Origin of the sequence: Streptococcus sp. E24BD (assembly GCF_041807825.1) — a bacterium.
Lineage (GTDB): Bacteria > Bacillota > Bacilli > Lactobacillales > Streptococcaceae > Streptococcus > Streptococcus entericus.
This window is the reverse complement of the sequence record NZ_JBGTZB010000017.1, coordinates 1-49,109: the sequence shown is the minus strand read 5'-3', so window position 1 is coordinate 49,109 and position 49,109 is coordinate 1. Positions and strand designations below refer to the sequence as shown.

Sequence of the window (49,109 nt, the reverse complement as noted above, 5' to 3'; positions counted from 1 at the left end):
TCAACAATTTGTTGCTTAAAGTCATCACTAAATTGACGACGGATTTTTCTAGACATAGAGTTCTCCTGTTTTCTTTAGTGTAGAACACTTTATAAATTCTGTCTAGTTTAGTGTAACCGATTCATTTCATACTCTTAAGTGGTTAACTTTATTTTAGGACTTGCCAAGCTAAATATTTTAGACTTTTTTCAAAAAAATATTGACAATTCATTTCCTATGTGTTAAACTATAATGGTTGGTGAAACATCTAAAAATTATGTTAGNCTAAATATTTTAGACTTTTTTCAAAAAAATATTGACAATTCATTTCCTATGTGTTAAACTATAATGGTTGGTGAAACATCTAAAAATTATGTTAGGCGAACGTAGTTCAGTGGTAGAACACCACCTTGCCAAGGTGGGGGTCGCGGGTTCGAATCCCGTCGTTCGCTTTCTTTGTATGAGGCTGGGGTGGCGGAACTGGCAGACGCACAGGACTTAAAATCCTGCGGGGGCAACCTCGTACCGGTTCGATTCCGGTCCTCAGCATTTTGATAAGCACCCTTAGCTCAATTGGATAGAGTACCTGACTACGAATCAGGCGGTTAGAGGTTCGACTCCTCTAGGGTGCATTTTCGGGAAGTAGCTCAGCTTGGTAGAGTGCTTGGTTTGGGACCAAGATGTCGCAGGTTCGAATCCTGTCTTCCCGATGAAGAAGTTTGTAAATGCTAGGCGATTGTCTAGTTTTTTTATCGTCTTAAAACAAGACGAGATAAAAATTACTCTATTCAGAATATTTTTTGATAATTTGACAAGCCAAGGTGGCAAGATAGAATGAATATCTAATTATATTTACCTAAGACAAGACTTCTCGCTCAGTAGTGGTTTAACTGGTTACATGTCATCATCTGCTGAATAGATGCACTTACTCTGTCACATAATCTTCATTCAATGTCAATCGCCTGACATTTAGCAATGCTTAATAGAGCTCAAGAAGTAGAAAAAACTCATCAAACGGGATACTAATAGAATCTCTTGATGAGTTTTTAATTTCATTAGTGGTTTTGCTTATCGCTCAACTAGAAGCGCTGTTCCCATACCACCGCCGATACAAAGGGTAGCAAGCCCACGTTTGGCATCACGTTTCGCCATCTCATGCAGAAGGGTGACCAGCACCCGTGCACCAGATGCCCCGATAGGGTGACCAAGGGCGATGGCACCGCCGTTGACATTGACGATGTCTGGGTTGATGCCAAGTGCTTGGTTGACGGCGCAGGCTTGGGCGGCAAAGGCTTCATTGCCCTCTACTAAGTCTAAATCGGCCACTGCCCAGCCTGCCTTGTCCAAGACCTTCTGGCTGGCAACAATGGGACCACAGCCCATGATTTTCGGATCCAGCCCAGCATTAGCATAGGCAGCAATACTGGCCAGAATAGGCAAGCCCAGCTCCTCTGCCTTGTCACGGCTCATAACAACGACAACAGCCGCTCCATCGTTGATTCCAGAAGCATTGCCAGCTGTAACCGTACCGTCGGGTTTGTAGGCTGGACGGAGCTGACTCAGTCTCTCCATAGTAAGGTTGGCACGCGGATGCTCATCCTGATCAAAAATTATCGGTTCACCACGACGTTGAGGGATGTCAAGGGGAATAATCTCATCCTTGAAACGACCAGCTGCAATGGCAGCCAGCGCCTTCTCCTGAGAGCGGAGCGCAAAAGCGTCCTGAGTCTCACGGCTAATCTGATACTGGTCTGCCACGTTTTCTGCGGTGATGCCCATATGGGTTTGGTCAAAGGCATCGGTCAGACCGTCCTTGAGCAAGGTATCGACCATTTGGACATGACCCAGACGGATCCCCCACCGCTGATTGAGGAGGACGTGAGGCGCTTGGCTCATGCTTTCTGTACCGCCAGCGATAACGATGTCAGCATCCCCCAGACGAATCGCTTGAGCCGCCAGTTGCACGGCCTTTAGACCTGAACCGCAGACCTTATTGATGGTCATAGCAGAGCTGGTCACTGGCAAACCTGCCTTCAGAGCGACTTGTCTGGCGAGATTTTGTCCCAGACCAGCCCCCAGAACATTGCCCAAAATCACTTCGTCAACGGTCTCAGGTGTTAGACCAATCTTGTCCAAGGCACCTTTGACCACTGCGACGCCTAGGTCAACAGCTGATAAGTCCTTGAGGCTACCTCCAAAACTACCGATGGCCGTCCGAACGGCAGCAACGATGACTGCTTCTTTCATCTTTTCTCTCTTTTCTGATAAGTATTCTTCAAACGACCGTGGCAGAGGTAGTCAATGGTCTTGAGGTCAGCGACAGTTCGACAATTCAGCGCGCACATGATCAGGCGTAAATCGTCCTTCCAACCCTCGACGATTGCGATGACCTCTTCAAGCGGCTTGGTCTCAATCAGCTCCAAGACGGATCGAGATAAACCGACCGCCTTAGCTCCCAAGACCAGGCACTTGACCATATCCAGTGGATGTCTGACCCCACCAGATGCCAAAATCTCCACCTCATCGGTCAAATCTTGCAGGTTGAGCAGGGTCTGCACCGTGCTCTGCCCCCAGTCGTCCAGATAGGCACGATGCCCACCACGCTGGTTCTCAATATAGGCAAAACTCGTCCCCCCACGGCCTGAAATGTCGAAGGTCTTGACACCCATATCCCTAGCACGCAGCACCGTTTGTCGATCCATGCCAAAACCGACCTCCTTGAGGACGACAGGCACTGGTAACTTCTGAACAACAGCCGCTAGGTTGCTCGGCCATTGGGCAAAAGCCCGCTCCCCTTCAGGCATAAGCAGCTCTTGCATCAGGTTGACATGCACCTGAAGAAAGAGGGGCTCAACCGCCTCGACAGCTTGACGCGCCAAGGCGTAGGGCTTGTCAATGCCGATATTGGTGGCCAATAGCAGAGCTGGATGGCTGGTTTTGGTCGGAAAACTGTCGTCATTAGGGTTTTTAAGGGCAGCGCTGTAAGAGCCCGTCACTAGGAGAAGCCCACAGCGCTCTGCCAACTCTGCGAGTTTCAGGTTGATAGCCTTAGCCCACTCGCTCCCTCCGGTCATAGCGTTGATGTAAAAGGGAACCTCCCACTTGCGCCCAGCAAACTGGGTCGTCAGGTCAATATCTGCCAAGTCGACATCAGGCAGGGAGCAGTGAATCAGTTCCAGCTCATCGAAGCCATTATAGGGCGACTGATAAGCTAGCGCATGCCTGATGTGATCATCTTTACGATTACTCATGGGGTACCTCAATCCAAAAACGTTTTTTACGGCTGCCATCATCAGGGTCCTGATAGGTGTTCTCATACTGCCCACCACAGGCCAGGATGGTCTTTTCAGATCCCAGATTGGCCTCATCACAGGTGACCAAGACACGGTCAAGCCCTAACTGACCAGCCTCAAGCAGAGCCAGTCGCAACTGCTCCTTGGCGTAACCTTGCCGCCGTTCCTCTGGGTGAATGGAATAGCCGATATGTCCAGCAAAGTTAACCAGAAAAGGCTGGTCTAGAGAGTGCTTGATATTGCAAATGCCGACCATTTTCTGGTCTGATTGACGGAGGCATAGAAAGGTGGACGAAGGGACACGGCCTTGCTCAACACCTGCTGGGGTGGTGATGGCAGCGACATGACGCAACCAGTCCTCTAAATCCGACAGGGTTTCCAAGCGTGCCCCACCGTGGAGGTGTTCTCCTGATTGATCAAAATCTGCTCGATAAGCCAAAATCTGCTCACCATAAGCTGCCGATGGTACCACTAATGTCAACTCACTCATCAAACCTCTCCTTATAAATCAACTGAATGCCCTGATCTTCCCAGCGGTCAATCAGGGTCTGGCTGTCCGTCTCATCAAACACAAGGGCAATCCCACAATCACCACCTCCTGCTCCGCTGGACTTGGCAACGGCGGATAGACCAGTTGTCGCTTGACACAAACGCTCAAGAGCTGGGGTTACAATGGCTGGGTGCAAAGCGCTCAGGAGCTGACCCGCTTGTGCGAGTCGGGTCATCACCCCTGTCTTATCCCCAGTCGTTAATGCTTGGTAAAGACCGTCAACTGTCAACCGACTAGCTGCTAAGAAGTCAGGCGGGATAGCGGACTTAACCTGATTGACCAAGTCGCTAGAAATGGCAGGTTGGCCTGTCCAACCGACCAAAAAGTCCGCTGCTAGCGCTAAGCGCATCGGTTTAATGACATAGCCCCAGTCGGCTGATAGTACTTCTGACAAGGGCTGATGCGCCAGCCAGTCTGCAACCTGCTGGCGGTCAAAGGACTGATAATAAACCCAGTCCTCATAGGCGATACAGGCCAAGTCACCCAGCGACCCATTGTCTCCACGCTTGAGGAGGACAGCCGCTGCTAAACGAAAGAGCAGGTCTGCTGACAAGTCTAGGGCATAGAGCTCTGCCATGGCTCGCAGGGCTAAAAGCACCACCGCCCCAGAAGACCCGATACCGAGCTTGCGACCATCACGCGCCATCTGGCTGGTAATGGTCAGAGCAAATGGCCGCAAAGGCTGCCCCAGATAAGCTTCAAACAACGCAATCGTCTCCTGAATCAGAGCGTAGTTGCAATCAGGGGTCAAATCCACCCCATAATCAAAAAGGTCAGACCGTAAGGCAAACGCCTCCGCCCAGTCGATGGTTGCCGTCATGCCAATAGGAATCGGCACCAGCAAGGCTGGTTGACCCGCCGTCAACACGGCATACTCCCCCGCCAAATAGAGTTTCCCGCAGGTGTGAACTGTCCGTGTCATAGGCGCTTGGTCCTCGAGACAATCACCCGATAGTCCCCAGCGAAAATCGCCGCCAAATCCTCCAAATCCTCCTCGCGGCAGAGAACCTTGACATTTGGGCCAGCGTCCATGGTGAAATAGCAGAGCCAGCCTTGTTGACGCAATTCTAGCACCCGCTCCATGGCGATGTAACTGTCTTCAGTCAGGTAGGAGAAGGCAGGAGTAGCCGTCCGTGTGGTGGCATGCATGGCCAGAGCATTTCGCTCCGTCAATTCACCAACTTTTTCAAAATCATTAGCTTCTAGGTGCTGTAGCATGGCAGTATAGTCGTCTTCAGATTGTCTGACCCAGTCCGCCCAGTTGGTCGAGGTCTCCACACAGCGCTTCATGCCCTCACGGCTGGATATTGTTTTTTTTTGGTCGTTCAAAACCAGCATAATCATGCCCAATTTCAAGTCCGTCTGCACACGGAAAATCTCCCCAGTGTCCTTGTCCCAAGCCGCCAAAGGGCCAAAGAAGGACCTAGCTGACGAACCTGAAGCAAACTTAGCCACCTGAGCTAACTCTGCCTGACTGAGCCCTGTCTCAAAAAAGTCAGCCGCTGCTTTAACCAAGGCCGACAGACCAGACGAACTCGACGACAAACCAGCTGCTGTCGGCATGTTATTGTGGGTATCAATCCGTACAAAAACTGACTTGTCCTTGCGGAACAAGTCCAAGACCTGGCTCATCTTGCTCTGCTCAGCTTCATCTTGCAGGACGCCGTTGATATAAAAAGCATCTCGGTCTGACACCGACAGGGTCGTCTCGGTAAACATATTTTCCAAGGTCAGGGAAATACTGCTGGTCGCAGGTCGCATGCTTGCTGCGTCCGCCTTTCCCCAGTACTTGACGATAGCGATATTGGCGTAAGATTGCACGCTTACAGGTTCTCTATCCACGTGTTGACAGCTCCTTTTTCTCTTAGGTTTTGGGCAATGGCTTGCGCAGCCTCATCAGTATCGGTCAGGGCAATGACACAGCCCCCGAGACCGCCACCGCTCATCTTGGCACCAAAGGCACCCGCAGACAAGGTAGCCTCGACCAGCTGGTCCGCTTCTGGACAGGAAACGCCTAAGGCGGCCAGTTTGCGGTGAGCTTGGGTCATCAATTCCCCCAGACTAGGCAAGTGTCCTTCAGGCAGGCGCTCTAAAAAGCTTTGAGCTAGACCACCAAGGTCTGATAGCATAGGCAAGGCAGTCTCACCTTGTTTGGCAATCCATTGAACCGCCTGACTGGTATTGCCATAAACACCCGTATCCGCAATAATCAAATGGGCTTTTAGACGAACTGGACAAGGAGAAAAGCCCTGACCACGTTGGTAACAAATAGGCATATCGCTTAAGCAAGTCTTAGCATCCAGCCCAGATGGGTTACCGTGAGCCACCTGCTCTGCCTTGTTGACCAAATCCTCCAGTAGTTCATCTGATAAGGGTTGATTATAGTAGTCAAAAACCGCTCGAATGACGGCAATCGCTACCGCTGCTGATGACCCCATGCCACGTTGCTCTGGGATGGCTGAATTGACCGCATAAGCAATGCGAGGCTCTGCGATGTCTAAAACCGTCAATGCCACTGACAGTGCTGTATCAATCGGATCCAGCGGGTCGATGACTACGGGCAGATTACAAGCGGTGACCTGACAAATGGCTGTCACTCGAGGTAAGGGCAGGGCAAGAGCGGGATAGCCATAGACCACCGCATGCTCACCCATCATAATAATCTTACTGTGGGCAAGACCCACACCGACTGTTTTTTTCATCTCTTCTATTTTAGTATAAAATGCCTGAAAATGCGATTATTTTTTGCTGGGTAGACTAAATTTCAGACCTTAGCCTGATAGGCGTCAAAAAAAAAAAAAAACTGGGGTAACCCAGTTTTTTTTTTTTTTGACTTAAATCACACCTTGAGCGGACATGGCTTCAGCCACCTTGAGAAATCCAGCGATATTAGCTCCAACGACCAAGTTACCTGGTTGTCCAAATTCCTCAGCAGCAGCGGCAGCATTCTCGTAAATGGTTTTCATGATGCCATACAGTTTCTCATCGACTTCCTCAAAACTCCAAGCCAGACGTTGGCTATTCTGGGACATTTCAAGCGCAGATGTCGCAACACCGCCTGCATTGGCAGCCTTGGCAGGTCCAAAGAGTACGCCATTTTCTTGGAAGGTCGTCACAGCCTCAAGGGTTGACGGCATGTTAGCACCTTCTGCAACAGCAATGACACCGTTGGCAATCAGGGTCTTGGCATCGTCCTCATTGAGCTCATTTTGAGTGGCACATGGGAAGGCAAGGTCAGCTTTAACGGTCCAGATTGTTGACTCTCCAGTCGGCACAAACTGGGCTTCTGGATGATAGTCGAGGTATTTAGAAATCCGCTCGCGTTCAATTTCTTTTAAGCGTTTCAAGGTCTCAAGATTAATCCCATTCTCATCAATGATGTAACCAGAGGAGTCGGAGCAAGCAATAGGTTTAGCACCTAGTTGATACAATTTCTCAATCGCATAAATGGCGACATTACCTGAGCCCGAAACGATAGCTGTTTTTCCTTCAAAATGATGACCGATAGATGCCAACATTTGCTCTGCAAAGTAAACTGCTCCATATCCTGTAGCCTCTGTTCGACCAAGTGAGCCACCGTAGGTCAGGCCTTTCCCTGTCAAGACACCATTTTGGTAACCGTTGAGGCGTTTGTACTGTCCAAACATGTAGCCAATCTCTCGCGCGCCAACACCAATGTCCCCTGCTGGCACATCTACATCTGGACCGATATGACGCTGTAATTCAGTCATAAAGCTCTGAGTAAAAGCCATTATCTCACGGTCAGACTTGCCTTTAGGATCAAAATTAGATCCCCCTTTACCGCCCCCAATTGGCAGACCAGTTAAAGAGTTTTTAAAAATCTGTTCAAAGCCCAAAAATTTAATGATGGACTGGTTCACTGATGGGTGAAAACGTAAGCCTCCCTTGTAAGGACCGATAGCTGAAGAGTACTGAACTCGATGGCCACGGTTAACTTGAACCTGACCTTGGTCATCAACCCATGGCACACGGAAGGAGACCACGCGTTCAGGCTCAACCAAACGCTCCAAGATATTGTCGTCAATGTATTGAGGGTATTTGTCAAAAACAGGAGCAAGAGAGTCAAAAACCTCCTCAACTGCCTGCAAAAACTCCGCTTCATGGGCATTATCTGCCTTTACCTGTTCGAAAACACGCTTCACATATTCTTGTCCTTTTGTCATTTGTTTTCCTTTCGTTTTCAAGAAATTTCAATATATAAAACAGTATAAATTTTCTGACTAATTTTGTCAAGGCATTTTTTGAAAAAAATTAAAGCAAATGAAAAAAATACCCCTTAAATCTCAATTTAAGAGAGAAAGTGGGTATGTTTAGTGTATTAACCTAGCTGCCTAGTCCTTAATCAAGGATGTCGAGTGAACCGCACGATTATCTCGGTCAGGATAGATGTAGTTGAGGGCTTGACTGACTGCCAGAGGTGCTTCGCCAAATCCTGTCGCAATCAAATCAACTTTGCCTGGGTAACTAGCCGCATCACCAACAGCGTAAATTCCCTCTTGGCTGGTCTCTAAGAGCGGTGAGACCAGTAGGCTGGAACGTTTGCTGTCTAATCCCCATTGTTTGAGGTTCTTGTTTGAGGTCGCAAAGCCAAAGCTGACAATCAAGCTATCTAGAGGGATATCAACTGTTTCATTTGATTTGACCTTTTGAATGGTCAGTTGTCTGACCCGTTCGTCATCTCCTGTTAAGGTTAGTGGGACATAGGGTGTCATCAGACGGACGCTTGACTGCTGGAGTAACTCCACGCTGTGTTCGTGGGCTCTGAAAGCCTCCCTACGATGAATAAGTGTGACTGATTTGGCAATAGTTTCTAAAGCCAAGGCCCAATCCACCGCTGAATCGCCACCGCCACAGATGACCACATCTTGTCCAGCAAACTGGTCTAACTGGCGGACATTGTAAAACAGGTTGGTGTCTGCGTAACGCTCTTCACCCTCAAGTCCGAGTGGTCGAGGTGAGAAAGCACCATTGCCACAGGCGATGATGATACTTTTGGCCTCATGCCGACCCTTGCTGGTCGTCAAGGTAAAGTGGTCGCCAGTCTTGTCGAATGACAAAACTTCCTCCTTGAGGCAGTAAGTCACGCGGTCAGTAAAGCGTTCCAGTTGCTGGAGAAGCTTGGCTGTCAAATCACCTCCAGAAATCTCAGGGTAGGCTGGGATATCATAGATGGTCTTCTCAGGATAGAGAATGGCAGGCTGTCCCCCCAGCTCTGATAGGCTCTCGATAACCTTGACCGTCGCCCCACGCAGACCGGCATAAAAGGCGGTAAAGAGTCCCACAGGACCTCCTCCGATAATCGCAATATCAACAATTTCTTGTGTCATGGTACTCCTTTTTTAATCGGCTTCACGCCGATTGGTGATATTTTTTTGGAAATAGCTGATCAGTCCTGCTCGGCAACCTTAGGCATCTGATGAGGGTAGGTTAGTCAGTAGGCTATGGACATCCTGGGCGCCTCTGGCATCATCTAAACTGGAGAAGAGCGCATGCGCTTTTTCAAGATAGTCTCTATTTGAAAGAATTTCACCCAAGCCTCGATAGGCACAGGCCTGAGCAACGACATCGTCTGTCTGGAGAGCATGGTCAAGGCTTTTGTGCATGATGGTCTCAGCTCTGCCATTGTCGCCCAAAAGACAGGTCAGATAGCCCACTTCATAGAGGTGAACCGCCCAAATCAAGTGGTTTTTACGAAAATGCCTGCGAATCAGCTGCTCCTCATGTGCCAACTGCTCTTGAGCAGCCGTGTAATCCCTTGCCATACGGTAAACCATGGCTAGCTGATGATAGGCTTGGTGCTGATGGCTATGATTCTGCTCTGCCTGAGCCTTATTCAGATAATGCTGGTAGCTAGCCAAAGCAGCCTCTGTCTGTCCCAGCTCAGCATAGACATAACCGTAGGTTGAAAGATAATCATAATAGGCTGAAGAACGCTCAGGCACTTCGAGACGATCTAGCAGTGCCAAAGCTCCCTGTAAATCCCCCTGATCCATTAGATCAAAGGCTTGGTAGATGGACTCGCGCCATTTTTCTGACTGAATCGTGTCTAAAATCTGAGCCGTTTCCTCCGTCATCTGATACTGTGCCAACAAATCTGGTCGGCGTTCCAAGGTTTTTTTCAGGGACTGCTCCAAGCGCCAGAGGCGAATATTCTCATGGTGACCGCTCATGAGGACATCAGGCACTACCATACCACGGAAATCATAAGGGCGGGTATACTGAGGGTATTCCAAGAGACCTGATGAGAAACTGTCGTCTTGGTGACTGGCTTCTTTGCCAATGACCTCTGGAATCAAACGCACCGTCGCATCCACCATAGTCATGGCGGCTAATTCTCCGCCCGTCAGGACAAAATCCCCCAAGGAGACCTCATCGGTCACCAAGGTCTTGATCCGCTCATCATAGCCCTCATAATGCCCACAGATAAAAATCAGCTGCTCTTCCTGAGCCAGCTCCTCTGCAAAGGCCTGGTCAAATCGGCGACCAGCTGGGTCCAATAAGAGCACACGCGGTTTTTCTCTCTTCTCCAAAACCTCGATGCAATCAAAAATCGGCTGGGCACGGAGCAACATACCCTGACCACCCCCGTAGGGCTCATCATCGACATGACGAGCTTTTTCCGCATAATCTCGAAAGTTATGGTAACGAATGTCCAAAATCCCCTTATCCTTGGCCTTGCCAACGATGGAATGCTCCAAAGGCGCAAACATCTCTGGAAAAAGGGTTAAAATATCAATCTTCATCGTCCAATCCCTCTAGCAACTCGACATCCACCCGACCGGCTGCGATGTCAACCTTGAGCACCACTGGTGGAATGTAAGGCAGCAATAAGTCTCGCTTGCTTTTACGCTTAACCACCCAAACATCATTGGCACCCGGCTGGAGAATCTCCTTGATTTGCCCAATCAAGACATCGCCTTCGTAAACATCCAGACCGATAATCTCATGGTAGTAAAAATCGCCCTCTTCCAAATCAGAGAGATGTTCTTCTGCGATTTTGAGGGTATACTCCTTGTATTTCTCAACCTCGTTGATGTGGTAGAGCCCCTTAAACTTGATGATATCAAAGTTCTTTTGCTTGCGGTAGCTGGCAATTTCCACCTCCATGACAAAGTTGTCCTTAGGATCAAAAAGGGCTAACTTACTGCCTTTTTTGAAACGTTCTTCTGCAAAATCCGTCACAGAAAGGACACGCAGATCCCCTTGTAAGCCTTGGGTATTGACAATTTTTCCGACGTTAAAATAATTCATGAGTTCTCCAATTTGATTTTTTATCTATTTTACCATAAAACAGGCAACTATGCAGGACATACTGATTACACTTACCTCTATTGGACATATAAAAAACTACTCTTACTTAAGCAGCAAGAGTAGTTGTCCAGAGCAAATCTACAGGACTTGCTTTGACCGCCTTAACGACGGATTTCTTTGATACGAGCAGCCTTACCTTGAAGGGCACGCAAGTAGTAAAGTTTCGCACGACGGACTTTACCGTGGCGGATAACTTCGATTTTGTCAACACGTGGTGTGTGGAGTGGGAAAGTACGCTCAACTCCGATACCACCAGAAATCTTACGAACCGTATACATTTCTGAGATACCTTGACCTTTACGAGAGATAACAACACCCTCGAAAATCTGGATACGCTCACGAGTACCTTCGACAACTTTCGCGTGAACGCGAACGGTGTCACCAGGACGGAAAGCAGGGATATCAGTACGCAATTGACCTTCGGTCAAACTTTGAATTAATGGATTCATGTATTTACTCCTATCTTTGTCAATCATAGGTGCTTTTAAACCCAGCGGATAAACTGTATTTTTGTGCGTCCATTACACACATCGTCTATTGTACCACACTAACAAGTAGTTTGTAAAGGTATGGAATTATTTTTTTCTCAGTAGAATGAGTGATGGTTTATTTTAGGAAATGAGGACAAGACTTAGAAAAAGTACAAACTATCAAACTTATGGTTATTTTATAATTTGACGCTCAAAACCTGACTAGACCAATTTTTTTGTTGACTTCTAAAAAATAAAGTGATATGGTTGTTTAGTGATAAATGAGGTCTGTAAATCTGACTAGACCAATTTTTGGAGGAAGAGAACATGTGTGGAATTGTCGGTGTTGTTGGCAATAAAAATGCAACAGATATTTTGATGCAAGGTTTGGAAAAGCTGGAATATCGCGGCTATGATTCAGCTGGGATTTATGTGACATCCGGAGCTGATCAATCACGGTTGATTAAATCAGTCGGTCGTATCGCCGATTTGCGTGATAAACTGGGCATTGATATTCAAGGGACAGCAGGGATTGGTCACACCCGTTGGGCGACTCATGGGAAGCCTAGCGAGGTTAACGCCCACCCTCACCAGTCAGAAGATCAGCGCTTTACGTTGGTGCACAACGGTGTGATTGAGAACTATAAAGAGATTAAGGAGACTTATTTAGCGGATCACCAGTTTCTTGGGCAGACGGACACGGAGATTGCAGTGCACTTGATTGGGCATTTTTCCCAACAAGGTTTCTCAACACTAGAGGCTTTTCGTCAGGCCTTAAGCGTGATTGAAGGTTCATACGCCTTTGCGCTGATGGATAAGGCTGACGCAAGCACCATCTATGTGGCTAAGAACAAGTCGCCGCTCTTGATTGGTCTTGGTGATGGTTACAATATGGTTTGCTCAGACGCCATGGCGATGATTCGTGAGACCAGCGAGTACATGGAGATTCAGGACAAAGAGCTGGTTATCGTGACCAAGGACAAGGTGACAGTCTCAGACTATGCTGGTCAGCCGATTGAGCGTGCGAGCTACATTGCTGAACTGGACTTGTCTGACATTGGCAAGGGCACTTATCCCTACTACATGCTCAAGGAAATTGACGAGCAGCCTGCTGTCATGCGCAAACTTATTCAAAATTATACGGATGAGTCAGGTCAGTTAGTCGTTGACGAGGCGGTTATCAAGGCTGTTCAGGAGGCAGATCGCCTCTACATCATCGCAGCAGGGACATCTTACCATGCTGGTTTTGCAGCGAAGACCTTCTTAGAAGACTTGACCCAGACACCTGTTGAGTTGGGTATTGCTTCAGAGTGGGGATACCACACGCCTTTGCTCAGTCAGAAGCCACTTTTTATCTTCATCAGTCAGTCAGGTGAGACGGCTGATAGCCGTCAGGTCTTGGTCAAAGCTAACCAGATGGGGATTCCTAGCCTAACCGTGACTAATGTCCCAGGATCAACCTTGTCTCGTGAGGCAGACCATACCTTACTTCTCCATGCTGGACCTGAGATCGCAGTAGCATCGACCAAGGCTTATACAGCTCAGGTGGCGACCTTGGCGATTTTGGCGACAGCGGTTGGTCGGGCGATGGGCAATATCCGAGCAGAAGCCTTTGATGTGGTCAGAGAGCTCTCGCTGGTTGCCCAGTCTATCGAGGCCAGCCTGTCAGAGAAAGAAGCAATCGCCAGCAAGGTGGAGCAACTCTTGTCAACCAGTCGGAACGCCTTTTACATTGGTCGCGGCAGCGATTATTACGTTGCCATAGAGGCCAGTCTAAAGCTGAAAGAAATCTCCTACATCCAGTGCGAAGGATTCGCTGCTGGAGAACTCAAGCATGGGACTATCTCCCTCATCGAAGATGGCACACCAGTCATCGCTCTGCTATCTAACAACAAAACGGTGGCTAGCCATACGCGTGGTAATATCTCAGAAGTTGTTGCTCGTGGAGCCAGTGTCCTAACCATCGCAGAAGAAGGCGTAGCACAAGCTGAAGATGATATTGTCGTGACGGCGGTGCACCCCTACCTGTCACCGATTGCCATGGTGATACCGACCCAACTGATTGCTTATTACGCTTCCTTGCAACGGGGCTTGGACGTTGACAAGCCCCGTAACCTGGCTAAGTCTGTCACTGTTGAGTAAGAAAATAGTATGTCTGTTTATCAGTCGTGTGACGATTTTAACAGACATACTATTTTTACATGGGTTAATCTTTCGTACCGGGACTTTTAGCCGCTACTCAGGTTCTTAATGAAGGCTGTTCTTTTTGCTCAGTTTAGCTTGTCTAAAAGCAAGACTGCTCGACATCAGTAAGCTTAAACCACCTAAGACATTCCAAAACGCTGATTGTTCTCCTGTTTTAGGTAATTTTTGGCTAGTGGAGAGTTGAACTGTGAATTCGGAAGTTTTACGACGGTTAACTTCTATATGCTTTTCTTGGCTAAGGGGAGCGCTTAGCTGATGCAGTTGTTGTTCTTGCAGAGCTGATTCGTTACGAGCATTAGTGGTTCTTGAATCTGATTGGATGTCCCGTGTTTTTTGGACCCCAGCATTTTCTGTACTAATTTCTGGTATTTTATTAGTTTTAGAGTTGTCTTCGTGGTTTGTTTTTGGCAATTGTTCTTCTAATACCGTTACTGTAAACTCTTTTTCTACTGTTTGTCCATACTGATCTTTCAAAATGACCTTGAAGGTTACTTTTCCTTTTTTGCCGTATGCAATAGGAACGCTCCATTCAGCGGTAACACCTTCAGGTAATTCCAAGAGACCGTTCAAATCATAAGTCTCAGAAATGTTGATCGTTTCTTTTCTCAATCTTGCGTTCAGGTGTTTATCGCTTACCACTGTAAAGGTGAAATCTCTTTCGTTGACTTTACCATTTCTAAACAGTCTGACCCTAGCAGTTACTTGCTCTGGTTTTGAACTATCTGGAACCGTAATCGGACGAATTAGAGTAGCACTGACATCTTTATGTAAATTTAAGATCTGGATGATGTCATTAAGCTCATCTTTTTTGAAAATTTGTTTGGTCAATTTAGCTGTGATAGATGAGTCTTGGTTAGAGGCTAATTTAGCGGTTAAAACTTGGGTTGTCTGGCGACCAAAAATGTCTGACAAGGCAATTGTTGTTGTGACTTCACCCATGTCACTAATTGATGTTTCAAGAATGTCAGCCTTAGCATGCTTAGGAACATCAATCAGTTTAGTTATCGTTGTCAACTCATCTGCTGTGATGACTTGCTTTTTCAATGTCGCTGTTAGACCAAATGGTTTTTCACCGATGACGTGCGTTTCTTCCGCAATATTCCCAGCCTTATCAACTGCTTTAATCCGAACGACATAAGTATTAGGGGCTTCTTCCAGTTTATAATAGTTTAAAGGCTTTTCGCCGTAAAAGTCAAACGGTTTACCATTGATGGTGACGATGTTGTTAGGGGCTGTTTCGTCCCAACTCAAAATATTATCGTTTAGTTCGATTTCAGGAATATCTGTTTCGGCCATCGTTGGCTTTAAGTTGGTAGTGATTGTTGGGGCTTGATTATCCTCTTTAACTGTTAATCTGATTGTTCGCGCATTTTCTTGATCATCCATCAGTTTGATTTTGATTTCATCATCTTTTTTTACAGTTAATTCATGTTTGAACGGTTTCTCATTATCACCCTCTTTTTGGTATTGGTGATGGGTTGCGATATTGTTGCCGTTTACAGTCAATACCCATTTTGGACCATTGTCTGCGACGGTTCCCTCCAAAACAACACGTCCATTTCGAGCATAGATAATGCCCTCGATACCAGTTAATGCACCATCAGCCATATTGTCTTTTTCATCGTCTAAATCAATCTGATTTTTCAACTGCAAGCGTGGCGCGTGCTCATCGTAGTAGAGGATATTGCCTTCTTCCATGACTAATTTATCGTCTTTATCATAAATTTTGATATTGATGATGTTAAAGCCTTCTTTGATGAGGACGGGAAAGTCTTTGTAGCGGTATTGCCCAGTTGCTTTGAATCGTTTGCTAAATATTGGAGCATAGTCTTTTGATTGTCCCATCTCGGGATCTGTTGCACTTTTGTTAGTTGTGGTTACGACAGCATAGTGCCCATCTTGGATAGCCATATTTAAATCATAATAAAGCTTTCCATCGTGTTCGTTAATTTTATTTTTTCCAGTAAAGCTACCATACATGGACCAGTTGAACATGTTGATGTAGGCAGGTTGGTCTTCAGCCACTTTTTCTTCATGAGGTTCTGGCTTGATATCCTGATCAAAGAGGGATTTTATGGCTTCGTCTAACAGTGACAATCTACGGCGAGGTCGGCCTTTCTCTTCGTTTAGAATAAATTCTTTTTCTTCCGATGGGTTGCCGGCAAAGTCCATAGCCCGCACTCTCAACCGATAAGCGTTCAATTTATCAACATCTTTGATTTCATAGGTATTCTCTGCGACTTTATCTACTGCAACACTTTGACTATCAGCCATGGCAAGTACTTTCCAAATCTTATGATTATCGGTGGTTTTGATGGTGACTTTGCTCTTATCTTCGCTTAATTTAGCAGTTAAGGTAGGATCAGTATTATCTATTCTAAATGGCAGATACATTGTTTGAACTGGAGCTGTATCGTGGATTTTGGTTCGGATACGGTAGTAGTATTGCCCTTCTGGAACAGTATCATCGTCTCCAATCTCAGGATTATAAACTTTCCCTTCCCACCTAAGGTCGGCCTCTATTGCAGCATTTGCAGCGTTAGCGTGGTTAGCCTCGGTCAACGTGCTGTAGAATAACTTACGTTTGAAATGTCCTGTTTTAACAACTTGTAGCACCTTACTGTTTTCTTCTTTTCCATCAACGATGGCCACTTCGTAATCCCGAACATTTCTCAAGAATGATAAACGAGGAACAACGTTCCGACTACTTGCTTCAGAAGTATCATGGCGGTTGGTAAAGGCGATGTTATCAGGGTTTGGAATATCACCTTTGTTTTCTACACCTTTTTCAAGGTAACTAACAACATTATGTCCTTTTTTACCGTCGTAAGCTGTGAAGATACCGGTTAGCCCAGCTTGGTTAGATTTCTCCCATCTAGGGGCATCAATCGCAGCCTCAGCACTCCAATCTCCCTTGAAGCCAAAGTAAGGTAAGGAGAGTTCAGGCTGAGTTTTATCTTTTGGTACAAAGTAAATAAAGCCTTCAACAAAATCATCTTTAACCTGTCCAGTTTTCAGTTTGAAAGTGACAGTTGCAGAACTATTTGGCTGAATTAGTACCTGGTGGTCACTGGTTAACTCCCCGCCATCAACTGCTATAGGGTGAACTTCGTTAATATGTTCTGTAAAGATTCCTGTCTCATCTTTGGTGAAAATGGAACTTGTAGCTTCGCGCTCAGTTTTAGTTTTCTTGATAACAGTCTCAGACAGAACTTTACTGTGTTTGATGTCAAATTGTTGCGCAGTATCTCCAAAATTGTATAAGGTTGCGGTAAATGTCACCTCATCAGATTTGATTTCTTTCAAGGTGACAACGCCTTTTTTGCCTGTTCCAGTTGCAAATACTTTGGTGGATAAAGCGGCATCAGCATCAACTAGACCAGCACCTTGTACTCTTGGAGAGTATTCCAAATCACCAGTAGTTGAACCGAGATCTTTTAGAGGCTTAGCAGTGTTCATGAGCAAGAGCTTGTTAAGCTCTACATTTGAAAATCCTTTGTAAAATCCTAGGCGCTCTTTGCTGCCAGTGATTCCTTTAATTTTATCGGAAAGGAGCGTGCTGACTCCTGCAACATATGGAGATGACATAGAAGTTCCTGACATCACACCGTAACTGCCATCGTTAAAGGTCGAACGAATGTCTTGACCTGGAGCAACTAAATCAGGCTTGAGTTCTAAATCGCTGGTCGGTCCCCAGCTAGAAAATCCTGCAATGCGGTCATGTTGTGAGAGCACATAGGGTGATTTTTCGGTAGTGAATCGAAGCTTAATGTTTTTTGTATCACCGATATTAGCGATTGGTTTGACTAATTGTTCACCAGCTTTCCCAGAAACTGAGACATACCAAAAATCAGAAGTTCTAATATGTTCGTAGGACGTAATGAATTTTTCTCGGTAATCTTCACGGCTAGCATGTAGAGGAGCATTGATCAGAATAGCCCCAATAGCTCCAGCATCTTTTAGGCGTTCAGCTTTTTTATAAACAGCATCTTCACCACGATAGATTAAGGCAACCTTTCCTTTAAGCTTGTCTCCTAGTGTGTCAACATCTTTTTGCGTAGCAAGGTTAGCATTAATCAGTTCAACAGTCTGTTCCTGTCTTGGTTTGAGGCCTTGGGTGGCTTTTCCGACATTCCAATGTGGGTAAGATTCCCCATCGACAATCATGTTTTCTGCGTACAGCACCTTGTTTTGAACAGCTCCAACGCCGATAGCTTGAGGAGTTGCTGCAAGAGCAACCATGGCGGCACTATCTTTCATCGCTAAACCACGGTTAGCATAATGGTCATAGGTACTGCTAGAGGTAGAAGAGGAGTAATTTCCGATTGAGGAGACAATAACAACCCCTTTATCCACCGCATTTTTGATTGTTTCACCATGGATATCTCCAGGTAATCCAGAACCCTCAAGTCCCAGGCTTAAGTTAACCACATCTGCCCCGTGTTCAACGGCATCATTGATTGCGTGATCCACTGCATCGTTTGCTCCTGGAGAGATTTTTTGAGTACTGTCAGAAAAGGTTTTATAGCCGAGCAGTTGCGCATTTGGAGCGACACCGACAACACCGTTAGGGTCTTTACTGTTTCCTGCTAAGATACCTGCGACATGCTGTCCGTGAGGGTCTGGAACATCATCCCTTAGTCGAAAATTCCCCTCAGTATAGTTATAGCCGTGAGGAATTTTAGCGGTAAAGTCGGTGTTCCCATCTTTATTCTCGGACGGTGTTATTTTGCTAGAAGAAATAGCGTCATCGTCTAATCTCAAGTCTGGGTGATTGGTATCGACTCCGGAGTCAACCAGTGCGATAATTTTGCCCCGCCCATCGACATGGTGTTTTTTACGAATATCTTTCAGCTCTTCTAACGCCTCTTTCAATGGTGCTTGATCAGAAGAGGCTTTATTTAGTTCTGACTCTTCCTTGTTTGGAGTATTGGCTTGTCCAATCTCGTTATTGATCAGAGGTTGTTCAATTTCATCAGCCCATGCCAAGGATGTGCTAGCGCTTCCGATTACAACAGATGTTGCAATTGCAACGGATATTTTTTTATTCATGATATTCTCATCTTTCTAAGTACCTCCATTCACAGAATAAATTAAGATGATTAAGATTAAAAATTAAGAATTAAATTCCCTTATTCACAACAATTTTATTAAGTCTATTAAAACGAGGGTCTCTTAATTAGACGGGATTGTTCTTCTTTGTGCAGTGTTTTATGGCATTTCTTCGGAACTAGAGGGGATATAGCGAAGTTCAGAAAATATAGCATAATTGTTTACTGGAGTTAAGAAAGGACATATCGTTGAATTAGGAGTCAATGTTCGCCCAAGAAAAGCAATCAGGACATATTTTAGACCGAAAACCGCATATTAAAATAGATATTTCGCATAAAAACTACCCGAAAAGCTTATTCGAACAGTGTTCTAATATTCTCAATGAGATCAAAGATAAATAGAGCAAAAAGTTACCTCTTTAACTAATAGCAAGTGCAGCACTCAATTGATATTGTTTAGAAAGTGACTAACTTTTATGCAGGGAATCTGCTTTCTCTAGTTGCTCTCGTGATCTAGATTTAAGGTGTGAATATCGGATACAATCATATTTTACTAATAAGTTATTTAAATTGTCAAGTTTTATTATTCTAACAATGTACCAGAATAGCGGAACGAGTTTATAATTGTATCGACATTTTCTACTGCGTTTTCCCCTAAATCCGTCACCAATTTAGCCAAGATAGGGTTTTTATGCTATACTAGACAGAGATGAAGAAGATTTGGACAGCACTGGCAAAATATGCCAGCTTTGAAACCGCTGGATTGGTCTGTCGACCAATCCGTTTTGAGGATAGAGATGCCTTTTATGAGATGGTCAGTGTTCCTGACAATGCTCGCTTTATCCTACCCTTAGTTACCTCGCAAGAGCAGAGCGATGAGCTGCTGGTGCAGGCCTTTATGACGCGACCGCTAGGGATTTGGGGCATTTGTCAGAAACCGACAGATGAGCTTATCGGGCTGATTCGCTTGGATCGTTTAGATGTAAACAATGGCCGAGCTGAACTGGGCTACCTGCTCAAGCAATCCAAGTGGGGTCAAGGGTTGATGACGGAAGCTGTTAAAACCTTGACCTTTACAGCCTTTTATGAAATCAGGTTAAAGGAGCTCATCATCGTCTGTGATATTGACAATAAAGCCAGTCAACGTGTCGCTGAAAAAGCAGGTTTTCGCCTCATCAAGCGTCACCGTGGTAGTGACCGCTATACACATCAGATTAGAACCTACCTAACTTATCAACTCACATCGGGAGATTATCGCTATGAGTAAGCATCAAGAGATACTGATTTATCTGGAAAAATTACCCGTCGGTAAACGGGTCAGTGTTCGGAGCATTTCCAATCACCTCAGGGTCAGTGACGGAACCGCTTATCGTGCCATAAAAGAAGCGGAAAATCGCGGTCTGGTTGAAACAAGACCACGAAGTGGGACCGTTCGTGTGGAAAAGAAAACCAAGGAACGCTTGGATCGCTTGACCTATGCGGAGATTGCCAGAGTCAGTGATTCAGAAGTATTGGCGGGGCACTCGGGTCTGGGTCACGAGTTTAGCAAATTCTCGATTGGTGCCATGACGCGGGACAATATTCTTCGTTATTTGGTGAAGGGTGGGCTCTTGATTGTTGGAGATCGCGAAGCGATTCAGTTACTAGCCTTAGAAAATGCTAATGCCATTCTTGTGACAGGGGGCTTCAAGATTTCAGACCGTGTGATTGATACATCAAACAAGCTCGGTATTCCTGTCATGGTGACCAGCTATGATACATTTACCGTAGCGACCATGATCAATCAAGCCCTATCCAATGTCCGTATCAAGACGGATGTCAAAACTGTTGACCAAATTTACCAGTTCAAAAATGACTATGGCTGCTTGCTGGATACCGACCATGTCAGTGATTACATCATGATGCTCAAGCACCATAACCATGTCCGATTTCCGGTTGTGGATAAGCACGATACGGTACTTGGCGTCGTCAGCATGCGCGATTTAGCTGGTAAAGATGGCGATATCAGCATTGCCGAGGTCATGTCCAAAGACCCTGCTGTCACCACGCCAAATGTCAGTCTAGCCACCATCAGTCAGAAAATGATTTTTGAAGATTATGACATGCTACCAGTGGTTAACGAAAACCATAAACTGCTAGGTGTCGTGACCAGACGGCGGGTCATGGAGAGCTTGCAAGATAGTAAAAATGCCAATCTCCATACCTATAGTGAGCAGATTGTGTCCAATTTGAAATTAGAAAACGACACTTATCAGTTCGCTGTTGAACCAGCCATGGTGGACAACTCTGGTAACCTTGCTCAGGGCATTTTAGCAGAACTCATCAAAGAGGTTGTTCACCGCCGCTTAATGTCTAAAAACAAGAAAAACATCATCATTGAGCAGATGGTGATCTATTTCCTTCAGTCAGTTCAAATTGACGATGTCCTTACCATCGTACCAAACATCATTACTGAAACGAGACGCAGTGCTGCCATCGATGTCGAAATTCACCTCAACAGCCATGTTGTCGTCAAGGCACTGGTGACCAGTAAGATGAGCTAGGCACCTGCTGATATTTGGCTAAAATTAGTCAGCCACATCAATAAAAGAGAGGGGCGGATGGCCCAATCTCCGTTATATTTAGAAAGAGAATTTATGATTACTTTAAAATCCCAACGAGAAATTGATGCCATGGATCGTGCTGGTGACTTCCTAGCCAGCATTCATATCGGTCTGCGTGAGATTATTAAGCCAGGAGCAGACATGTGGGCTGTGGAAGAATATGTTCGCAAACGTTGCAAGGCGGAAAATGTATTGCCGCTGCAAATTGGTGTGGACGGTCATGTCATGGACTATCCTTATGCGACCTGTTGCGGTCTCAACGATGAAGTTGCGCATGCTTTTCCGCGTCACTATATTCTAAAAGAAGGTGACTTGCTCAAGGTTGATATGGTCATGAGCGAACCTTTGGATAAAAGCGTTCTTGATGTCTCCAAACTAAACTTTGACAATGTTGCTGAGATGAAAAAGCACACCCAGTCCTATAAAGGCGGTTTGGCAGACTCTTGCTGGGCTTATGCGGTCGGTCAGGTATCTGATGAGGTTAAAAACCTGATGGCAGTCACTCGGGAGTGTCTTTATGTCGGGATGGAACAAGCTGTCGTTGGCAATCGTATCGGGGATATTGGCGCAGCCATTCAGCAATATGCTGAAGAACGTGGCTACGGTGTGGTGCGTGATTTGGTCGGTCACGGTGTCGGTCCAACTATGCACGAAGAGCCTATGGTACCGCACTACGGTGTGGCTGGACGAGGCCTGCGCCTCAAGGAAGGGATGGTCTTGACTATCGAACCGATGATTAACACAGGCACTTGGGAGATTGATACGGACATGAAGACAGGTTGGGCGCACAAAACCTTGGATGGTGGCTTGTCCTGTCAGTATGAGCACCAATTTGTGATTACGAAGGACGGTCCTCGCATCTTGACCAGTCAGGGTGAGGATCGTACCTACTGATGCTAAAAGAACGATTTCAAACGTTAAAAGCCCACCCTCTGGTTCAGAAGTTTATCAGTCACTACCAGAGTGCAGAGATTGATTTGTCTAGCATTGCAGTTGCCTATTATTTATTATTGACACTTTTTCCCTTACTGGTACTGGTGGCTAATATTTTTCCTTATTTCAACATTGATACCGCTGATTTACTAACCTTTTTACGGGAGCAGTTGCCTAAGGAACTCTATGATATTGTTGCTGGTTTAGTGGAAAATATTTTCAATCAACCTCTGACAGGTTTGGTTTGGCTGTCTTTGGCGACTGGTTTTTGGACCATGTCCAGAGGATTTTTCTTCCTGCAAAAGGCAGTCAACAAGGCCTACGATAACAGTGAAGAGCACCGAGATTTTCTATTGGGGCGCTTGATAGGGCTCTTGTCAGGTGTTATTCTCATTGTTTTCCTAGCTCTGGGTATCGTCTTGTCTACCTTTGGGCGCAGTTTGCTGGATTTGCTCCACCAGCGTTTTGCTTTAGTGACAGAGCTCTATGAGCTTCTGGGGATCTTGTTGCAACCCATGGTCTGGCTTGTTTTTGGGATTGCTCTTCTTATTTTGTACTATCTTTTGCCCAATATTCGGATTACCAAAAAGCGCTATTTACTCCCTGGAACGCTCTTTACCAGTTTTGTCTTATTAACAACAACTAACCTTTTTGGGACTTATGTCAGTCAGACCATCATGCGGATGGAGAATTTGCGATTTCTTGGTTCTGTGGCACTTTTTGCCCTTATGATGTGGTTTATTCTCTTTAGTCAGGTTTTGATTTTTGGGGCAGTCTTGAACGCTTCCTATCAGGCCTATCGCGAAGGGGAACTGATTCCTAGACGAGGAACTGTTAAACAGCTGGTTACAGGGCAAAAGGAGTAGGGGATGCGTCTGGATAAATTTCTAACAGAAGTCGGTTTGGGCTCTCGGACAGAGGTCAAGACCTTGCTTAAGAAAAAACTGATCACGGTCAATGGTCAGGTCATCACTTCGCCCAAGGAACAGGTCGATGAGTTAGCTGATCAGGTCTCTTATCAATGGGAGCCTCTGCTCTATGAGGATTTGGTCTACTACCTGCTTAACAAGCCTGCAGGTGTCATCTCAGCGACTGAAGACAGCAAGCAACGGACGGTTTTAGACCTGCTGGATGACACTGCTCGCCACAAGCAGGTCTTTCCTGTCGGTCGTCTGGACAAGGATACGACAGGCCTCCTGCTCTTGACCAATAACGGACAGCTGGCACACGCTCTGCTGTCCCCAAAAAAACACGTCGACAAAACCTATGAGGCAGATGTAGATGGGCTAATGGATGAGGATGACGTGGCGGCTTTTGCGGCCGGCATTACCCTTAGTGACCACCAGTGTCTACCGGCGGTTTTGGAGTTGTTGGACATGGCAGAGCAGACCAGTCGGGTGCGGATTACCATTCGAGAAGGGAAGTTCCATCAGGTCAAGCGCATGGTGGCTAGCCGTGGCAAGACCGTGACCGGTCTCAAGCGCCTCAGCATGGGACCATTGAACCTGCCTGATGACCTGCCTGAGGGGGCTTATCGTCGATTGACCGCAGACGAAGTCACAGCGCTTTTAGCGCTAGTGTAGGAGGTTATCATGTTTTTGGAGATGTTTCTGGAATTGCTGGCGGACCTATCTGTACTCTTTGTCGAAGATGTGGCGGCAGATCGCCCAACACCGTTGTCATGGCTAATGTATGCCTTGGCTTGGGTGATTTACCTGCTTCATCTCTGCCTTTTGGCTGTTCTTGCTCTTGCTACTGTTTTGCTGATTCGAACTGAGCTGATTGAAGCAGAGCAAGTGGCATTGATTGGGGCAGGTCTCATCTTGTTGTTTGCGACTGTTTTTTGGTTGTTGCGCTGCTTGAGGTTGACCAGACTAATCTGGCGAGCAAGTGTGCTAAGGTTGAGGAGGAAGAGATGATGACATCCATTCAAGCCCAGTGGGCTTATCATAAGTACTGGGTCATGGGACACTCGCAAGCTCATTACAATGCTATTCGCCTGCTTTTTAAGGGCAATGACTGGTCGGCAGATAAAGAAAAGGATTTTTATCGCCTCTTGGCTGAAGCGCAAGCCATTGCCCCGACAGGGGCGACCCTGAGGACTGCCTACCAGCACATCTGGGGTTATTTTAAGAAAGTAGCCAATGATGAAGAGCGGGATGCCTATAAGGAAATGATTGGGGACGAGACGACCTACGAGGAGTTGGGTGAGTTTTTGGTACAGATGATTGAGAATTACCAGCCTAAGCATTTGGTGAATTCTAAGTTTTACGAGGATGGGGGATTGTAGATGGGAATGGTCAGTTTGCGTTTGGCTAATGAGCGGGATAAGAAAGCCATTTTGTCTTTGATTGCTCAGTTTTGGCTGGTTCATAATCAGGAACAGGTGGCCGATGAGGTGCTGTTAACACACTATCAGACTTGGACAGGGCAAGGGCATTTGTTTTATCTGGTGTCTTATGGTTCAGAACTTATTGGTTTTGCCCATCTGGGTGCTCGAGATTGTGCTATTGATTGGCTGGAAGATTTTTTTATTCGTCCTGACTATCAGGGACGAGGTTTTGGGCGTCAGGTCATGAGACTCTTGGAAGAAAAGGTTAGGGCTTACTCTGCCTCGCTTTATATTGAAGTGGCGGCGAGAAATCTGGCGGCCATAGACTTGTATACATCATTAGGCTATGATTGCTTGAATACTCTTACTATTCGTAAGGATTTTCAACCAGAGGTTTTTGATACGGTGCAGACGGCGTTCATCGCTGGACATGAGTTTGTCATTAGGCGGTATAAAGACACGAGAAGGGACGACAATTAAGATGGCTGTTTTTAACATCGAGTATTTTTCGCAAGTTTTGGACATGGAGTGGAACGTCAATGTTATCTACCCAGATGCTAGTCGAGTGAATGAGCCCGACTTGACGGACATTCCTGTGCTCTATCTCTTGCATGGCATGAATGGCAACCACAACAGCTGGCTTAAACGCAGTCACATCGAGCGCTTGGTTCGTCAGACCAATCTGATTGTGGTTCTGCCCAACACCAGCAACGGTTGGTACACGGATACCCAGTATGGTTATGCCTACTATACCGCCATCGCTGAGGAGTTGCCGCGCGTGCTCAAGCGTTTCTTCCCTAATATGACTGACAAGCGCGAGAAGACCTTTATCGCAGGTCTATCCATGGGTGGCTATGGTGCCTTTGCCTTAGCTCTCAAGACCAACCGCTTCGGTTATGCGGCTAGCCTATCTGGGGCCCTCACCTTTGAAAACTTTACAGCCAAGGAGCTGGCCAAGCCCGCTTACTGGCAGGGCGTCTTTGGTCAGGTGGATGACTGGACGACCTCTCCTTATGCTTTGGAGACAATGGCAGAGCAGCACGACAAAGAGACCCAGTTCTGGGCCTGGTGCGGTGAGGAAGATTTTCTCTATCAGGCTAACCTGACGGCTGTTGACCGCTTGAGAGAGCTAGGATTAGAGGTGACTTTTAGCCACTCCGCAGGAACTCACGACTGGTATTATTGGGAAAAGCATCTGGTTGACATTCTCAACTGGCTACCAATCGACTTTGTCATGGAAGAGCGACTGGACTAAAGCAGCAACAGACAGCTAGTCAAACCTGTTAAACCGATGAAGGAAATCATTCACTCAAGGATTAAGTCTACTTGCTCTTGCTATTTCATTTTAGGACAGCAGTCGACAAGAGGGGAGTATGACTTTTCTGAAAAAAACACTTGTGATAGTGAAACTGTTACAGGTGTTTTTTCATCCCTAAGAGAGTGAAGACGAGGTGATTCGGCTAGCTTTTGTAAACCTGTTTGTGTTATAATTTGAAAGATACATCATTTAGAAAAAAGAGTGAGGACAAACGTGATTAAAATTGCACTATTAGGATTTGGAACGGTAGCCAGTGGTGTGCCATTCTTGTTGGAGGAAAATGCCAGCAAGATTGAGCAGGCTGTCGGAGGACGACTAGAGATTTCCAAAATTCTGGTTAAGGACGAATCAGAAAAACAACGTCTTGTAGAGGCTGGTCAGGACTATCATTTTGTTACCGATGTGGCAGAGATTATGACTGACCAAGATATTGCAATCGTGGTTGAGTTGATGGGACGGATTGAGCCGGCAAAAACCTTTATCAGTCAGGCATTGGCAGCAGGCAAGCACGTGGTATCAGCTAATAAAGACTTGATTGCGGTGCATGGCAAGGAACTGTTGGCGCTGGCCAATCAGCACCAGGTTGGGTTTTACTATGAGGCGGCGGTGGCTGGTGGCATTCCGATTTTGCGGACACTAGCAAACTCTCTGACAGCTGATAAGGTCACTCGTCTGTTGGGGGTGCTCAACGGCACCTCAAACTTCATGCTAACCAAAATGGTGGACGAAGGCTGGTCTTATGAGCAGGCACTGGCAACTGCACAGGAGCTGGGTTATGCGGAGAGCGATCCGACCAACGATGTCGAGGGGATAGATGCGGCCTACAAGGCTGCTATCCTTAGTCAGTTTGGTTTTGGCATGACGGTTGATTTTGAGACCGTTCGTCACAGTGGGATTTCGACCATCACGCCTGCTGATGTGATCATGGCTCAGCAACTGGGCTATGTCATCAAACTGGTTGGTGATGTGCGTGAAACAGCATCAGGCTTATCAGTTGAGGTGGCGCCGACCTTCTTGCCAAAATCGCATCCGCTGGCTAGCGTCAACGGCGTCATGAACGCTGTCTTTGTGGTGTCTATCGGTATCGGTCAATCCATGTTTTATGGACCAGGAGCAGGTCAGAAACCGACAGCGGTGTCTGTCGTGGCGGATTTGGTCAAATTGGGCAGAGCCATCACAAATGGTCAAGTGATTTCAGCTTTTAATGGTTTTGCTCAAGAGACTCATCTGGCTCAGCCTGAGGACGTGACGAACTCCTACTATTTTGCTCTGTCCATCAAGGATGAAGCAGGTCAGTTCTTTAAGTTAGCTCAGCTATTTGCCAAGGAAAACATCTCCTTCCAACAGGTGCTACAAACTGAAGGGGACGGCGAGACCGCTCGTGTTGTGATTGTCACCCACGAGATGAGTTTAGTACAGCTGGATCGGGTACGGACGCAAATTGCAACAGCAGATCAAGTAACCCTGCTCAATCACTTTAAGGTACTGGGGGTGTGAGATGAAGATTATCGTTCCAGCGACCTCAGCCAATATCGGACCGGGTTTTGACTCGGTTGGTGTGGCAGTGTCCAAATACCTGACGGTTGAGGTGCTAGAGGGTACAGAAAACTGGATCATCGAGCATGACTTGAGTGAGGAGATTCCTGCTGATAAGACCAACTTGCTCATTACAACAGCGCTTGAAGTGAGTGAGAACCTGTTGCCACATCGGTTAAAGATGAGCAGTGATATTCCTCTGGCTCGAGGGCTGGGGTCATCGAGTTCCGTGATTGTGGCGGGGATTGAACTGGCTAATCAGCTGGGGAACTTGCAACTGTCTGATGAGGATAAATTACGGATAGCCAACAGCATTGAAAGGCATCCTGACAACGTTGCCCCAGCGATTTTTGGTAATCTCGTCGTGGCGTCTTATGTGGATGGGGAACTGAGCCATCTGGTAGCACCCTTTCCTGTCTGCTCGCTCTTGGCTTACATTCCGAGCTATGAGCTCAAGACTAGCGAGAGCCGTGGGGTCTTGCCTGAGACCTTGTCTTACAAGGAAGCAGTAGCGGCCAGTGCGGTATCCAATATGGCTATTACGGGCCTATTGACAGGTGATATGGTGCTGGCTGGCAAGGCTATTCAAAATGACCATTTCCATGAGCCTTACCGTCAACGTCTCGTCAGAGAATTTGCCAGTGTCAAATCGACTGCTCTGGCAGCTGGTGCTTACGGGGTCTATCTGTCAGGAGCAGGTCCAACCATCATGATTTTAGCCCCTAGAGACAAGGTAGAACTCATCAGTCAGGCGGTCAACCGTTTGGGTCACGATGGTGAGCTAGTGCAGTTGATTGTCGACACCCAGGGGCTAAGGGTAGAAAAGTAAGCCAGCAAAGGTGCAGTTGCTTGTGGCGGGAGTTGACCTCCTCCCATTTGCTAAAAAAGGTGACATTTGTCCATTGCCAAGTGCTTTTATAGCCTTTAGTTGCGTTATACAAGGTGACATGCAAGATGCACATCACTAAGAAAATCATGCCGCTAGCTATCATGAAAAGTCGCTTGCAAGCCTGACTTGAGGCTTGCAGTGAGAGTCTGTCAGAACAGGACACGTACCGTTTTCAGACTTTTCTAGACCACGATGAATGGGGGCTGGTCGTTGATGAACTACTTGACATGCTTAATCAGGGTGAGTTGGCGATTGAACCAGATGTAAAAGATGACTTGCAGGACATGGCTAAGGAAACGGAATGTTGTGATAGAGGAAAGGAGAAAGACGAATGGAAGAAGAGCTGATCCGTCAGGATGCCACGGGGCTGGCAGAGCTGATTCGCCAAAAAGAGCTGACGGCGCGTGAGCTGGTGGAGAAGACTATCCAGCGTATAGAACGTCTCAATCCGCTCATCAATGCGGTTGTCAGTACCCAGTACGAGGAGGCGTTAGCGATTGCTGACCAGTTAGACCGACAAGGGACGTCAGACCGTCCTTTTGCGGGTGTTCCTATCTTGCTCAAGGACCTAGGTCAAAACCAAGCAGGGCAACTCTCGACTTCTGGCTCACGGCTTTTTGCCAATTATCGTGCCAGCACCACAGATAACCTGGTCAAACGATTGGAGGAGCTTGGTTTTGTCATTCTTGGTCGCACCAATACGCCTGAGTTTGGCTTCAAAAATATCTCTGATAGTAGTTTACACGGTGCAGTCAATCTCCCTCGAGAGTTGACCCGAAATGCAGGCGGATCTAGCGGAGGCGCAGCAGCAGCGGTGGCAGCTGGGCTTGTGCCGCTAGCAGGAGCTAGTGATGGCGGCGGCTCTATTCGGATTCCGGCTAGTTTTAATGGCTTAATCGGACTTAAACCTAGTCGTGGTCGGGTGCCAGTTGGTCCGACGTCTTTCAGAGGATGGCAGGGAGCGTCTAGTCATTTTGCCCTGACCAAATCCGTTCGTGACACCAGAAATTTGCTCTGGGACTTGCAGACTTGCCAGCTGGAGAGCCCATTTCCTCTGCCGACCTTATCTCAGGAAAGCTTTTATCAGCCGATTAAGACATCGTTAAAGATCGCCTATTTTCCCCAGTCTCCTGTGGGAACACAGCTGTCAGAAGCCGCCCAAGCAGCGGTGGCAGAAGCCGCCCAAGCCCTGCGTGACTTGGGGCATGATGTGGTTGAACTGGACGACTACCCTGTCGATGCGGTGGCGCTCTTGCAGTCTTATTACCTGATGAACAGCGTGGAAACTGCTCAGATGTTCGCTGAGATCGAAGAGGGGCTGGGACGGCAAGTGACGCCTGATGATATGGAACTGATGACCTGGGCTATTTATCGGAGTGGTTTGACCATTCCAGCTCAAGTCTATTCAAAAACGCTGCAAGACTGGGATCGGTTCAGTCATCAGATGGCGGTCTTCCATGAGACTTATGATGTGCTGTTGACCCCGACAGTGGCTGATGTGGCGCCTCTACACGGTCAGTTAACCCCATCAGATGCGGTGCGTCAGCGATTAATCCAAATGGATCACTATACCATGAGCCAGCAGCAGGAGCTGATCTGGGAGATGTTTGCGCCAGCCCTTGCCGTGACACCAATCACAGCGCATGCCAATCTGACAGGACAGCCTGCGCTCAGCCTGCCAACCTATGAGCGATCAGACGGTTTGCCTATCGGTATTCAACTCATGGCGGCTAAGGGTCGGGAGGATATGCTCCTTTCAATAGCTGAGCAGTTGGATCAGACAGGTGCTATAAAACAGCTGGCAGTTGCCCAACTGTTATAGGTTAGAAATGTGAGTTGTTCGGTTAAAAACGCTTGCCAAAAGTGATTTGACGTGTTAATCTATAGAACGTGGTAGGTTTACCAACAAAAAATAGGAGATAGCTAACTCATGTTGAAAAAACTAAGTGCTCTATTTACTCTCGGTTTGTCGCTGGTTCTAGTGGCTTGTTCTGGCAAGTCAGCTGATACTGCTAAAGAAACCACCCAGTGGGAAAAGATTGAACAAGCAGGTGTCATTAAAGTTGCAACGCCAGGAACCTATTGGCCGACGTCGTTTCATAATGACAAGGACGAATTGACAGGGTACGAAATTGAGCTATTAAACGAAATTGCTAAGCGTCTCGGTATCAAGGTGGAATACCAAGAACTGGCTTTTGCAGAATCCTTTGCTTCTGTTGATAACGGTAGTGTTGACCTTTTTGTGAACAATCTAGACAGTACCCCAGAGCGTGAGGAAAAGTATAATCTCTCTGTTCCTTACAAATACTCTGTCAGTGGGATGATTGTCCGTGCAGATGGGTCATCAGGCATCGAAAAAGCTGACTTGTCTGACTGGAAGGGCAAAAAAGCTGCTGGTGAAGCAGGAACCAACTTTATGAAATTGGCAGAAAAACTTGGTGCAGAATTGGTCACTTATGACAACGTGTCAGGCGATGTTTACCTACGCGACGTTGAGAATGGTCGAACAGATTTCATTCCAAACGATTACTACACCCAAGCGCTCTATGTCGAAATGATGAAGGAACAGTTCCCTAACCTTGCCATGGGTAAAGCCAAGTATAACCCAACCAAACAAGCCATGGTGATGAACAAGGCTGATAACAGCTTGAAACAGAAAATCGATCCAATCATTGAAGAGATGATTGCTGATGGCACTTTAAAAGCTTTGTCTGAAAAATACTATTCAGGTGCTGATTTGACTAAGCCTGAAGAGGGTGCGGATAAATTGCCAGTAGTTGATTTTTCAAAATAAAACATCATAGAGGGACAGCCAACCAGACTGACAGCAGTCGGTGCTGTCGCTTTTTTTTGATGAAAAGTCCTAAACGTTATATGGATTAGTAGGTCATGCTGAACTTTTTTAAGAGGAGGTGACTAAAAAACCTCCCAAAGGAGGTCTTTAAAGTGGTTACTAGAACATAAACGATATCGAAGCGATTGCTGCTAGGATAGCGAAAACTATTTTCCAAGCAAGGGTATGCTTTTTGAAAAGTTTATCAGAAAAAAGAACGATCAAAAGGCAGATCCAAAAAAAGATGACTTTATATACTATGAAAAGTTACCACTTGCGCTTAGCGCATCCTTTCTAATGTCTTGCGACGATGTGTTTAACATCGCTTGAGTGCTTATTATATATTATAATTGTATTATATCAAAAAATACAAAATGTTTCAAATCGTGCGTGAATCCTTGAACGAATCGATGGATAGAAAGCCTAGAGGAAGCTTTGGAAATGGCAGTGTTGAGTGGAAGACGAGCTTTTTCAAGATAGGTCTAATGAATGTTAAGGCTTGACTGTTAGTGAATGAACCAGGCTTGGCGGTCTGACATATTGAAAAGTACAGTTGAGGTTTGGCGCTTGACTTAGCCTCTCATCTTCTCGTGTTGGAGATCAATAGCATAAATAGATCAAAAGGAGAAAAAATATGGATATTCGCTGGGAAGCAATGTTTAACCCTGAGGTGGCCAAGGAAGCTATCCCCAAAATTTTAGAGGGCTTGCCCTGGACCTTGGGCTTATCACTGATTGGTTTTGGCTTAGGAACACTATTAGGCTTTTTCGTGGCAGTGGCTCGGTTGTCGCGTTTTGCTCCCTTGCGCTGGCTGGTGCAGGCACATTTATCCCTGATGAGGGGGATTCCTATGATGGTGTTTCTCTTTTTGATTTATTTTGGTCTACCTTATGTTGGGATAAAATTTGATGCGGTAACCTCTAGCATTTTGGCTTTTAGCATCATGTCTAGTGCTTACATTTCAGAAATAATTCGCTCCTCCTTGCAGGCGGTTGACAAGGGGCAATGGGAGGCGGCACGTGCTCTAGGGTTACCCATCGCTAGCATCTACCGTAAGGTGATTATTCCCCAGGCGTTTAGGATTGCCTTACCGCCGTTGAGTAATGTCTTATTGGACATGGTTAAAAGTACAGCCATTACCGCCATGATCAGTGTTCCAGAGATGTTTCAAAAGGCAAAAATCGTCGGTGGAGCCAGGTGGGACTACATGACCGTTTATATTTGTGTGTCGCTGATTTATTGGGTGATTTGTACCCTCTATGCTTTGGGGCAAGCAGAGCTGGAAAAGCGGCTACAGGTCTATTAACTGGTTCAAGGATGGTTTGATTTTTTAGGTTAAGTCCTGTACAATAAAGCCAAAAAAAGGAGGTCGAAACATGGCACATTCAACATGGCATGACTTGATTAAGTCAGAGCTACCTGAGGGGTATTTTGCCAACATCAATCATTTTTTAAATGACGTTTATGCACAGGGAACAGTCTATCCGCCAAAGGATAAGGTCTTTGCTGCCCTGCAAACAACAGCCTTAGAAGAAGTCAAGGTGGTTATTTTAGGTCAGGATCCCTATCACGGCCCCATGCAAGCGCAGGGCTTGTCTTTTTCTGTTCCTAATGACCTGCCTGCTCCGCCATCTCTCCAAAATATCCTCAAGGAGCTAGCTGACGATTTGGGTGAGCGGTCTCATCATGATTTGACACCATGGGCTGAGCAGGGGGTTTTGCTCTTAAACGCCTGTTTGACGGTGCCTGCTGGTCAGGCCAATGGGCATGCTGGTCTTATCTGGGAGACCTTTACAGATGCGGTTATCCGGGTGGTTAATCAGCAAGCGCAACCAGTTGTTTTTATCCTCTGGGGATCTTATGCACGAAAGAAAAAAGCACTGGTGACTAACCCTCAGCATTTGGTGTTAGAATCAGCCCACCCTAGCCCCTTATCGGCTTATCGTGGTTTTTTTGGCAGCCGTCCTTTTTCAAAGGCAAATGCATTTTTGACTAGTCGGGGCTTGCTAGAAATTGATTGGCTCCGTTAAAGACGAATATTTTGTAAAAATAAACTATTATTACTTTATTCTTGAACGATATTCCTGTATAATAAAAAGTGTGAAACGTTTTTATTATTGGAGGATATGATGAAGAAAACATCGTTGCTATTGCCAACATTGTCTGGTCTCTTTTTGTCTGCGACAATCTTGTCCACAACAGTTCAGGCAGAGGAGACAGCTGGAAGTCAGCCATCATCTGACCAGGTTACCATTCTTCACACCAACGACATTCATGGTCGAATTGAGGAAGGACGTGATGTGATTGGTATGGCCAAGCTTGCGACAGCAGTGGAAGAAGCCCGTCAAGAAGGACCGACTTTAGTCTTAGATGCTGGTGATGCTTTCCAAGGTCTACCGATTTCTAACTCGACTAAGGGTGAGGACATGGCTGAGCTCATGAACGACATCGGCTATGATGCGATGGCAGTTGGGAACCACGAGTTTGACTTTAGTTTGGAACAGGCTGAAAAGTATAAACAATCTCTGAACTTCCCGCTTCTCAGTGCCAACACTTATGTCAATGGTGCTCGTCTGTTTGAAGCGTCCACGATTGTTGACAAGACACCTGACGTCTCTGGTGATGAGTTTGTCGTTATCGGTGTGACCACACCTGAAACATCAACTAAAACCCATCCAAATAACGTTAACGGCGTTGAGTTTCGTGATCCGATTACAGAAGTGAACAATGTTATCACTGAGATTGAGGCACGCCAGTCCTATAACAACTACGTTATCCTAGCCCACTTGGGGATTGATAGCACAACTCCTGTGGCATGGCAGGGCAGTACCCTAGCAGAAGCCTTAGCAGCTAACGAACTCTTGAAAAATAAGCGGGTGATTGTCATTGACGGGCACTCACATACTGTTTCTCAAGCCAAATATGGCACTAATGTGACCTACACGCAGACAGGAAGCTACCTTAATAATATTGGTAAAATCACGCTTTCTCAAGCAGGTGTAGAAGCTGGTCTTATTACGATGAAAGACGGCAAAGCTTTAACAGCTAACTCAGCTATTGCTGAAAAGGTAGCTGCCATCAAAGCAAAATACGATGCAGAGAACGCTGTTGTTGTTCTGGACAATAGCCCTGTTGAGCTTAATGGCGACCGCGAAAATGTTCGCGTTCGTGAAACCAATTTGGGGAATTTGGTTGCTGATGCCCTTTGGGACTACGGTCAAACAGGGTTCAGTCATCCGACTCATTTAGCAGTGACAAATGGTGGTGGCCTTCGTGCGACCATCGCTAAGGATAAACCAGTGACCAAGGGTGATATTATTGCTGTTTTGCCATTTGGTAACATTATTTCCCAGATCGAAGTGACTGGTCAGCAGATTAAAGACATGTTTACCAAGTCATTGGGTTCTATCACACAGCAAAAGGACGGTCAGCCGGTTCTTGATAGCAATGGCAATCCCTTACTTGAAGCTAGCGGTGGCTTCCTCCATGTGTCTGGGGCATACGTCGTCTATGATACCAATCTACCTGCGGAGGAACGGATTTTAGGCATTAAAATTTATGACAAGGTAACTGACAGCTATCAGGACTTGGATTTAACCAAGACCTACTACCTAGCAACCAACGATTTCCTAGCAGCAGGTGGTGATGGCTACAACATGCTCGGCGGTAAACGCGAAGAAGGGCCAAGCATGGATAGCGTGCTCTCCGATTTCCTCAGAAAAACTGAAATTTCAGAAGAGCGCTACGGTAAGATTAACCCAGAAACTCGTCTCGTTTCTGTTAAAAAAGACCTGGATACCGATGGCGATGGTTTTGTAGATTATGTAGAGCTTCTAGCTGAGACGAATCTAGAAGACAAGAACGATTATCCAGGTAAAACAACTCCGCCAGTAACTAGCCAACCGACAACGTCTACCCCAACAGCTGAAATCCAGACAAACCAGCCGACAGCATCATCAGTGTCAGCGCAAACTCCAATAAACTCTAGCAAACCAAGCTTGCCAAATACAGGAGAGCAAGGCTCAGGCGTTGCTCTTCTCGGAAGTGCAGCCCTTGTTGCAGCTCTAGGATTGGCTGGTTTGAGAAGACGCTCTAAATAAGCTAATAAACACTAGATTGGTGATGCCAGTCTAGTGTTTTGTCATGTTCACTGATGCACTTTGTATGGTATAATAGTCCTATGCAAGAACAGATGAAAACCTTGGTTGAGCAACTCAACCGCTATGCTTATGAGTACTATACCTTGGATAATCCCAGTGTGTCCGACAGTGAGTATGATCAGCTCTATCGTCAGCTGGTTGAGTTAGAGACTGCTTATCCTGAGTTTGTCTTATTTGATAGCCCAACCCATCGTGTGGGTGGTGTGGTTTTGGCAGGTTTTGACAAACACCAGCACGCCTATCCCCTCTTTTCCTTACAAGATGTCTTTTCTTTAGAGGAGTTAGAAGCATTTGACCGTCGAGTAAAGGCGGAGTTCCCACAAGCGACCTATCTGGCAGAGCTAAAGATTGATGGGCTGTCAATTTCGCTGACTTACGAGGCAGGGAAACTCGTTGTGGGTGCGACACGTGGTGATGGGACAGTCGGTGAGAATATCACCGAAAACCTCAAGCGGATTAAGGATATTCCCCTGACTCTGCCTGAGCCCGTCGACCTGACTGTTCGGGGAGAGGCTTATTTGCCACGGGCTGCCTTTGACCGTATCAACACAGAGCGGCAGGAAGCAGGCGAGCCTGTCTTTGCCAATCCACGAAATGCGGCGGCGGGGACCTTGCGTCAGTTGGATACGGCTGTGGTTGCCAAGCGTCAGCTGGCGACCTTCCTCTATCAGATAGCAGGGGCAATCAGCCTAGACAGTCAGGAGGTGGTGTTAGCCAATCTGCGCCATCTGGGCTTTTCGGTCAACAATCGTTCGCTCATATCTAGTGATATGGCGGAAATTTGGCGATTTATTGAAGAAATAGCCGAGCAGAGGAACAGTCTTCCATACGATATAGATGGGATTGTGATCAAAGTTAACAGTCTAGCCATGCAGGAGGAATTGGGGGTTACGGTTAAGGCGCCCAAGTGGGCTGTCGCCTATAAGTTTCCGGCTGAGGAAAAAGAAGCCGTTATCCAGTCGGTGGATTGGACCGTTGGTCGGACAGGTGTGGTGACACCGACTGCCAATCTGACCCCAGTCCAGTTGGCAGGAACGACTGTCAGCCGTGCGACCTTGCACAATGTTGACTACATTGCGGACAAGGATATTCGGATTGGAGATACGGTTATCGTCTATAAGGCGGGTGACATCATTCCAGCTGTTCTGCGTGTGGTAGAAAGCAAACGTACCCTGCAAGAGCCTATGGCAATTCCAACCACCTGCCCCTCCTGTCAGGCAGAACTGGATCACTACGCTGACGAAGTAGCTCTGCGATGCATCAACCCGCTCTGTCCTAGCCAGATGAAGGCTCGTCTGGAACATTTTGCCAGTCGTGATGCCATGAACATCGCAGGTCTAGGTCCATCTGTGGTTGAGAAATTATTTGCCAAAGGGCTGGTACATGATGTGGCTGATCTTTATCAGTTGACCATCGACCAGTTGCTGACCTTACCAAATGTCAAGGAAAAATCAGCTACCAAGCTCTACGAAGCTATCCAAGCTAGTAAAGATAATTCAGCAGAGAAACTGCTTTTTGGCTTGGGCATTCGGCATGTGGGCAGTAAAGCCAGCAAGCTCCTCCTAGAAAAGTTTGGGAGTATACAAGCGCTAGCGACGGCTGAGGAAGATGACATCGCTGGAATAGATGGTTTAGGTGGGGTGATTGCCACCAACCTGCTCAGCTATTTTGCCACGGAAGGCGCTAAACAGGTCCTTGCGGAGTTCGAGGCGAGGGGAGTTAATCTCGCTTATCTCGGTCAACGGGTGGCGGCAGATGCTCAGCTGTCGGGACTAACCGTAGTTTTGACGGGTAAGTTGGAGCGCCTGACCCGAAGCGAGGCTAAGGAAAAGCTAGAAGCCTTTGGCGCCAAAGTCTCAGGCGCTGTGTCTAAGAAAACTAGCCTTGTCGTTGCAGGTGCAGATGCGGGGAGTAAACTAACCAAAGCGCAAGAACTGGGTATTCCGGTCCGCGATGAAGCTTGGCTCGAGAACCTGTAGGAGGTAACGAAATGCAAAAACGTGCACGATTGATTTATAATCCGACCTCTGGTCAGGAGCTGATGCTCAAGGCAGTGCCGGAAATTTTGGAGATTCTGGAAGGTTTTGGCTATGAGACGTCTGCCTTTCAGACTAAACCAGAGGCGAATTCAGCGCTTGAAGAAGCCAAGCGAGCTGCTTTGGCAGGTTTTGATTTGATTGTTGTTGGTGGAGGGGACGGTACGATAAACGAAGTGGTCAACGGCATTGCACCGTTAGATAAACGTCCAGCTCTTGCTATTATTCCAGCCGGCACCACCAATGACTATGCTAGGGCTTTGAAAATTCCGCGTGGGAATCCTGTTGCAGCAGCAAAACTGATTGGTAAAAATCAGGTCTTGCAGATGGATATTGGGCGAGCTTACGGGGAGCGGTATTTTATCAATATCGCTGCAGCGGGTAGCTTGACAGAGGTGACGTATGCTGTGCCTAGCCAACTCAAAACCATGTTTGGTTACCTCGCCTATCTGGTTAAGGGAGTGGAGTTATTGCCTCAATTGACCATGATTCCTCTTCGGATTGAGCACGATGAGGGTGTTTTTGAAGGGGAAGTCTCTCTCATCTTTGCAGCCTTAACCAACTCGGTTGGAGGGTTTGAGCAGCTAGCACCAGATGCTCAGCTGGATAATGGATTTTTCACCTTGATTTTAATCAAGACAGCTAATTTGCTGGAAATTTTAGATTTGATTCGCTTGGTCTTAAACGGTGGCAAACATATCGAGGACAAGCGTGTGGTTTACATCAAAACCAGAACCATCACCATTCACCCAACAAGTGATCAACGCATGATGATTAACCTGGATGGCGAATATGGCGGTGATGCCCCAATTAAGTTGGAAAATCTAAATAAGCATATTACCTTTTTTGTCAATACAGATGACATTGCCGATGAGGCGATGGTGGCTAGCCCTGCCGAACTCGAACGCCTTGCTATGGCTCAAAAGTTTAGTCATGAGGTAGATGACTGGGAGAAAAGGGCTCCAAAACAAGAATAGAAGGGGATAAAAACAAGCAAAATGGTACTAGAAAACCGTGTAACGGTTCATTTTCATAGTCGGTATAAAAATTATTTTGACCTCAATTTGTGGCAATGGCGGGACTTTCAAGAGGGAAAAGAAGCGCATTTTCAACGTTTTGACAGCTTTGGTGCGGTCGCGAACCTCACCTACCCTGCTCCTTATTTCCTCCCCAAGGTCTATGTGATGATAAAGACGAAAAACTGGGGGGAAAAAACGAGTGACTACGCCATTCACCGTGAGTTTGGTATGAAAAAGACCGAGATTTGGTTGGTAGATGGTGACGAGATGGTCTATTATTCCCGTCAGGCAGCAGTAGCTAGCCCTCACTATGGTCGTCGTCAGCCGCATGCCTATGATATGGCGGTCAATAGCAGAGCTTTTGATCACAAGTGGGGATTCTCAGGTTGGTTAGGGGCTAGGTATAGTCCGGATGCAGCTGAGTTTCGCCTCTGGGCACCGACCGCTGAACGCGTTGAACTAATTTTTTATCAGTCTACTGAGGATAGAGCTAGTGTCCGTGAGGTGTTCGAGATGGAGCGAGGTCAGGTCAGCAGCCCGGATGACCATCAGCAAAACACCTGCGGTGTCTGGTTTGCGACTATACCTGGTGACCATAACTATCAGGCTTATCGCTACCGGATTTACTACCGCAAGCGAACCTTTAAGCACAGTAGGGATCCTTATGCCACAGCGACAACAGCTGATGGGAAACGGTCAGTCTTGATTGCACCTGAGGAGTTAGTTCCGACAGGATTTGAGGTTGTTCATGGTGCAGCAGCTTCTTGGCGACTGGATAATCCTAATCAGGCCGTCATCATGGAAATGCATATCCGTGATTTTTCGAAGTCCCCTACCTCTGGTATTTCTCCAGAACATCGAGGGAAGTACTTAGGGGCTATCGAAAAAGGAACGATTAACCAGTATGGGGATAAGACAGGCTTTGATTATGTGACGTCTCTGGGGGTAAACTATATCCAGCTTCAACCAGTCTTTGATCACCACCAGACTTTTGATGACGAGGGGAACTATGCCTATAACTGGGGCTACGACCCTGAAAATTACAATGTCCCAGAGGCTTCTTTTGCCAGCAACCCGCACAATCCAGCTACTCGAATTTTAGAGCTCAAGCAAGTTATCCAAGCCTACCATGAGGCAGGAATTGGGGTGATTTTAGATGTGGTTTACAACCATACCTACTCCAACCGTGATTCAGCCTTTCAGCTGACAGTGCCTGATTATTATTACCGCATGACGGCAAATGGGTCTTTCCACAATGGATCAGGCTGTGGGAACGAGACGGCGAGTGACAAGGAAATGTTCCGCAAGTACATGATTGACTCCATCCTCTACTGGATAAAGGAATATGGGGTAGACGGTTTTCGATTTGATCTCATGGGACTGCACGATGTGGAGACCATGAATGTCATTCGCCAAGCTGTTGATGAAGTTGACCCTCGGATTCTCCTCTATGGTGAGGGGTGGGACATGGGGACAGGCTTGATTCCAGAGGCTAAGGCTAAAAAAGCCAATGCTCACCTGATGCCTGGGGTCGGATTTTTCAACGACGACCAACGTGATGCCATCAAAGGGGCAGAAGTCTATGGTGATTTCAAACGTGGTCTTGTTTCAGGGGCTGCGACAGAAGATGTTGTGGCTAGAAGTATTCTCGGCAGTGATGAGCTTAATGGCTATCTCACACCACATCAGGTTCTCAACTATATCGAAGCCCATGACAACTACAACCTTAATGACCTTTTTTGGCACTTGCACCCAGATGATGACGAGGAAATTCATCTCAGGCGCATCGAAGTTGCCAATGCCCTCAATCTGCTCCTGCAGGGCATGTGCTTTGTTCAACTGGGGCAGGAGTTTGGACGAACAAAACTTTATCCGACAGGGGAAAATGGTCAATTGACTCAGGATGACCGAGAGCGGGCCATGAATTCTTACAATGCTCCTGATGAAGTCAATCAGGTGGATTGGGATTTGGTGACGACTAACAAAGAGATGGTTGAACGGTTAAGGAACTTGATTGTTCTGAAAACGACGGACAGTGCTTTTTCATCTCCGACCTTTGAGGAGATTCGCCAGAAGACTTTTGTTAATTTTGCTGATAAAGGTTCGGGAATTATAGAATTTTCAGTAAGCGGAGAAAAAAATTACAAAATATTTTTCAATAATAGTGGAAAAAATCTCGAAATACAGATGACAAGTATCGAGAACTGTGCTATAATAGGAACAAATAGTAAACGTTTCCGTTTAACTCATTTAGAATTGGAACCGTTGACTTATCTGGTCCTTGACAATCAAAACTAATCCTTTTTTTAAGGGTTGGTTTTTGTTTTTTAGAATAATGTCAAACGTTTGACATAAAAAGGAGGGATTTATTTGGGAAAACAAGAAGTAACATGGCTCTTTGGACAAGGTGAGCAGTACTATGCCCAGAACTTTCTAGGGGTTCACCGTGAGGGGGATGGTTATGCCTTTCGGGTTTGGGCACCAAATGCGCAAGCTGTTGCTCTTATTGGTGATTTTACCGACTGGACAGCTCAGCCATTGCCCATGGCAAAAGATGAAGCAGGTATTTGGGAGGCCGTGAGCACCCAAGCGCATGAAGGGCAGCTCTACAAGTATCTGGTGACACGTAGCGATGGCTCGCAGGTGGAGAAAATCGACCCTTTTGCCCGCTATCTGGAAGCACGTCCAGGGACAGCGGCGGTTATCAAGACCGATTGGTCCTACAAGTGGGGTGATGGGCTCTGGATGGGGCGGCGCAAGCGCTGGGGCTTTAAGGAGCGGCCGGTCAATATTTATGAGGTGCATGCTGGTTCTTGGAAACAAGACGAGACGGGCAAGCCTTATACCTTTAAGGAGTTAACGGCGGAGTTAATCCCTTATCTGGTCGAGATGAACTACACCCATGTGGAGTTTATGCCCCTGATGGCGCATCCACTTGGCGCGTCTTGGGGCTACCAACTCATGAGTTATTTTGCCTTTGAGTATAGTTATGGGACGCCTGAGGATTTTCAAGCCTTTGTGGACACTTGTCACCAGCACAATATTGGGGTTTTGGTTGACTGGGTGCCTGGGCATTTTACCAGAAATGATGATGCCCTAGCCTATTATGATGGGACACCGACCTTTGAGTATCAGGGAGAGCATGAGGCCAACAACTACCGTTGGGGAGCGCTTAACTTTGACCTTGGGAAACATCAAGTTCAGTCCTTCCTGATTTCCTCAGCCCTTTACTGGATTGAGCATTATCACATTGATGGCATTCGTGTCGATGCGGTTAGCAACATGCTCTACCGAGATTACGATGATGGCCCTTGGTTGCCAAACAAGGACGGTGGGAACCATAATTTAGAAGGCATTGCATTCTTGCAGAAACTCAATCGGGTCATAAAGGAACGCCATCCTGATGTCATGATGATTGCCGAGGAGTCGACCGCTGCAACACCGATTACCCAGCCGATTGAGCAGGGCGGTCTTGGTTTTGACTACAAGTGGAACATGGGTTGGATGAATGATATTCTCCGCTTTTACGAGATGGACCCCATCTATCGGCAGCATGAGTTCAATCTAGTGACCTTCAGCTTCATGTATTGCTTCAATGAGAACTTTGTCCTGCCGTTTTCCCACGATGAAGTTGTCCATGGCAAGAAGAGCCTCATGCACAAGATGTTCGGTGATCGGTACAACCAGTTCGCTGGTCTGCGCAATCTCTACACCTACCAAATTTGCTACCCTGGGAAAAAACTGCTCTTTATGGGCAGCGAGTTCGGTCAGTTCCTCGAGTGGAAACACGACTACCAGCTGGAGTGGAGCAATCTGGAGGACGAGATGAATGCCAAGATGCAAGCATTCACACGTACCCTCAATCAGTTCTACAAGGATAACAAGGTGCTCTGGCAGATTGACGACCGTTATGAGGGACTTGAGATTATCGATGCGGATAACCGTGCGGAGTCTGTCCTGTCCTTTATTCGGAAAAATGCCAAAGGCGAGCTTCTGATTTGCGTCTTTAACATGGCACCTGTTGAACGACCAAGTTTTACCATCGGTGTGCCTATGGCAGGGCTTTATGAAGAAGTCTTCAATACAGAACTTGAAATCTATGGTGGCGTATGGAAAGAGCATAATCCGCTAACCAAAACACAACAAGGTCTCTGGAAAGATTATCACCATACCCTTAGCTTCACTCTCCCAGCCCTCGGTGCTTCCATCTGGAAGGTTAAGCGCAGGGACAGAAAGCAATAAGAAAAACAATAAAAAAGAGGAAAAACCTATGAAAAATGAGATGTTAGCCCTTATTCTAGCAGGTGGTCAAGGCACGCGCCTCGGCAAGCTGACCCAAAGCATCGCCAAGCCTGCTGTGCAATTTGGCGGTCGCTACCGCATTATCGATTTCGCCCTGTCTAACTGTGCCAACTCAGGCATCAACAACGTCGGTGTCATCACCCAGTACCAGCCCTTGGCGCTCAACAGCCATATCGGGAACGGTTCTTCTTGGGGACTTGATGGGATCAATAGCGGAGCGACTATCTTACAACCTTACTCCGCTACAGAAGGCAACCGTTGGTTCCTAGGTACCAGCCATGCCATTTATCAAAACATCGACTACATTGACAGCATCAATCCAGAGTATGTCCTGATCCTGTCAGGTGACCACATCTACAAGATGGACTATGATGACATGCTCCAGACCCACAAGGACAATCAAGCCAGCCTGACAGTGGCGGTTATCGACGTACCACTTAAGGAAGCTAGCCGTTTTGGCATCATGAACACGGATTCCAATGACCGTATCGTTGAGTTCGAGGAAAAACCAGCCCAGCCAAAATCAACCAAGGCTTCCATGGGGATTTATATCTTCAACTGGGCCCGTCTGCGTGAACTTTTGGTCTCTGCTGAAAAGAACAATATCGATATGTCTGACTTTGGTCAGCATGTCATCCCAGCCTATCTGGAGTCTGGTGAGCGGGTTTACACCTATAACTTCTCAGGTTATTGGAAAGATGTCGGCACCATCGAATCCCTCTGGGAGGCTAACATGGAGTATATCGCTGTTGATAACGAACTGGACAGTCGTGACCGTTCATGGAAAATTTACTCCAAAAACCATATCGCACCGCCAAACTTTATCACCGAGACAGCCAGTGTCAAGGATTCTTTGGTTGTTGATGGCTGCTTTGTGGCAGGTAGTGTTGAGCACTCCATTTTGTCAACCAATGTTCAGGTCAAGGAAGGGGCTGAGATTAAGGACAGCTTCATCATGACCGGGGCTAAGATTGGTAAAGGGGCAAAAATTACTCGTGCCATCATCGGAGAAGGAGCGATTATCAGTGACGGTGTTGTGATTGATGGGACGCAAGAGGTGCAAGTAGTGGGTTACGATGAGAAAGTAGGTATTCCAAATGAAGATTGATAAGTATTCAGCGATTTTAGGCAATGCGGTTGGCTACCCAGACATGGGCAGCTTGACAGACAACCGTCCTCTGGCTGCTCTGCCATTTGACGGCAAATACCGCCTGATTGACTTCCAGCTCTCAACACTGGCCAACGCAGGTATTCGTAGTGTCTATGGGATTTTCCGTGGGCAAAATATCCGCTCAGTCTTCGACCATATCCGATCTGGTCGGGAGTGGGGATTAAATACCCTGCTCAGCCATTATTTCCTTGGGTTCTATCAGACGGATGTGGCCAGTGAGGTGACGGACAGGGACTACTATGAGCAGATTTTGACCTACCTCAAGCGATCAGGCTCTGACCAGACAGTCTACATGTCCTGTGATATCCTCAGCAACATCAATCTTGAAGGTGTGCTTCACCTCCACAATGTCAATAAGCGCAATATCACGGTCGTTTACAAAAAATTGCCAAAAGAGGCTCGTTCGGATGCCAATGCCATCTTGACCATCGATGAGGGGGACAACGTTGTTGGTATCGAAAACAATGATACCACGGTTGAAACGCAAAATATGTCAGCTGACATTTATGTTGTTAACACGCCTTGGTTGATTGAAAAGATGGAAGAGGAAGCTAAAAAGGACAATCCGAAGAAGCTCCGCTTCCTCTTGCGCGAGCTGATTGTGTCTGAAAAAGCTCTGGCTTTTGAATACACTGGCTACCTGTCCAATATCAGCTCCGTCCAGTCTTATTATAAGGCTAACATGGACATGCTGGATCTGCAGAAATTCCACTCACTCCTTTACACTAATCAAAAAGTGTACACCAAAGTGAAAAACGAAGAGGCGACTTATTTTGCAGACGGCTCTAAGGTGACCAATTCCCAATTTGCCTCTGGTAGCATTATTGCTGGTGAGGTTGACCATTCCATCGTGTCTCGGTCTTGCCGTGTGGAAAAAGGTGCTCATATCGCTCACTCAGTGGTCTTTCCAAAGGTCACCATCGAAGCTGGGGCAAGGGTTGAGTATGCCATTATTGATAAGTCTGTCACTATTCCAGCTGGTGTGACCATTCGTGGCAGCAAGGACAATCCGATTGTTATCGGTAAGGGTCAAGAAATCACAGGAGACATTATCGGATGAAATTATTATTTGTCGCGGCAGAAGGGGCACCTTTTGCCAAGACAGGAGGCTTAGGCGATGTCATTGGGGCATTGCCTAAATCTCTTGTTCAGCATGGGCACGAGGTGGCGGTGATGCTACCTTACTACGACGTGGTGGCAGGTAAATTCGGCGATCAGGTCGAGGAGGTTTGCTATTTTTACACTCAAGTTGGCTGGCGTCGTCAGTATGTCGGCATCAAGCGTTTGGTGCGTGACGGGGTGACCTTCTACTTTGTGGATAATCAGCATTATTTTTTCAGAGGTAAGGTTTATGGGGACTGGGACGATGGCGAGCGCTTTGCCTTCTTCCAACTGGCAGCCTTGGAAGCTATGGAGCAGGTCGGCTTTATCCCAGATGTGCTCCACGTCCATGACTACCACACCGCCATGATGCCATATTTGCTCAAGGAAAAATACGACTGGATTGACGCTTACCGTGGGATTAAGACGGTGTTTACCATTCACAATATCGAGTTCCAAGGGCAGTTTGACCCTGCCATGCTGGGAGACTTGTTTGGGGTTGGTGCTGAGCGTTATGAGGATGGCGCCTTGCGCTGGAATGATTGCCTTAACTGGATGAAGGCTGGCGTGCTCTATGCCGATCGTGTGACGACGGTCTCACCCTCCTATGCTGAGGAAATCATGACCCCTGAGTTCGGCAAGGGCTTGGACGTGATTATGCGGATGGAAGCTGGTAAGTTGACGGGGATTGTCAATGGGATTGATACCGATCTGATTAATCCGGAGACCGACCCGCACCTGCCTGCACACTTCTCCGCAGGAGACCTATCTGGTAAAACGATAAACAAGGCGCTCTTACAGGAAAAATTGGGTCTGCCTGTGCGGGCAGATGTTCCTCTGATTGGGGTCGTGTCTCGTTTGACCGACCAAAAAGGCTTTGATGTGGTGGTCAGCGAGCTGCACCATATCCTGCAATTTGATGTGCAGGTTGCCCTTTTGGGAACTGGTTATGCCGATTTTGAGCAGACCTTCGCTTGGTTTGCTAGCCAATACCCAGATAAGTTGTCGGCTAATATTACTTTTGATTTGGGGTTGGCTCAGCAGATTTATGCGGCTAGCGACCTTTTCCTCATGCCGTCAGCCTTTGAGCCTTGTGGACTGTCTCAGATGATGGCCATGCGCTACGGCAGTCTGCCCTTGGTGCATGAGGTCGGTGGTCTACGTGACACGGTTCAACCTTACAACCAATTTGACAAGTCAGGGACAGGATTCGCCTTTAAAGGGCTTTCAGGGTATTTGCTGACCAAAACACTTGAAAATGCCTTGGATGTATATTATAATCGTCAAGATGACTGGGCGACATTACAGCAGTCAGCCATGTCTCAGGATTTTTCATGGGAGACAGCTAGCCTAGCCTACATCAATTTATATGAGCAATTATAGACGGCTGCTTTGCCATTGCCAAAAAAATAAAAAGGATACTTAAAACACATGACTTTTTTTGAAAATGACCTGACGGTGGAGCATTTTGTCCGCGATTTCAAGGACAAACTCCATCAGGAAAATGCTATCAAGGTGGCAACGGCGACGCCATCAGAACTTTTTGTCGCCTTAGCGCGAGTGGTGCGCAAATATGCGACCCGTCCATGGCTTAACCGCAAACAGGAATTGGTTGATAAGCAACAAAAAATTGCTTACTATTTCTCCATTGAATTCTTGCCAGGACGGATGCTGGAGACAAACTTGCTCAACTTGGGCATTTTAGACACGGTTAAGGCAGGTTTTAACGAGCTAGGGATTGATTTTGATGCGGTGAAAAATGCTGAGCACGACATGGCGATCGGTAACGGTGGTCTTGGGCGTCTGGCAGCGGCCTTCATGGATTCCCTAGCGACCACAGGCTATCCAGGTTGTGGTAATGGTCTCCGCTACCGCTACGGTCTCTTCAAGCAACGGATTGTTGATGGTTATCAGGTGGAGTTGCCAGATACTTGGTTCGGGTCAATTGGTAACGTCTGGGAAGTCCGTCAGGACCACGACATTGTTGATGTCAAAATCTACGGCAATGTCTACCTGCAAATGGACGACAACGGCAAGTTTAAGCCTGTTTATGAAAATGCCCAGACCCTGCGTGCTGTGCCTTACGATGTACCTCAGATTGGCTTCCAAAACGGCGTGGTCAACAACTTGCGCCTCTGGGATGTCGAAATCCCTGAGGAAGAGGAACTCCACTACCCAACCATCGAGAGCCGTCGTCGGGTTAAGGACATCACTGCAGTGCTCTACCCTGAAGACAGCAGCATCGAAGGCAAGAAGCTCCGCTTAACGCAAGAGTATTTCATGACCTCAGCTGGCCTTCAAACCATCATCAAGTCCTATCTCAAGCAGGGCTTGCCGCTGGAAGCTATCCATGAAAAAGTTTCTGTCCACATCAACGACACCCACCCTGCGGTTGCACCAGCTGAGTTCATGCGTCTTTTGATTGATGAGTATGGCTTGGAGTGGGATTTGGCTTGGGCGACGACCGTCAAAACCATGAGCTACACCAACCACACCATCTTGGCAGAAGCCTTGGAAAAATGGGATGCCGGTCTCTTTACAGAGGTTCTTCCACGGATTACCCAGATTATCCACGAGATTGATAATCGTTTTGTCGCAGAACAAGCTGGTTTGGGTCGCGATACGGACTTAATCAATCGCACACGCATCATTCGTGACGGTCAGGTCCACATGGCGCATTTGGCTATCATTGGTGGGCATTCGGTTAACGGGGTGGCCAAGCTCCATTCAGACCTGTTAACTGAGGATACCTTGCGCGATTTCTATTTGCTGTATCCTGAGAAGTTTAACAACAAGACCAATGGTATCGTGCAGCGCCGCTGGACGCAAATTGCGGCACCTGAGTTGTCTGCTGCCATTGATGAAACCATTAGCAATGGCTGGCGCACGGATATTCACGAGCTCAGAAAACTGACTGCCTTTGCTGATGATGAGGCTGTGCTTGATACGTTCTATCAGGTCAAGCAGCAGGCCAAAGCCCGTCTAGCAGCTTATATCAAAGAGACAACAGGTGTTGAGGTGTCGACAGATGCCATCTTTGATGTGCAGGTCAAGCGTCTCCATGCCTACAAGCGCCAGTTGCTCAATGTCCTTCATATCATCAAACTCTATCATGACTTGAAGGATAACCCAGACAAGGACATGGTGCCTCGTGTCTTCATTTTCGGTGCCAAAGCAGCACCTGGCTACCACTTTGCCAAGTCTGTTATCAAACTCATCAACGAATTGGCTAACCTCATCAACAATGATGCCAACCTAAATGGCAAACTCAAGGTGGTTTTCCTTGAAAATTACAACGTCAGCTTGGCTGAACTGATTATCCCAGCGGCGGATGTGTCAGAGCAAATTTCTCTAGCTTCTAAGGAAGCTTCTGGAACTTCAAACATGAAATTCATGATGACAGGTTCCGTGACTCTAGCGACCCTTGATGGGGCTAATATCGAAATCAAGGACGAGTGTGGCGATGACAACATTGTCATCTTTGGTATGACCAAGGACGAGGTTTACGCGCACTACGCGGCTCATGATTATTACGCCCGTGGGGTTTATGAGAACAATCCTGTCCTACGCCGTGTGGTCGATACCTTTGTCAATGGGACGATTCAAAACAGTCAGCGCGAAGGTGGCGAGATTTACGATGCTCTGATTACCCATAACGATGAGTATTTCTTGCTGGAAGATTTTGCGTCCTACGTGGCAGCGCAGGAGCGCATTGATGCCCTTTATCGTGACAAGAAGACCTGGTCACGCATGAGCCTAATGAATATTGCGACTTCTGATAAATTTACCTCCGACGATACCATCACCCAGTATGCTGAGGAGATTTGGAACTTGGAGAAATAATCTAAAAGTCAGCCTAGTGCTGGCTTTTGAGGCTCTTTGTCAACTGTAGTGGGTTGACCCACTTAACACCGAGAGAGGACAGTTCTTGTCTTCTCTCGTTTTATGTTTATGGCAATGAAAATGCGAGTTTTGTCTTTTCAAAGTTTCTGAAAC

General features: G+C 46.9%; 36 protein-coding genes, 4 tRNA genes and 1 pseudogene. 29 read left to right on the top strand and 12 right to left on the bottom strand.

The genetic code is table 11. From position 1 onward, the window contains the following. Positions 1–359: 359 nt before the first annotated feature. The 4 genes from ACERC5_RS05670 to ACERC5_RS05655 all read left to right on the top strand — a co-directional run bounded on the left by ACERC5_RS05670 (position 360) and on the right by ACERC5_RS05655 (position 689). A tRNA-Gly gene (locus ACERC5_RS05670) sits at positions 360–431 on the top strand. Positions 432–444: 13 nt separating this feature from the next. Beyond that, positions 445–528 (top strand) — tRNA-Leu (locus ACERC5_RS05665). A 9-nt stretch (positions 529–537) separates the two neighbouring features. Further along, a tRNA-Arg gene (locus ACERC5_RS05660) sits at positions 538–611 on the top strand. 4 nt (positions 612–615) lie between these two features. Continuing rightward, positions 616–689: transfer RNA gene (locus ACERC5_RS05655), tRNA-Pro, on the top strand. 358 nt (positions 690–1,047) lie between these two features. Here ACERC5_RS05655 and ACERC5_RS05650 read toward each other — a convergent pair. From ACERC5_RS05650 to rplS, 11 genes and pseudogenes are all read right to left on the bottom strand, one after another. Next, a complete protein-coding gene (locus tag ACERC5_RS05650; protein ID WP_373658948.1) occupies positions 1,048–2,226 on the bottom strand; it encodes an acetyl-CoA C-acetyltransferase in 1,179 nt (392 codons plus the stop codon). Then, positions 2,223–3,230 (bottom strand): type 2 isopentenyl-diphosphate Delta-isomerase, encoded by a 1,008-nt coding sequence (gene fni, locus ACERC5_RS05645; RefSeq protein ID WP_373658949.1) that lies wholly within the window; start codon positions 3,228–3,230, stop codon positions 2,223–2,225. The genes ACERC5_RS05650 and fni overlap by 4 nt, the downstream gene beginning before the upstream one ends. Beyond that, positions 3,223–3,762 carry a GNAT family N-acetyltransferase gene (locus tag ACERC5_RS05640; protein WP_373660362.1) on the bottom strand — a complete coding sequence of 180 codons (540 nt, stop codon included), beginning with the start codon at positions 3,760–3,762 and terminating at the stop codon, positions 3,223–3,225. The genes fni and ACERC5_RS05640 overlap by 8 nt, the downstream gene beginning before the upstream one ends. After that, positions 3,755–4,744 (bottom strand): phosphomevalonate kinase, encoded by a 990-nt coding sequence (locus ACERC5_RS05635; protein ID WP_373658951.1) that lies wholly within the window; start codon positions 4,742–4,744, stop codon positions 3,755–3,757. The genes ACERC5_RS05640 and ACERC5_RS05635 overlap by 8 nt, the downstream gene beginning before the upstream one ends. Then, positions 4,741–5,664, bottom strand: coding sequence for a diphosphomevalonate decarboxylase (gene mvaD / locus ACERC5_RS05630; RefSeq protein ID WP_373658952.1), 924 nt, complete (start codon positions 5,662–5,664; stop codon positions 4,741–4,743). Before mvaD ends, ACERC5_RS05635 begins: the two co-directional genes overlap by 4 nt. Further along, positions 5,646–6,524, bottom strand: coding sequence for a mevalonate kinase (gene mvk, locus ACERC5_RS05625; RefSeq protein WP_373658953.1), 879 nt, complete (start codon positions 6,522–6,524; stop codon positions 5,646–5,648). The genes mvaD and mvk overlap by 19 nt, the downstream gene beginning before the upstream one ends. Before the next feature lie 132 nt (positions 6,525–6,656). Continuing rightward, positions 6,657–8,006, bottom strand: coding sequence for an NADP-specific glutamate dehydrogenase (gdhA, locus tag ACERC5_RS05620; RefSeq protein ID WP_373658954.1), 1,350 nt, complete (start codon positions 8,004–8,006; stop codon positions 6,657–6,659). Between the two features lie 168 nt (positions 8,007–8,174). Continuing rightward, positions 8,175–9,170 carry an NAD(P)/FAD-dependent oxidoreductase gene (locus tag ACERC5_RS05615; RefSeq protein ID WP_373658955.1) on the bottom strand — a complete coding sequence of 332 codons (996 nt, stop codon included), beginning with the start codon at positions 9,168–9,170 and terminating at the stop codon, positions 8,175–8,177. A 702-nt stretch (positions 9,171–9,872) separates the two neighbouring features. Further along, positions 9,873–10,586: pseudogene (trmD, locus tag ACERC5_RS05610) on the bottom strand (tRNA (guanosine(37)-N1)-methyltransferase TrmD); the annotation flags it as partial. Next, positions 10,576–11,094 (bottom strand): ribosome maturation factor RimM, encoded by a 519-nt coding sequence (rimM, locus tag ACERC5_RS05605; protein ID WP_373658956.1) that lies wholly within the window; start codon positions 11,092–11,094, stop codon positions 10,576–10,578. The gene rimM and the pseudogene trmD, both read right to left, overlap by 11 nt. 161 nt (positions 11,095–11,255) lie before the next feature. After that, entirely contained in the window at positions 11,256–11,603 is a 348-nt protein-coding gene (gene rplS, locus ACERC5_RS05600) for a 50S ribosomal protein L19 (protein WP_018367386.1), read from the bottom strand. A gap of 348 nt (positions 11,604–11,951) precedes the next feature. Here rplS and glmS point away from each other — a divergent pair, with 348 nt between their 5' ends. After that, positions 11,952–13,766, top strand: a complete 1,815-nt coding sequence (gene glmS / locus ACERC5_RS05595) for a glutamine--fructose-6-phosphate transaminase (isomerizing) (protein ID WP_373660361.1) — start codon at positions 11,952–11,954, stop codon at positions 13,764–13,766. Positions 13,767–13,871: 105 nt separating this feature from the next. Here glmS and ACERC5_RS05590 read toward each other — a convergent pair whose 3' ends face one another. Continuing rightward, positions 13,872–18,881: a S8 family serine peptidase gene (locus tag ACERC5_RS05590; protein ID WP_373660360.1), complete on the bottom strand. Its 5,010-nt coding sequence runs from the start codon at positions 18,879–18,881 to the stop codon at positions 13,872–13,874. Positions 18,882–19,589: 708 nt separating this feature from the next. Between ACERC5_RS05590 and ACERC5_RS05585 the strand changes: the two genes are divergently transcribed. The 24 genes from ACERC5_RS05585 (at position 19,590) to ACERC5_RS05470 (ending at position 48,956) form a co-directional block, all read left to right on the top strand. Beyond that, positions 19,590–20,147: a GNAT family N-acetyltransferase gene (locus tag ACERC5_RS05585; protein WP_373658959.1), complete on the top strand. Its 558-nt coding sequence runs from the start codon at positions 19,590–19,592 to the stop codon at positions 20,145–20,147. Then, positions 20,140–21,423: a CBS-HotDog domain-containing transcription factor SpxR gene (gene spxR, locus ACERC5_RS05580; RefSeq protein WP_373660359.1), complete on the top strand. Its 1,284-nt coding sequence runs from the start codon at positions 20,140–20,142 to the stop codon at positions 21,421–21,423. The genes ACERC5_RS05585 and spxR overlap by 8 nt, the downstream gene beginning before the upstream one ends. Before the next feature lie 93 nt (positions 21,424–21,516). Then, the gene (locus tag ACERC5_RS05575) at positions 21,517–22,377 is read left to right on the top strand and encodes a methionyl aminopeptidase (protein ID WP_373658961.1); all 861 of its coding nucleotides are present in this window, start codon (positions 21,517–21,519) and stop codon (positions 22,375–22,377) included. Further along, positions 22,377–23,282 (top strand): YihY/virulence factor BrkB family protein, encoded by a 906-nt coding sequence (locus ACERC5_RS05570; RefSeq protein WP_373660358.1) that lies wholly within the window; start codon positions 22,377–22,379, stop codon positions 23,280–23,282. Before ACERC5_RS05575 ends, ACERC5_RS05570 begins: the two co-directional genes overlap by 1 nt. Before the next feature lie 3 nt (positions 23,283–23,285). Further along, entirely contained in the window at positions 23,286–23,999 is a 714-nt protein-coding gene (locus tag ACERC5_RS05565; RefSeq protein ID WP_373660357.1) for a pseudouridine synthase, read from the top strand. 9 nt (positions 24,000–24,008) lie between these two features. Continuing rightward, a complete protein-coding gene (locus ACERC5_RS05560; protein ID WP_373660356.1) occupies positions 24,009–24,335 on the top strand; it encodes a hypothetical protein in 327 nt (108 codons plus the stop codon). Next, positions 24,332–24,706, top strand: a complete 375-nt coding sequence (locus ACERC5_RS05555; RefSeq protein ID WP_373658966.1) for a DUF1722 domain-containing protein — start codon at positions 24,332–24,334, stop codon at positions 24,704–24,706. The genes ACERC5_RS05560 and ACERC5_RS05555 overlap by 4 nt, the downstream gene beginning before the upstream one ends. After that, the gene (locus ACERC5_RS05550; RefSeq protein WP_373660355.1) at positions 24,707–25,228 is read left to right on the top strand and encodes an N-acetyltransferase family protein; all 522 of its coding nucleotides are present in this window, start codon (positions 24,707–24,709) and stop codon (positions 25,226–25,228) included. Between the two features lies 1 nt (position 25,229). Continuing rightward, positions 25,230–26,003, top strand: a complete 774-nt coding sequence (locus ACERC5_RS05545) for an alpha/beta hydrolase (protein ID WP_373658968.1) — start codon at positions 25,230–25,232, stop codon at positions 26,001–26,003. Between the two features lie 276 nt (positions 26,004–26,279). Next, the gene (locus ACERC5_RS05540; RefSeq protein WP_373658969.1) at positions 26,280–27,563 is read left to right on the top strand and encodes a homoserine dehydrogenase; all 1,284 of its coding nucleotides are present in this window, start codon (positions 26,280–26,282) and stop codon (positions 27,561–27,563) included. Between the two features lies 1 nt (position 27,564). Then, positions 27,565–28,431 carry a homoserine kinase gene (thrB, locus tag ACERC5_RS05535; RefSeq protein ID WP_373660354.1) on the top strand — a complete coding sequence of 289 codons (867 nt, stop codon included), beginning with the start codon at positions 27,565–27,567 and terminating at the stop codon, positions 28,429–28,431. A gap of 391 nt (positions 28,432–28,822) precedes the next feature. Continuing rightward, a complete protein-coding gene (locus ACERC5_RS05530) occupies positions 28,823–30,313 on the top strand; it encodes an amidase (protein ID WP_373658972.1) in 1,491 nt (496 codons plus the stop codon). A 108-nt stretch (positions 30,314–30,421) separates the two neighbouring features. Further along, the gene (locus ACERC5_RS05525) at positions 30,422–31,285 is read left to right on the top strand and encodes a transporter substrate-binding domain-containing protein (protein ID WP_373658973.1); all 864 of its coding nucleotides are present in this window, start codon (positions 30,422–30,424) and stop codon (positions 31,283–31,285) included. A gap of 673 nt (positions 31,286–31,958) precedes the next feature. Continuing rightward, positions 31,959–32,630 (top strand): amino acid ABC transporter permease, encoded by a 672-nt coding sequence (locus ACERC5_RS05520; RefSeq protein WP_373658974.1) that lies wholly within the window; start codon positions 31,959–31,961, stop codon positions 32,628–32,630. A 70-nt stretch (positions 32,631–32,700) separates the two neighbouring features. Continuing rightward, a complete protein-coding gene (ung, locus tag ACERC5_RS05515; protein ID WP_373658975.1) occupies positions 32,701–33,354 on the top strand; it encodes a uracil-DNA glycosylase in 654 nt (217 codons plus the stop codon). Positions 33,355–33,453: 99 nt separating this feature from the next. Then, on the top strand, positions 33,454–35,424 hold the full coding sequence (nt5e, locus tag ACERC5_RS05510; RefSeq protein ID WP_373658976.1) for a cell surface ecto-5'-nucleotidase Nt5e: 1,971 nt from the start codon (positions 33,454–33,456) through the stop codon (positions 35,422–35,424). Positions 35,425–35,504: 80 nt separating this feature from the next. Continuing rightward, positions 35,505–37,463 (top strand): NAD-dependent DNA ligase LigA, encoded by a 1,959-nt coding sequence (ligA, locus tag ACERC5_RS05505; RefSeq protein ID WP_373658977.1) that lies wholly within the window; start codon positions 35,505–35,507, stop codon positions 37,461–37,463. Between the two features lie 11 nt (positions 37,464–37,474). Then, complete coding sequence (locus ACERC5_RS05500) at positions 37,475–38,497, top strand: diacylglycerol kinase family lipid kinase (protein WP_373658978.1); 1,023 nt, start codon at positions 37,475–37,477, stop codon at positions 38,495–38,497. Positions 38,498–38,518: 21 nt separating this feature from the next. Next, positions 38,519–40,837 carry a type I pullulanase gene (pulA, locus tag ACERC5_RS05495; protein ID WP_373660353.1) on the top strand — a complete coding sequence of 773 codons (2,319 nt, stop codon included), beginning with the start codon at positions 38,519–38,521 and terminating at the stop codon, positions 40,835–40,837. A 72-nt stretch (positions 40,838–40,909) separates the two neighbouring features. After that, positions 40,910–42,781, top strand: a complete 1,872-nt coding sequence (glgB, locus tag ACERC5_RS05490) for a 1,4-alpha-glucan branching protein GlgB (protein WP_373660352.1) — start codon at positions 40,910–40,912, stop codon at positions 42,779–42,781. Positions 42,782–42,809: 28 nt separating this feature from the next. Then, positions 42,810–43,949 carry a glucose-1-phosphate adenylyltransferase gene (locus ACERC5_RS05485; protein WP_373658981.1) on the top strand — a complete coding sequence of 380 codons (1,140 nt, stop codon included), beginning with the start codon at positions 42,810–42,812 and terminating at the stop codon, positions 43,947–43,949. Beyond that, a complete protein-coding gene (glgD, locus tag ACERC5_RS05480; protein WP_373658982.1) occupies positions 43,939–45,072 on the top strand; it encodes a glucose-1-phosphate adenylyltransferase subunit GlgD in 1,134 nt (377 codons plus the stop codon). Before ACERC5_RS05485 ends, glgD begins: the two co-directional genes overlap by 11 nt. Continuing rightward, positions 45,069–46,496, top strand: coding sequence for a glycogen synthase GlgA (gene glgA, locus ACERC5_RS05475; RefSeq protein WP_373658983.1), 1,428 nt, complete (start codon positions 45,069–45,071; stop codon positions 46,494–46,496). Before glgD ends, glgA begins: the two co-directional genes overlap by 4 nt. Before the next feature lie 48 nt (positions 46,497–46,544). Further along, positions 46,545–48,956, top strand: coding sequence for a glycogen/starch/alpha-glucan phosphorylase (locus ACERC5_RS05470; protein ID WP_373658984.1), 2,412 nt, complete (start codon positions 46,545–46,547; stop codon positions 48,954–48,956). Positions 48,957–49,109 lie beyond the last annotated feature (153 nt).

What these genes read in the sequence shown, in the direction of transcription:
- pulA (WP_373660353.1), top strand. Translation starts at nt 38,519, where the DNA reads ATGGTACTAGAAAACCGTGTAACGGTTCATTTTCATAGTCGGTATAAA.
- ACERC5_RS05640 (WP_373660362.1), bottom strand. Translation starts at nt 3,762, where the DNA reads ATGAGTGAGTTGACATTAGTGGTACCATCGGCAGCTTATGGTGAGCAG.
- ACERC5_RS05650 (WP_373658948.1), bottom strand. Translation starts at nt 2,226, where the DNA reads ATGAAAGAAGCAGTCATCGTTGCTGCCGTTCGGACGGCCATCGGTAGT.
- ung (WP_373658975.1), top strand. Translation starts at nt 32,701, where the DNA reads ATGGCACATTCAACATGGCATGACTTGATTAAGTCAGAGCTACCTGAG.
- ACERC5_RS05520 (WP_373658974.1), top strand. Translation starts at nt 31,959, where the DNA reads ATGGATATTCGCTGGGAAGCAATGTTTAACCCTGAGGTGGCCAAGGAA.
- fni (WP_373658949.1), bottom strand. Translation starts at nt 3,230, where the DNA reads ATGAGTAATCGTAAAGATGATCACATCAGGCATGCGCTAGCTTATCAG.
- spxR (WP_373660359.1), top strand. Translation starts at nt 20,140, where the DNA reads ATGAGTAAGCATCAAGAGATACTGATTTATCTGGAAAAATTACCCGTC.
- rplS (WP_018367386.1), bottom strand. Translation starts at nt 11,603, where the DNA reads ATGAATCCATTAATTCAAAGTTTGACCGAAGGTCAATTGCGTACTGAT.
- ACERC5_RS05525 (WP_373658973.1), top strand. Translation starts at nt 30,422, where the DNA reads ATGTTGAAAAAACTAAGTGCTCTATTTACTCTCGGTTTGTCGCTGGTT.
- ACERC5_RS05545 (WP_373658968.1), top strand. Translation starts at nt 25,230, where the DNA reads ATGGCTGTTTTTAACATCGAGTATTTTTCGCAAGTTTTGGACATGGAG.
- glgD (WP_373658982.1), top strand. Translation starts at nt 43,939, where the DNA reads ATGAAGATTGATAAGTATTCAGCGATTTTAGGCAATGCGGTTGGCTAC.
- glgA (WP_373658983.1), top strand. Translation starts at nt 45,069, where the DNA reads ATGAAATTATTATTTGTCGCGGCAGAAGGGGCACCTTTTGCCAAGACA.
- ACERC5_RS05615 (WP_373658955.1), bottom strand. Translation starts at nt 9,170, where the DNA reads ATGACACAAGAAATTGTTGATATTGCGATTATCGGAGGAGGTCCTGTG.
- ACERC5_RS05485 (WP_373658981.1), top strand. Translation starts at nt 42,810, where the DNA reads ATGAAAAATGAGATGTTAGCCCTTATTCTAGCAGGTGGTCAAGGCACG.
- rimM (WP_373658956.1), bottom strand. Translation starts at nt 11,094, where the DNA reads ATGAATTATTTTAACGTCGGAAAAATTGTCAATACCCAAGGCTTACAA.
- ACERC5_RS05590 (WP_373660360.1), bottom strand. Translation starts at nt 18,881, where the DNA reads ATGAATAAAAAAATATCCGTTGCAATTGCAACATCTGTTGTAATCGGA.
- mvk (WP_373658953.1), bottom strand. Translation starts at nt 6,524, where the DNA reads ATGAAAAAAACAGTCGGTGTGGGTCTTGCCCACAGTAAGATTATTATG.
- ACERC5_RS05550 (WP_373660355.1), top strand. Translation starts at nt 24,707, where the DNA reads ATGGGAATGGTCAGTTTGCGTTTGGCTAATGAGCGGGATAAGAAAGCC.
- ACERC5_RS05560 (WP_373660356.1), top strand. Translation starts at nt 24,009, where the DNA reads ATGTTTTTGGAGATGTTTCTGGAATTGCTGGCGGACCTATCTGTACTC.
- ACERC5_RS05565 (WP_373660357.1), top strand. Translation starts at nt 23,286, where the DNA reads ATGCGTCTGGATAAATTTCTAACAGAAGTCGGTTTGGGCTCTCGGACA.
- ACERC5_RS05570 (WP_373660358.1), top strand. Translation starts at nt 22,377, where the DNA reads ATGCTAAAAGAACGATTTCAAACGTTAAAAGCCCACCCTCTGGTTCAG.
- ligA (WP_373658977.1), top strand. Translation starts at nt 35,505, where the DNA reads ATGCAAGAACAGATGAAAACCTTGGTTGAGCAACTCAACCGCTATGCT.
- ACERC5_RS05555 (WP_373658966.1), top strand. Translation starts at nt 24,332, where the DNA reads ATGATGACATCCATTCAAGCCCAGTGGGCTTATCATAAGTACTGGGTC.
- ACERC5_RS05635 (WP_373658951.1), bottom strand. Translation starts at nt 4,744, where the DNA reads ATGACACGGACAGTTCACACCTGCGGGAAACTCTATTTGGCGGGGGAG.
- ACERC5_RS05500 (WP_373658978.1), top strand. Translation starts at nt 37,475, where the DNA reads ATGCAAAAACGTGCACGATTGATTTATAATCCGACCTCTGGTCAGGAG.
- ACERC5_RS05575 (WP_373658961.1), top strand. Translation starts at nt 21,517, where the DNA reads ATGATTACTTTAAAATCCCAACGAGAAATTGATGCCATGGATCGTGCT.
- gdhA (WP_373658954.1), bottom strand. Translation starts at nt 8,006, where the DNA reads ATGACAAAAGGACAAGAATATGTGAAGCGTGTTTTCGAACAGGTAAAG.
- ACERC5_RS05585 (WP_373658959.1), top strand. Translation starts at nt 19,590, where the DNA reads ATGAAGAAGATTTGGACAGCACTGGCAAAATATGCCAGCTTTGAAACC.
- glmS (WP_373660361.1), top strand. Translation starts at nt 11,952, where the DNA reads ATGTGTGGAATTGTCGGTGTTGTTGGCAATAAAAATGCAACAGATATT.
- thrB (WP_373660354.1), top strand. Translation starts at nt 27,565, where the DNA reads ATGAAGATTATCGTTCCAGCGACCTCAGCCAATATCGGACCGGGTTTT.
- nt5e (WP_373658976.1), top strand. Translation starts at nt 33,454, where the DNA reads ATGAAGAAAACATCGTTGCTATTGCCAACATTGTCTGGTCTCTTTTTG.
- ACERC5_RS05530 (WP_373658972.1), top strand. Translation starts at nt 28,823, where the DNA reads ATGGAAGAAGAGCTGATCCGTCAGGATGCCACGGGGCTGGCAGAGCTG.
- ACERC5_RS05470 (WP_373658984.1), top strand. Translation starts at nt 46,545, where the DNA reads ATGACTTTTTTTGAAAATGACCTGACGGTGGAGCATTTTGTCCGCGAT.